Source organism: Paraglaciecola arctica (assembly GCF_018861065.1).
Classification (GTDB): domain Bacteria; phylum Pseudomonadota; class Gammaproteobacteria; order Enterobacterales; family Alteromonadaceae; genus Paraglaciecola; species Paraglaciecola arctica_B.
In genome coordinates this window covers 115344-173014 of sequence record NZ_JAHKQO010000016.1, presented here as the reverse complement: position 1 = coordinate 173014, position 57671 = coordinate 115344, and the positions used below count along the sequence as shown (strand labels likewise).

The window sequence follows — 57671 nt, the reverse complement described above, 5'->3', positions numbered from 1 at the left end:
CTGGCTCGTCAATATTATTCACCGCCGTTACATTTAAAAGAAATGCAATTTGATTTTGTTAAGACCGATTTACCTCTCAGTAAAAAGCTCTCAAATAATCATCTTAATCTTCCATGTGGGCAAAAAGTAGATGAAAAAGACATTGTTCAAATTTGCAACTTTTTGAAATTTATTAGCAGTAATTCCACTGAAATTTCAAATGAACTCACTAGAAATGGCGGTCTTTGATATGCGACTTCAAACTTTACAGGAAGAGATAACACAATTTTGTTGTCAAGACGCGGTACCTGTTGGTCAACTTTATTTTCCGTCTTGGGAGCGGTATGAACAAATGTTTAGCGGGATTTTCGAGCGAGAATACTACAACAACAATGGTCCACTCTTAACTGAATTTGAGTCAAGAATACAAAGCTTCCTTGGCGTTAAACACGCAATTTGTACCAGCAGTTGTACTATGGGGTTAATGATAGCGGCACAAGCTTTGGGGCTTAAAAAAAGAGTGATTGTTCCGGCACATACTTTTATTGCTACAGCGCTGTCGTTGCAATGGGCAGGGTTAGAGCCAGTATTTTGTGATGTAGACATCAGCAAACACCATGTAGACTTGGATAAGCTAGAAAGTCTAATTGATGATAGGGTCGAAGCCATATTGGCGGTTAATCTATGGGGAGGCGCTGCCGAAGTTGAGAAGCTTGAAGCCATTGCCGACAAATATGGTTTAAAACTTTATTTCGACTCTGCACAGGCTTTTGGCTGTAAAGTGGGAAATAAAGCAATTGGTAATTTTGGCCACCTAGAAGTGTTTTCATTTCACGCGACCAAAGTGCTTAGTACTGCAGAAGGCGGCTGTATTTGTACTAATGATGATGCTTTGGCTGCAAAAATCAGAGCCATTCGGCCAAGTTACGGTGAAACAAACTCACCAAATATTGTTAAAGTGGCTAACTCGAGAATGTCTGAAGCACAAGCCGCAATAGGACTCATGAGTCTGGATGACTTTGATAAAAATCAAGCGAACAACAAAAGACTGTATCTCCAATATAAAAACAGACTGGACAGATTGCCTGGTATTACTTTGCTCAAACCACAGCATGTCAGTTATTCTAATTATCAAAGCGTGGTTTGTGAAATAGATGAAGATATTTACGGATGCTCAAGAACTGTACTTATTGATGTATTAAAGAAAAATAATATTCTAGCCAGACGTTATTTTTATCCTGGCGTACATAAAAGTGAGGGATTTCTTAACGAAAACTTACAACTTAACAATACGGATTGGTTGAGTAATATATGTTTGCAACTTCCAATTGGGGCTAAAGTCGATTTTTCTATAGTCGAATATATCTGTAATATTATCGAATTTACCCATCTTAAACATGCAAAAGCATAAAGTTACTTTTAAGGAAATGATATGCGTTTAGGGATCATGCAGCCTTACTTTTTTCCTAATCTAGCTCACTTTGCGTTGATCGCATCTGTAGACCGATGGATTGTTTTTGATGTCACCCAATATACCCCTAAATCTTGGATGAATCGCAATCGTGTGCTACATCCTGTGACAGGATGGAATTATATATCTGTAGGGCTTAAGCGTTCTTCAACTTCGATAACCACTAAGCAAGCCGTCGTCGATAGTTTAAATAAAAGCCATCAGACAGTGCTCGGTAAATTGTCTCATTATCGCTCTACTGCCCCGTTTTACAAGGAAGTAATAGGACTAGTCAACGATACTTTTAACTCACTTATCAGTGACTCCTTAGTAGAGCTAAATGTATCGACGTTAAAGCACACATGTCAATATCTAGATATTTCCTTTGATTATGAAGTGTGTTCGCAGTTGAATCTAGAGTTTGACAACGTGCCTGACGCTGGACAATGGGCTCCGATAATTTGTCAAAAATTAGGTGCTAATGAATATCTCAACCCAATTGGTGGAGCCGAACTTTTTTCTTTGGATGATTTTACAAGTCGTGGAGTTGAACTTTATTTTGCTGAAGTTGTGCCCTTTACCTACAGTACTAAGCACTATGAATATCAGCAACACCTTTCAATTTTAGACGTGTTAATGTGGAATTCTCCACTAAAAATACGTAACGCTATCTGCACAAGCTGTAACTTAACAAAAGCGAGCGAATTGCACGCTAAAAATTGATTTATTGCTGATTTCGCTTGTAGTTAATAATGAAGCATGCTTAGAAAACAAACACTAATTTATCTTTGATTAAGTTTCATTGAAAAATTAGTGTTTGTTGTAAGACTAAACTTGGTATTTAGAAATGTGATCATTTATTGCTAGATCGAAGTGTTCATTAATAGAGTGCTTATAATTATCGCTATTATTAAATACTTTTTCGGATGAACATCTAACCGATATCAGATCATGCAATTCTCGCCTTTGTTCTGTGTTGTTTATTAACAACAAGGCTTTATCTACCAGTCCATCTACCGTATCGCTTCCTAGCTCTTTCACTAAATTCACTCGCTCCCAAACAATATTGTCTGTTCTGGTATATAACTGCTGATTACTTTTAAGAAATAACTTGGGTTTGTTAAGTATCATGGCATCAACATTACTATTTGCTCCACCAAAGGGCAGAGTTGGCAACAGAAAATGACAACTGCTGACCATTTTTAAATATTGTAGATAATCACTAAAACTAACGAGTTCGAAAGATTTGAGCATTTTAGACAATTGATTTTTTGTAGCAATGTAGGCAAGTTGTTTTTTACTGTGTCCAGAAAAAAATACAAAAGTTACATTTTTCGATGCTTTTCGTTCAATTTTTCGACAGACCTCTATCGTTAAATAAGTCACTTTAGTCATAACACCGTTAATGCCAATCCGAAAGTTTTCTTCTTCATTCAAGAATTGACTATGTTCGGCCAAAAACTCTGTAGTTAAATCAGGATGTCTAGTTGAAACTTGTGAATTTCTACTTGCTTGTTTTGTCATTATTACTTTTTCACTGAAAAATGGTTGAATATCTTCAGCTGTAAATGTATCGCCAGGAACTAGGCAATAGTCAATTTCGGGGCTAAAACTACTAGATGGATGCCCCCCCATCATCATCTGCAAAGGAGCAAGTCGCAATTGGCTCAAATATATCCCCCAAAACTTCATTCCTATCGAGGGATAAAAAATAATATCAGGTTTTTCAGAGATGACCAATTTTGCATTTCCATTGACATCAAAAACGTTTAACAATCCAACAACCTTACTAAAAATAGTTAGATCAGCTGTATCAATTTCATTATTATCAATGAAAGCGATCAAATCATACTTTTTTGCTAAGTTTCTTAATCTAACGTTAAAGCTACGATACATCGCATGGTTTAAAGAATAATGCTCCAGCATCACACAAACTTTAGGCTTTTCAGAAATTTGACGGTTTGATAAAATGGAAATATATTTTTTTACTTCATCATCCAACCACTGTTGCAGATTATGTCTAATCTGAGTTGTTAACCATTTTTTGAACTCATACTTATCGGGTGATGATGCATAACTACAATTGAAATAAGCGTAGTTAAGCTTACCTAGGTCAGTTATCACCGGCAAATTTAAAATGGGTAAGTCACTTGCTGATTCAAGTAAATAATTAAAACCTCGATCATTTTCTTGACTTAAAGCAGGAATAGACTGAGTCACCAACCCAATATAGGAGCTCATTGCAATCGCTGGATTTAGCTCGAAAAGCTTTTTCCAAGGTAGTTTATATTTACTACTAAGGGAAACTAACGCTAGCAAAATGGTAGTTTTTTTTTGGTTGAAATCTACTTGTAACTGTCCAAAACTATTGATCTGTACTAATTTTAGATGATCAATTATGGCATCAGTGTTCTTCCAAATGCTGGCGCTAAATAACCAATCAAGTACAAATTTATAAGATAGGAATGAATGAATAATCCCGTCACTTGGCTTATATCTAGGGTGACAAAAAAGTTCTGAAATAACAGTGGCGTACTCATTACAAATATTTTCAAGAGAGCTAGTCACTTGAGGTTGAGAGTTTTGAAAACTGTTATTTTGTGAGAGGAAATTTAATTCATTTTTATCATCTGCGTTAAACAAAACAAATTGGAGAATACCCTGCTCTGCTTCCCTAAATTTAAGGCTTTTAATATTCAAAGATATCTGAAATGGTGTCAAGGACATAGCTATTTACTTACTCAATTAAAGTTCAATGGTTCAATGGTTCAATGGTTCAATGGTTCAATGGTTCAATGGTTTTACAAGAAAGCTTTGCCTTCAAAGATGGTAGTAAAACACGACGTATTCAACGTTTGAAGTAAATTGCACAATTCATTGGCTTTGGCTTGTGACTCGAGACCACCTGCCTTCAATCTATAATAAATTTTCCCTCCTATTATCGCTTCTTCGTATAGTGGCGTGAGTTTGGCCAACACATTCGAATGTTTTTGCATTAAGCCTGTCCATGTTGTTTTTAGAGACTGCTTATCCGTTAGAGAACCAAGTTGTACCCCATACTTCTTGGACAAAGCCTCCACTTTTTTAACGGTATGAATTGGTTCCTGTATCGTATTGTCAATTGGTATAGCTGGCGAGGTAATGACGGTATTATTTGTCACTTCTTTCTGCTCGATGTTAACATCTACCTCCGACGCATCCTTGGTTTGACTATCTGAAGTTGTCACATTTTGTTGTTGCGTTATAGCATTCAATTGGACTATCAACTCCTTGAGCTCACTTTCAATTGCTACCAAACGCTTAATACTCGGCTTCATCTTTCGCCATTCTTCCAAATGAATGGTAATTTCATCAGAGTGACTTTGAGTAGCACTCTCAGAAGTCGCTAATGCTATGGATTGATTGACATTTTTATCACCTTCCACAAAATCCGGGGTTGAGCTACACGAGCTAAGTACAAAACTCATTGATAAGAAAACTAACTTTATGATGACATTTTTATGCATGTTATTTCTCATTTCTAATACTCTAACTTTACTGTTAATCAGCATTATCCCAAGTTTATTATTGGCTAACAAATTCATATTCTTCGACATTACACTGAATATCAGCTCCCGATATTTGTTTGCAAGCTTGGTAAGCTTCCGATTTATCTTTATAAAAAGCCAAGTTTAAGCTAAATCGGCCGGAACCTTCTCGCTCAACATAAAAGGCGGTTTGTTTTAACTTAGCTCGATAGCGACGTTGAATTAAGTGCCAATACACTTTAAGCATTGTAAGGCTGTCAAACGAGCCTGCTGACACAGCAAAACCTTCAGTAAAGTCAAGCTCAAGCAGAGTAAAATCACTTCCATTTATAACATCCCCTTGAACGGTTAGATTTACCGCTAAGTTTTCAATACTCTCTAGTTTATGCTGCTTCAAATAATCGTCAGCTACAGAAACAAAATACTGACCAGGCACTAAATCAACAAAAAGGTAGTAACCGTCATATTCAGATTGTGTTGTTTCTACGACATCTCCATTCTCATTTAGCAAATTAATTGCTACATAAGCCAAATTGTTTTCATTACCTCTAGTGTCAACAGAGTAAATAGTACCGTCAATCTCTCCTGAGGTAACCACTGGATAGTCTACGTTATCCAAAAAGCCTTTGCGTGGTGTAATAGAAACACCTTTGGTAGAAGGAATGAAAAATGGGTCACCTAATGTATCCCTGTCTAGGGTTATATCGGTCTTGACATTAGCTGGAAGGTTTTTAATTAATGCAATTCCATCATCACCTGAAAACGCTTGCCGTTGCGCCTGAATAGCTTTGGCTTTAGCTCCTTCAATAACATTTTCACCCTCATTAAAAATCCCATCATTATTTTCGTCTTCAAATACTCTTACTGACATTGCTCCAGAGTTGGCAAGAGACGTTGAGCTCATAAATGCCCTATTATTTTCTATATCGTAGCCAATACCAAAACGCAGAAACAAACCAACGGTCCATTCGTCTTCATCATCAAAGCTAAAATAACCATTCAAATTGAAATTTTCGTGTTGCCAACTCAAACCTAGATCTGCTCGATACTTATCAGACTCTGGAATATATATAAATTTAAAATCTGATTGCAACTTTTCAAACATTGTCCAGCTAAGCTCTGTTTTTACATTTTCAATTTTGTTTTCAGGGTGAATTGAATAACCTACCGAAAGTCTACTAAAAACCCTCCCCAACTGACGCTGAGTTTGCATATAACCATTTAAATATTCAGATGAATCCAACGCACTTTCATTTTTTTGCCAATCTAAAGTATGCTGGACTGAAAATCTGCCTGCACTCAAAGACAGATTGTTAGTAAAGCGAGTGTTTTTATCGTCATTAATACCACTTCTAAACAAGAGTTGATTGTCGTAGTTTAAGCGATATTTTTGCATTTGGAGAAACTGCCCGCCCATTCGAAACAGATGCTGGGTGTCTGTAACCTTTTGAGTGGAGGTATCTATTCCGCTAATTAAGAACTCTTGTGTTCTGAAACTATAAAATAGTGACTGTCTCATCCATTGTGTTCTTCCGGTTAAATAGCCTCTAAGTAAATTATCCTGATTAATGCTCATATCTGCATTGACCAGAACATTATTATATAAATTAACATCGGTCCCAATTGAATAGTTAAACTCATCCTCACCCGTGTCGCTAAATAATGATGATTGACCTAATGAAATAGTAAGCCAATCTGTAATGCCTTGACTAAATACGCCTGAAAAAAGAACCCCTTCATTATTTGAAGTAAGTTCATCATTAACCCCAAGTAATGACTTGCCTTGTTGAGTTACTGAAAAACCATAGTCCTGCTCTGATGTTTGCAAGGCATTTGAATCGATAAATACCTCACGGAATTCTCTTTCGACTTGCCCCTGTGGCCCATAAGAAATAATTTCGAAATTGTTATACCCAAACAATAAATCAATATCGTTGAACTCATAGCGCCCAGTTTGAACACTAGTCTGCTTATCAATGAGAATATTATTTTGATAAAGCTCCACGTCCCAACTTGGCTGAATATCGCCATTTATATTGATTTGTTGATTATCCTTAACCTCAGTTAAAGCCTTAGTAAATGAAACCCCTCGGTTAAGTCCGCTACTAAAATTTGAATCAATACTTATAGAGTTTATATCGCCAAATTGAATATTAGCAGCTGGTAAAAACCCAAATAGTCCAGATTTCAATTCTCTACTGAACTTCACTCTGGCATCACTTAGGCCTCCTTCCGAACGTCCCGCAACATAATATTGGGTATTCAAAAATGCTACGTCATGGCTTCCTAATGCCGAAAAATTGGTATAATTACTGTTATCATCTTTGCTAGCAGATTGCTGCATTTGCACATCTACTAGTGGTGAAGAGAACATTTGATAGGCATTTCTTTTCCAGGGAAGGGTCGATTTAGGTTTGTCTGTGGAATTTATGTTTTTACTTTCCCTAGCAAGGCGAGCCTGAATTGGCAAAGTTTGAGATGGCTTAAGAATGGCGCGTAGATCATTAAATTTATAACTTAAATTCAAACCAAACCACTTTGATAATAATCTCCCCTCAATATAGACATCATTATCTTCGATAAAAAAGTCTTCTTCTTCGACTATTTCAGACTTTCCGTTAACAGTAGCAGAGGGCGCAGAATCAGTATTAAAATAAAACTCAAAATAATTATTTTCTTGTATAAACCACCCGTCTAATTTTTTTTCTTCAATATCAATATTTATAGGAAAATCTAATATTACGAATATACTCTGTGCACTTATCTTGGCACCTTGTTCACTCTTATAGGCAAAAACATCTGCTAAATATAAATTATCAATATAAATTGAAAGCAGGAGCTCTTCCCCTTCAGGAATACCAACACCAATATCATCTAGATCCTGTTCAGGAGAGCGTATTTTATCAGATTGATTATCACTAAGAGTTATAGCCTGTGTGTAACCAACCTCTATCAAATTAGCAGAATCATTAAATTTATTTTCTTGTGAGGTTTCGATTGCCTGATACTTAGCCTGTATACGTTTTAAAATTGCAGTTAAAGCCAAGTTTTCGGCAGGAGTTTGAGGCGATGCTGATACTGTAAAAGCAATACTTGATAGTAAAAAAATGGTGGAACAGATTAGTAACATTCTGATTAACTGTTCCATATTACGACCTTATCAACAACAGGCATTCAAAAAAGTTAAAGTGAAAGCACTTTTTCAGCAAATATTTGGCCATTAAATTCTTGTCCACCTTCATAGGCAATTCTTAATGTTCCAGATGTTGGTGAAAAGGATTCTGGTTGCCAAGTCATAGTACGATTAATGGTCTCGAGTTCAGCATATAAATGTACGCCGTTCAGGGTAGCAACTTTAATTTCTTCTCCTCCATTGTTGGGTGTCCAATAAGCTTGAATTGCACCATAGGTGCTATGTAGACCAGTGCGTTTAAATGAAACAGCAATTTTATACTGTGTACTCTTTAACTTTTTAACTGTTAAAACCTCGGCGTTACTTATGACAACATCATGATCAAAGAATCCCTGTCGTAAAATAATTGGGATTGAATAGTTAAGCATGAGTTTTAAACGTATACCGGTTTGATTTTTTTCAGCTTGCTCATCCTCTGAAGGAAGAGCGGTAAACAATAAATGAGACCGATACTCTCCGTCAGCTAAATCTCGTGGACGACGCGCACCTATTTTTATAATTTGTCTCTCGTTTGGTCTTAACATTACCTGTCTAGGACTAAAGCGCAACATATCGCTTGCAACGGGAAAATCAGAACTTGTAGCCTCATCTAAATCCTCGTACCCGCCATCAGGCAGCGCTCTCTTTTGCTCCCAACCTAGTCGGTACGTTTTGATGGTATCACTGGTATTTAGTAATATAACCTGTGCTGAGCGCTGCCGATCATTAATAACGGCCCGAGTAGGGGAAATTAACATTTCAGCAGTTGCATGATTAGCTAGAAACATGCACTTGACTAAACATAAAGTTAAAATGACACCCAACACTTTATTTTTCATAATCTACTTCACTCACTTCTCTATTAATTATTTTTGCAATTAGGATAGGAAACCTTAATGTTCGTTCCCCCCCAAAAAAAGCATTTGAAATTAAAAAAGCAATTATCAGGCCAATCAATTTAAACACATAAAAAACAGACACTAACCTTACTCATGATTAGAGTTTTGAACGTAACCTAGCCTTATAAATATACCAAGTGTCAATTAGCTGACACGGCAAATTTCTTTAAATCTAGGCTAATTTAATGTTTCCAAGTTAGAAATTGATGGCTAACTCAAACGTTACAAAATAGGCAGTGTCATAATAGATTCCACTGGCATTGCCAGATGTTTGTATTGTTCCACCTATATATACGGTTGCAGTTCCATTAGCATCCGTTGTTACAGATGGTGCAGTATCAAGGGATATAAGGGTGAATTGCTCTGAGGGGGATGCGGAAGAGCTGGTTTCAGTGAGTAAAATGTTTGCAGACGTGAATAATTCTGTAAAAGGAGCGTAAGAACTAAGCAGATATTCACCACGGTGCCCAGGAACTAAAACGCGAATGTGATTAGTGAAGTTTATTTGGCTATTAGTATGGATCGTAATTTGGCTAGCAACATTATTTTTAAGAATGGCTAGAGTACCAAAGGAAAGTTCTTCTACTTCAGTCACTGCAGCAAAACTATTAGCATTGCATAAAAAAAACACAGACATTAAATAGAGGCGTGCGCTTCTAACTCGAGATATATTTTTGAACAATTGTGGGGTCCTGTGGTAGTTACAGGTACAACCAAAGCAAAAACCATACCCAAAAAAAATAAAAACAGCGATTAATGATACAAAAAAGCGGCTCAAATTGAACCGCTGTAAAAATTGTATAAAATTCCAATGATTAATAAGCAACTGTCATAGTGTAGGTGCCTGTGTAGGCTTGATCAACATAACCAGAGGTAAATGCAGCACCTTTGTCAGTAGTCAGAGTCGTACCAACATTTAACACTACGCCACCTAAATTATCAGTTTCCATCACGCCGGCAGTAGCTATTGTTGTACCATCATCAGCGCCACCTACAATTGTTCCTAACCAATCTGCCTGAGCAATTTGAAAAACTGCCGCTCCAGAAGGGACACCAGTAGTCGTTAACGTGAAGTCCGGCGGGAATGTTACGGTTAGGTCGGTAAATGGTGCTGCGGAATCAACGGTAAAAACTGCAGCCGTAGGAGTTGACAATGAGGTAATAGCTGAAGCTCCAACTTGCGCAGTTGTCACTCCCCCGTCTGGTGCTAAAACTAATGATGCGAAATTTGCTGCGTTTGAGGCATCACCGACAGCTCTGATGGTTCCAAAATCTAATGCTGTCGTCTCAGTTAAATTAAATGTATTTTGCACAGTTACAGTAACCGTACCTGGGGCTGTTGCTGCTAATGCTGCATTGCTGCTTACAAGTATGAAAGTAGCGCCTAATATTTTTGTGATTTTGTTTGGATTAAACATATAATCTCCAATAATTAAATTATAAAAGGTTTTAAAACAAATATTACGTAACACTAAATTCAGAGGCATTATAGCAACTCATATGTTTTGTGACGTATTCTCGGTTTCTCAATAACAATATCGACAATGTTAATGTAAACCTTAATTTTTACTTCTCAGTAACATGGCGTTAGATAAATAATGCCAACGTTTTCAAAGATTATTGTCATTACATTTAAAATCTTTGCCACTAACTGTATCGACCCTCACCTTGAAAAATTTAATCTAATTTTAGTAATTTCTTTAAATATCTTGAACATAGACACTTACGAGGCAAAAAAATCAGGTCTACTGGTACTATAAAGAGTTACTTCTGAACTTGCAAAGTGTACGCCATCCCCCACGTTGAAGGGATTTCCCTCGGTTACCTCAGTTGCTACAAGCAAACAATTCGACTCTATTCACTTTTTGCTTATAAAGTTTGTATTAACAGTCGTAAAATATCTAGGATTGGCAACTAATTGCCTACATACGGCATAATTTGTTTTCTTTGCGGCGAAATATAAAAGACTAATTTATTCAGTTATTTACAAAATAGGTGTCATAACGCCATCGTTTTATATGGCTTGATTTATGCTTTGAATTTGCGAGATAGAATGATTTTAAGCCAACTGTGGCACTCTCTTACATTATTAGAAGATAAATTATGTTTTTAAAAACAAAAATTGACCTGCACCGAGCATTATTGACCGCCATGAGCTGCAGTTGCCTGATAATAACCGGCTGTGGAATAAATGGCACTGAAACCCACCAGGCTCAGAAAGCTGGTATTAAAGTAAGCAATAATGAACGATTTGGAATAGTAGATATAAACGTTAATGATGAATTTGACACATTTCACACTCATAAGCGTATTAGTAACTACACCAGTAAACTAGCCCACGACTTACTTAAAAACCTCAGAGGCACAATGCTGGAGACTCCCATTGCTGTCACTTCATTTGTGAGTTTTGATACTGAGTCTCAAGACAACTCAAAACTGAGCGCATTAATAAGTGAAAATTTATTAGGGCAACTTCAAAGTCAGAATATACCTGTGGTTGACATTCACCTTATGGATGCTTTGTTATTAAACAAAGAAGGCAGTTTTGCATTTAATAGTGATATGGAAGGGTATTTTTATAGTGAATCGGTTAAGTACGTTCTTGCAGGTTATATGACTCAACATAAGCATGGTGTCGTTATCAACGCTCGAATAATGCAATTCGACAATAAACAAATCATGTCTTCTGCTTCAACTCTCATACCTTATTACGTTGCCGACTTATATAATTAAAGGTTATCCGACCTAAAAAAGTAAAGGTTGCAGCTACGCTCACAGATAATTTCAGCAATCTGTCTGACGATAATAAAGAAAATAGACCGGTTGGTTATGTAAAATAAAGTTTGTTAGCTTATATGCTTGTATCAACCGCTTACACCTAAGCCCAAATAAAGAATATTATTTCACTTTGCTTCCAAGATACTCAACGACTGCGCAAGATACTAGGTGACGCGCTCCGTCACAGATCCTTTTGGCTTGATTTACCGAAGTGAAGGGCCCTACTCTCAAACTTTGATAAGCAATATTCTGTTGAACGATTTCTGTCCGCAACGGTCTTTTGCCGCGAGTTAATTCTGTAGGCAGTTTCTTTTGAAGGTAAAGCCATCCTGGCAAAACAGATTTTTCATCACTAAATGCTGCTATATGTAAACCTATCTCAAATTTACAGTGACCAATCAAAGCGTTTGATTTTGAACGACAATTTGAAGGATTATCAGCAGCATAGTTTCTGGTGACAGAATTATTCTCTTCTGTTGTATTCTGAATTCGCTTGTTGTCGCTTTGAACATTACTTTTTATTGGTGTGGTTCCCAATGGATCTGTACCAAGTGTAGAATACCTTGCCAACTCAGCTACAATAATTTGCATATCTGATTCGAGCGCTAGTATTCTCTGAAGTTCAGGTTCTAATTCAGTATAGCGTTCGAGCTTTTGTTCCAATTCACTTTTCACCAAAACGTCTAATTCATTATCCACCATTGAACAACTAACTAATAGAGCACTGTTAATTAGAAGAAAAAACATGTTCGTTAAACTACCATTTATCATTGATACCAGAAACTTGTCATTGTTTTTCTGCATACTATTATTCCATAGGGTTTGTAGAGCATTCACATGCTCGATTATATTTTGGCATCCAAGACATAGTCACCTATTTCGGCCATCAGCTTATGTCTATTCCCATCTATTTGTTTCGCTGCAATTATTAGACCAATAGATTTTTGCAGTAACTAACCCCCCTTACTCAGATGAAACATCAAATGAAGGGCTATAAGCGGAAAAAAACTGCCAGCTTTTATCCACTGGCACAAAGAATCGCCGCACTTGGTTTAATGTCTGATGCGTTCACAAACTGCATTCATATTTAGTTTTATTATTTGACCAAAGGAAGTGAAAATCGTTATGGTTAACTGTGTTTTTCGAATCGGTAAAAGTAGTTGCTCAAACATTTATTAATTTTATGCTTTGTATTTGTGATACTTAGCTGCTCGTCAACCCCAAATAATTCACAAGTCACTCCACTAGAGGAAGCGAATACTCCTCTAATAACACTGTCCTATGTAAAAGCCTATTTAATGATTGGCAATATCACCAAGGCTGATGAAAGATTTCAATCGATTCAAACACCTGAATTAGTTCCAGGCGCAATGCTGGTCTTAGCGCAACTACGAGCCTTAAAAGGTGATAACTTAGGTGCACAGCAAGCATTTATGTTGGCTCTTGATAACCAACAATTCTCAGACCTGCCATTTTATCCTAAGTTACTGGATTATTTCTGTCACCAAAAGAAGTGGCAATTATTGGAAAGTTACGGTTCTGGCCTACTAAAGTCTTCGAACAACCTAAGCACAAAAAACACGCAACTGAGCATGATTGGGCAGTGCTTTTTCAGAGAACAAAAATGGGACAAGGCAAAATATTGGCTCAATCAACTTGATTTAATGCAAACAGTCGATCCAATTGATTTCCTCGCGTTAGCCCGACTAAGTATTGAAGATAAGCAATTTAATACGGCGAAACAATTCATTAACCGTTTTGAAGAAACTAAAACCAAAGTGGATGCTCCTGCATTGTGGACTACTTTAGAAGTTTACCAAGGGTTGCAAGAACTAAAACGCGCGGAACAAATTGGTCAAAGTTTAAGTGTTTTGTTTCCTGACAGCGACTACAGCAGAATTTATCGACAAATGCGCAGGCTAAAGGTCCAAATAGTAAACAATAATGAAAAAGCAGCTCCCACCATACAAACTGAACTTGAAACTGAGCACCTTATCCACATCATGAAAAAAGGTGAAACCTTATATCAATTATCTAAACTTTACGGCATTTCTATCCCTGAGCTACAGGCATGGAACCCCGACTTAGCGATCAACAATATATCGGTTGGCACTGAAATACGCATATCACACAGTCAATAAAGTGAAGTTTTAATATTTATGTCACACCGCTGTGAAAACGAAATTCTTTATCTGGGCTTCGAATAAGTGTGGCTTCTTTTTGCCCCAAAAATTGCACCCTGTCATCAATTGGCGCTTTTGATATCAACTTTGCTAAAGTTAAGTAATAATCCTGAAAATGCCTAGCTTCGCTGCGCAGCAACGACACATAGAAACTCTCTAGTTCACTCTATCTAGGTAGGGAGATATTTTCGCGAAACGCTCACAGGAGCGCGCTTCTATATATACGCCAAAAATTAAAGTGTCGCTGAGCTTAGCTGGCTCATGGGTGCGAACGTGTTTCACTAGGCCTCTGGCATAACGGGATGCTATAAGATTGTCGTAGGTCACTCCCCTACTCTGCATAATTTCCCACATCTGCTGAAAATGATGTAACTCTTCTTTTATCAACAACACCATTTTACTGATCAATTTCTTGGATAAATTCTCGTAATCACTAAAATCACCATCGCCTATTTTTCGATAAACAAAATCTTCATAGGGCTTTAGCCAGGCTAACAAAGCGTTTCCACTTTGCAGTTCTACTGCATACCAGCGCAACAGTAACATCGCGGTTTGTGCCGCTTTGAGTTCACTAAAGTAAACATTGAGCAAACAGAAATTAATTAATTTTTAAATTAAACATTAACCAAGGTTATGACTGTTTGATAATTAGCTTACGACCAATAGAGATTGCATTTAGCAACACAAAATGCCAACGAGATATGATAGAATCTAGAGCCACCGCCATACAATAATAATCGTACTCCTATTGTCTTACTCTGAATTATTAAAACCAATAAACTCGTTTTTGCAATGTGCAACGCCACAAGAATGGATAGAAGAAGCAATTAAACCAGAAAACTTTTCAATGCTACTTTTAGACCATTTAATATGTGAATTAAAAGCAGCTCAATCAGCTATGTTCTTGATCCGAAAATATGCCGTTGATAAAAGTGGTGGCAATGCTTTGCTAGACTGGTTACAACCATTTGAACAACTTATTTATAAAAGAGAAGGTAATTGGCGTGAATTAGCAGCAAAAAATAAGCTGACAAAATCTGTTATTCCAAAATCTGATTCTCCTTATGGACAAGACCTCATAGATAAAATGGTATTGTTAATCAAAGAAGAGCTGCATCACTTCTACCAAGTATTAGAAATGATGGATCATTATGGAGTTGAATATAAGAGTATTACTCCATCTCGTTACGCAAAAGGCATGCTAAAACACGTCAAAACACATGAGCCAGAAACCTTAGTAGATAAGCTAATATGTGGAGCTTATATTGAAGCACGCTCGTGTGAGCGCTTTGCTGAGCTTGCCCCCCATGTAGATAAACGATTAGGTGATTTTTATATATCTCTATTAAGATCTGAAGCTCGTCACTATCAGGATTATTTAGAACTTGCACAGTCGATAGCTCCAGCAAGTATCAAAGCTAAAGTAGAGCATTTTGGTAAGATTGAAGCTGATTTAATAACAAGCCCCGATGCTGATTTTAAATTCCATAGTGGAATGCCCAACCAAGCAAAATAAAGCCGGCTAGTGCCGACTCAAAATTATTTTAACACTTCTCTTAGCTCCGAGAGAAAAACTCTTTTAACTGAAAACCAAGTTTGGCATTAAATGGATAATCGCAATGCCATAATCAGTCATGTCGAAATAAATTACGTCTCTAACTTCCCTACACATTCGATACCCCGTCAAGCACATTTAAGTCCCTTACAACCCTTGGTTCCTCAACACTAAATAGCTCATTAAACTTATTTTCATAATTTCATTTGACGTTTCATACCGTTCGGTATATTATTCATTTAAATACCACTTGGTACAAATTAAAGCGAGAACTGAAAACCAATGAATCACTTTTTCAGGTAGAGCGTCTCGTTACTTTAAGTTTAATCCACAGAAAAACAGAGTTACGCCATGTTCAATAATTTACTTTCTAAAAATCTAGTCCCCATCATTAGTTTTACTTTAATGCTTTCAACAGTAGTTGTTGGTAGTGTTTGGTCTCCTAGTAGTGACGCTGCTTTGAACAAGCAAAATCGTCAATTCAGTACTAACAATAAAACCACCCAAGCCGTTGCGGTCGATGTACTTATTGGCTCAGATGATATTACTGGGATTCGGTTGGCCTATAGGCCTTATATTTACGAACTAAAAAATGTGCCGTACTTTGACAAGTTAGATATTTACTGGGAAACCAGCTTAAACTTTTGGGAGTATGGTGAACAAAATAGCCATGAAACAAATTTTGTGCTCGCGCTGTCTCCAGTGGTCAGTAAAACGTTCTATTACATTAAAGACAAGTACCCACTTAAATGGGAGTTTGGTATTGGTGTATCTTTGGTTAATGACACCAAGTTTGCAGGCAAAGATATCGGCTCACATTACCAATTTGAAGACCGATTAGGTTTAACTGTTGACTTAAACAACAAACAGACAGAATCGGTTTCGTTAAGGTATATGCACTACAGTAACGGCGGCTTGAACAGCAAAAACCCTGGGGTGGACTTTTTGAATATGTCTTACGCCTATAAGTTTTGATAGTGGGTGTAAAAACAAACACCCGACTAACGATATTTAGCGATCAAAAAAGGGGGATACTCAATCAAAGTATCCCCCTTTTTTGTCATTCTGAGCACCGAAAACACTATTTCTAATCAGCTCAACCCATGTCTCTTTATTAAATTACATTTAGCTTTCAACCACTTGGGACTAAAACTCATAGGCTTTAGACATAGATCACCTATATCTAAAGCATCATTCTACTGACCCTTTCCTGCCGGAAAGCTCGCCAACGCTAAATTGGCTACATCAATCAATTGTTCTTCAGTGGCGCCACTACTGGCCTGAATAGAAATACCTTGCATTACTGTGTTTAGGTATCGAGCCAAATTACAAGCATCCACACTTTCTGGCAAATCACCTTGTGCTTTAGCCAATTCAAATCGATCTTTAATTTGATCTTCACTTTGCTGTCGGTATTTAATTAATTCTTCTTTAACGCCGGCAGCAGCTTCACTGCAAGACAAAGCTCCTTGGATCATCACACAACCTTGAGGGTGAGAATTATCGGCCATGCTTTTAGCGGCTCCCATAAGCATGCTCTCTGCCACTTTATAGGCTGTTGGCTGCCCTAACGCAGGTTTAAAAAAACCGCAGGGGCGATTTTTATAAAATTCAATCGCCTTTAAAAACAACTGCTCTTTATTACCAAAAGCAGAATACATGCTAGGTTTATTGATACCCATTGCAGAGGTTAAATCAGACAAAGACGCGCCATCAAACCCTTTCTCCCAGAATACTTCCAATGCTTTTTCTAGTGCCACTTGCACATCAAAAGCTCTAGGCCTACCGATTGCGGTAGCACAATTTGCGGTACTCATTGAATAACTCCCAATTTAACTTTGTTCACATAATAAACGCCTAATTATCACATGTCCATAGCACATTACTTACTTGTCAGTACAAAAAAAGCAGTATCTTTTAAAGCGCCGATACTTCTGAGCACTGCGTTTTCGGCTACTATCTCGTGTCCCAAGCCTTAAACGATTTGACAACCTTACAACTCTCCATGCCCTACTTGAAAGCGGAAAATCACCATATAAATAAAACGCATGAGGTATATTTTATTTTTCATACCAAATGGTACACAACATTTGACTACACCACTGAAATCTATATTCTTACCAACCAGTACACAACTAATTTTAAAACACATTAAAAAATAGGTTAAGAGAACTCATGAGCACAAAACACACCATAAAGAATTGGATATTAGGCGGAATCGCAAGTGTTGTGTTGCTTGCTTGCGGCACCCAAGATAAGGCAACAAACCAAGCCCCTACCCCCTTAGCACCGCAAGTCAGTGTTGCTAAAGTGGTCAATGAACGAATCACAGAGTGGGACGAATTTGCCGGCCGTTTACAAGCGCCGCAAACGGTGACTTTGATGCCTCGTGTATCGGGCTATATAGAGGAGGTTTTGTTCGATGAAGGAGCAGTAGTCAGTAAAGGCGAAGTACTGTTTCAAATTGACCGTCGAGCATTTAAAGCCGAAGTTGAGCGTTTAAGAGCCGAACTACAAAGTGCGGATAGTGCGTTTGTACAAGCAAAAAACGACTTTAAACGAGCCAGTAAACTTAGCGAACAAAACGCAGTATCTGTTGAAACCCTAGATGGCCGCTTAGCTCGTAAACAACAAACCCAAGCAACGATTGCGTCTGTAAAAGCGGCGTTAGAGCAGGCAGAGTTGGATTTATCTTATACGCAAGTTACTGCGCCAATTTCAGGTCGAGTTTCCTATGCTCAAATAACTGAAGGAAACTTTGTTACTGCAGGGCAAAGCCAACTCACTACTTTAGTGTCTATGGATAAAATGTATGCCTATTTTGACGTTGACGAACAAACTTACCTTAAATATTCACAGTTAGCCGAGTCGGGAAAACGTTCGGATGCACGTGATGCATCTGACAATCCGGTGTATATGGCACTTGCCAATGACGCAAATTTTAGCCATGTAGGTAACATTGATTTTGTTGATAACGCTGTTAACCAGCAAACTGGCACTATTCGTATTCGCGCTAGTTTCCCGAATATTGACCATTCATTGCTGCCAGGCTTATTTGCTCGCGTTAAACTCACGGGTAGCCATTCTTATCAAGGTATTCTAATTGACGAAAAAGCCATTGGAACTGACCTAAACAGAAAGTTTGTGTTGGTTGTTAATCAAGATAATCAATTGGAATATCGTAAAGTTGTTTTAGGCGAAAAAGTAGAAAAGCTACGCATCATCACCGAAGGATTAAATCCCAATGATGTCATAGTGGTAAACGGACTGCAGCGTGTTCGCCCTAATATGCAAATTCAGCCTCAGATGGTCGATATGACTTCACAAGAGACATTAACTGCTTTGCGTCAGCAACAAAAGCTACTCGACCAAACCAGCAACGAATTGACAGCGAAAGCCGACAAAACCTTAGCTGGTCGCGGGTAAGGGGAAAGTAATGTTTTCGCAATTTTTTATTCGACGCCCGATATTTGCAGCTGTTATTTCCCTTATTTTTTTTATTGTCGGTGCCATATCAGTATGGCAACTGCCAATAACTGAATACCCAGAAGTGGTGCCGCCTACTGTTGTGGTTACCGCTAATTATCCTGGAGCCAACCCTAAAGTTATAGCCGAAACGGTTGCTTCGCCGCTAGAGCAAGAAATTAACGGTGTCGAAAACATGTTATACATGTCTTCTCAGGCCACTTCTGACGGGCGAATGACCTTAACCGTCACCTTCGCTATTGGCAGTGACGTGGACTTAGCCCAAACCCAAGTGCAAAGTCGAGTTGAACGTGCCAAACCGCGTTTGCCAGAAGAAGTTCAGCGCTTAGGCATCACCACCGAAAAGTCGTCACCTAGTTTAACCATGGTGGTGCATTTAACCTCGCCTGATAAACGTTACGATATGTTGTACTTGTCGAACTACGCGAGTTTGAACGTTAAAGACGAGTTAGCGCGCATTGAAGGAGTTGGCCAAGTTCGTGTATTTGGCGCCGGCGATTACAGTATGCGCGTTTGGCTCGATCCGAATAAAGTCGCGGCGCTTGGGTTGTCTCCAAACAATATCGTGACCGCCATTCGAGAACAAAATCAGCAAGCAGCAGCAGGCAGCTTGGGCGCGCAACCAAGTGGTAAAAGTGACTTTCAACTTCTAATCAACGTCAAAGGCCGTTTGTCAAACGTTTCAGAGTTCGAAGACATCATCATAAAAGTCGGAGAACAAGGTGAAATTAGCCGTTTGAAAGATGTGGCGCGGGTTGAATTAGGTGCATCTAGTTATGCATTGCGCTCAATGCTAGATAATCAAGAAGCCGCTGCGATCCCCGTGTTTCAAGCGTCAGGCTCTAATGCAATCCAAATTTCAAACGATGTGCGTAGCAAAATGGCAGAGTTGTCTCAAAGCTTTCCCGAAGGTTTAGAGTACAACATCGTATACGACCCGACTGTGTTTGTGCGTGGCTCTATACAAGCTGTAGTTAAAACGCTACTAGAAGCGGTATTACTGGTGGTGTTAGTGGTAGTGCTGTTTTTGCAAACATGGCGCGCCTCTATTATTCCATTAGTTGCGGTACCAGTATCTTTAGTGGGCACCTTTGCTTTTATGCACCTGTTAGGGTTTTCTTTGAACGCACTGTCGTTATTTGGACTCGTGCTGGCCATAGGTATAGTTGTCGATGATGCCATAGTGGTAGTAGAAAACGTTGAGCGAAATATCGACGAAGGTTTATCTCCAGTTGCGGCCACTGAAAAAGCCATGAAAGAAGTCACAGGTCCAATAGTGGCAACCACCTTGGTATTGGCGGCAGTGTTTATTCCAACCGCCTTTATGTCTGGATTAACAGGGCAATTTTATAAGCAGTTTGCTCTAACTATTACCATTTCAACCTTTATTTCGGCCATCAACTCTCTAACGTTGAGCCCTGCTCTATCGGCCTTGTTACTAAAAAGTCCGGATCAGAAAAAAGATTTACTGACTCGAGCCATGGATAAATCACTAGGTAGCTGGTTGTTTAATCCCTTTAATCGCTTCTTTGCACGTTTATCTGATGGCTACGGCTGGGTTGTTAAAAAAGTCCTGCGCTACGGCGTGTTGGTCGGGGTCATGTACATTGGTTTGCTCAGTATTACCGGACTACAGTTTGCCACTACGCCAACAGGTTACGTGCCAGGGCAAGATAAACAATATCTGATTGCTTTTGCGCAGCTACCCGATGCAGCTTCGCTTGAGCGCACTGAAGAAGTCATTAAAGAGATGTCACATATAGCCCTCGAGCATCCAGGTGTGGTGCATTCAGTTGGCTTTCCAGGTCTGAGCATAAACGGTTTAACCAATAGTACCAATAGTGGCATTGTATTTACGCCCTTAGATGAATTTGAAAACCGCACTGACGCCGCGTTATCGGCTAATGCTATAGCGGCAGCGCTGAATCAAAAATTTGCCGCTATCGAAGATGCCTACATTGCCATCTTCCCGCCTCCACCGGTACAAGGACTAGGCACTATTGGTGGCTTTAGATTACAAATTCAAGATAGAGCCAATTACGGCTACGATGAACTCTACAAAGTGACAATGCAAGTCATGCAAAAAGCTTGGGCTACGCCAGAGTTAGCCGGGGTATTCTCCAGTTACCAAATCAATGTACCGCAACTTGATCTGGACATTGATCGCACTAAAGCCAAGCAACAAGCGGTATCACTAGATGAGTTATTTACCACGCTACAAGGTTACATGGGTTCGGTTTACGCCAACGATTTCAATCAATTTGGGCGAACCTATCAAGTCAATGTGCAGGCTGATGAGAAGTTTAGACAAACTCCTGAGCAAATTGGCCAGCTTAAAGTACGCAATAACCAGGGTGATATGATACCAATTGGCTCCTTTATTAAGGTTACCGACACCGCAGGACCAGACCGTGTCATGCACTACAATGGCTTTACTACGGCCGAGATCAATGGTGGTGCGGCACCGGGATTCAGTTCTGGTGAAGCGCAAGCAGCAATCGAAAAAATCTTAGCTGAAACCTTACCCAATGGAATGAGTTATGAGTGGACAGAGCTGACCTACCAACAGATATTGGCTGGCAATGCCGGAATATATATCTTCCCTCTGATTATCTTATTGGTGTTTATGGTATTGGCTGCGCAATATGAGAGTTTAAGTTTACCTTTAGCTATCATTTTAATTATACCTATGACCTTATTGTCAGCGTTAAGCGGTGTATTGATTGCCGGAGGTGATAACAATATCTTTACGCAAATTGGTTTTATTGTTCTGGTGGGGCTGGCAACCAAAAACGCGATATTAATCGTAGAATTTGCCAAAGACCTTCAAGACCAAGGGCGCACCGCGTACCAAGCCATTCTCGAAGCTGGTCGCTTACGCTTACGCCCAATATTGATGACGTCTATTGCGTTCATCATGGGGGTAGTGCCTATGGTGTTTTCTAGTGGCGCAGGGGCAGAAATGCGTCAAGCAATGGGCGTCGCTGTATTTTCAGGCATGATTGGCGTCACGGTATTTGGGTTACTACTTACTCCGTTATTTTATTATGTACTCGCAAAACGAGGAGAGCACAAACCTCTTGACTCCCAATCACTAGCAACAACTAAGGAGGCGATTCATGGGTAAGCCATTAAAAACAGTTGCCATCTTGGGCATACTCTCGATTTTAAGTGCTTGTGCTGTAGGCCCTGATTATCAGGCGCCAAAGCAGGTCAAAAGCATTGACATTACCACGCCATACCAACAATCTGAAAAATTGACGACTTGGTGGCAAGCCTTTAACGATAAAGAGCTCAACCATTTAATTCAAGAAGCGTTAACTGAAAACCATACTTTGCTGCAAGCACAAGCCAATGTGCAGCGGGCTTATGCGATATTTCGTGATGCAGATAACGATTTTCTGCCTAAAGGAACACTAGACGCAGGTTACCAAACTACGAAAAACGCAACGGTTTTGAGTAGCGACAACAATACTATTACTCGCGGTTATACTACTGGTGCAAATCTAAATTGGGATGTGGATTTGTTTGGAAAGATTCGCAGAGCAGTAGAAGCAGCTTCAGCCGAAGCCGAGCAGGCCGACATTCTTTGGCACGACGCGCAACTACAAATTATTAGTCAGATAGCCACAAGTTATGGTGACTATAGAGGGGCGCAATTTCGTTTAAAGGTAGCACAAAAAAACCTCGCTAACCTGCAACAAACTCGCACAATCGTTAAAGTGCGGTTCGAGGCGGGTTTTGCTTCGGAGTTAGAAATGGCGCGAATCGACGCACAAGTATATGCAGTTGAGGCGACCGTTCCGCAATACGGCACATTACTCGCACGTGCTGATGCAACCTTGTCGGCTTTATTAGGCAAGAAGCCCGGCACATTGGCCTTAAACGATCTCAGCGCTTTGCCGCAACTTTCGCAACCCATCGCCTTAACCCAAGGCGAAAACTACCTGCAATATCGAGCCGATGTGGCTAGCTCTGAACGCGCCTTAGCTGCTACTACCGCAAGAATTGGCGTCGCAACGGCTGATTTATATCCCAATCTATCTGTCAGCGGATTTTTAGGATTTTTATCAGGGCCGGGGCTCAGCGTAAACGGCCAGAATGAAAGTTGGAATATCGCTCCAAGCTTAAGCTGGCAAGTAGCTGATTTAGGCTCAGTTAAAGCACGTATTCGCCAAGCAGAAGCGAGCTCGGTTATTGCCCTTGCGCAATTTGAGCAACAAGTGTTTGACGCTCTTGCTGATATGCAGTTTTCGTTACAAAGCTACAATTTTAGCCGTCGACAACAACTCAGTACCGAATATCAATGGCGAGCCAGTGAAAAAGCCATGACAATTGCAAAGCAGCGTTTTGAAGCCGGCAGTGGAGAGTTTTTGGATTTATTGGAAGCGCAACGTGATGTGTTAGAAGGTCGTAGTCAACTAGCCCTTCTTGAACAACAAAGCTTCAATCGATTAGTGGATATATACCGTGCATTTGGTGGCGGCATAAGCGTGATCTAATTTAGTCAATATCTACTTAATTAAATTAGACAATAGGTGCTGAAAACAATACGACTCGCCCAGAGAAATGAAAAGAAGCCGGTCATTAATGACCGGTTTAACGGCCGGCTCAGTGAATGAAGTACGGCGCTTAGTCATATGGCAAGACTCTTTAATCTCTGACTTAGACATCGCCATAATAATTGCTTTGGTGATAATACAGCCATCATTAAAAATAGTGAAAGGGTCAAGAGACAGACTCAAAACCTGCAGAAAACCTAAACCTTGTTGTCGTAGTTAGGATAGATTTAACACCAGTTAAGTCAGCCAACTGCGGGACAATATTACTAAAGGGCATGACATAAAAACCACAGTAATTGGTAAAGTTTACGGTTCTTAAACGTCTATTTGGTATTCACTAGCATTAATGATACGTCTTACATTTCAACTTTTTGATTAGGGTCGAGTTCAGAGATTAAATGCTCTAACTGCTCCCAATGGGTAATAGTATGCACATCATCATGATAACTGTGGTGAATCAAATGACTCGCGCCTGCATACCTAATGACTCGCATATTCGCAGCCTTTGCACCTTGAATCCCCGCTGGAGAATCTTCAATAACTAAACAATGTTCAGCTGCCACCCCCATCTTATTCGCCGCATGTAAAAATAAGTCTGGGGCAGGTTTACCATTTTTCACTTCAGATGCCGTAAATACTTTACCAGAAAAATACTCATTTAAAGCCGTGGTATGCAATGCATGACTTACCTTAGCAGGGCTACTACTGGTTGCCACGCAAGACTTCACATGCAATTTGTCTAGTAAGGAATCTAACTCAAGGGTAGGCTTTAATTCTGTTGTGAAGACATCTAACAATGCATCTCTGTAGGCCAAACGAAAATCTTCGGTCAGAACAATTGAAAAATCAGCTAAGACTTTTGCGGTAACATGCTCAAAGTTGTAACCCAAAAAATGCCTATGAAAATATTCATCAGAGACATTCGCACCTAACTCACTGAGCATTTTAAGCAAAGTTTGCTTACTTAAAATTTCGCTATCGACTAACACTCCATCACAATCAAATATGATTAATTCGATAGGATGACACTGTAAATAATTAGCCAAATTCATGGTAATAAACACCTTACTGTATTTGCTTGTAAGCGTTCGATTTTATAGTTAAGAGCACTAAAAATCAGAACAAATTAACAGCGACTTGCAGCGCACCGTGATTTAACGCAGGGTTCCACATAGCCGTTGCTGAAACAGGTAAACTATATCCAGCTACTTGAAGCTGCTTTTTATATGTAAAACCAAGATTGTTAATATTCGCATTATCAGAATAAAAGTTCTTTTCTTGTATTGGAGAAAAAGCGCCGCCAATAAATACATCAACCGTTTCACCGTCTTTACCTTTCCATACTGGTGCGCTGATTTCTATGTAGTTAGTGTAAGCCCGTTCCTTTTTACCTGAATCGGCATCCACAAAAGAATCAACGCCCTGCACAATAACCGAATAATATACCGAAATAGGCATCTCACCTTCAAAGGTATAACCAAGACCTACATCAATAAAGTTACCTGTTTTTAAAGGGTCTGAAGAATAATCGAATATGTCCACATCACTGTCAGGGATAGACGAATGGTTACCATGATTAACAATTTCAACAAACAACTGATCAGAAAACTGATGGGAAGCAAAATAGGTAAACTCTTTGAACTCACCATTAAAAGAGCCCCCACCCCATAAGCCAAAAGTGGTTTTATTGTCGGCTGTTTTATAAGTCAGTTCGCCTGACGTCATCACTCCGTCGGTGACAATAAATCCATGCCACAGGTGATTAGTTTTAAGGTCGAAACTTAAATCCCACCTCCCTGTATTTTCATTCGCAAAGCTTTGAGAGCTGAAACTAAATAAACAGTATATCGCTATTAAAAAAATTGCTTTCACGGAATTGGTTAACATTTTACTTTCTCCAAAAACAGTGACTTTAGTGAATGGTGATTGATTGGATTTAGCTATGTTCATCGTCAAATATCCAAAACAGATTACGACCAAACAACACGCTTGAGCAAATGCCCATTAGGTGAGCATTTTCCACAACACCGATATTCAGGTCAATGACTTTATTTACAAAAATTTAATAAAATCCTCGATCACTTTTAATAACTTAATATATTCAATAAGTTACAAGTAACTAGATTTTTTTAAATAGCAATTTAGCTTGGTATCTCTGGTATTGGTTAAAACCAGTACATTTAGCCTTGTTACCATTTTGTTTAATTTTTGTATAAAAAAGACGCAGCAAAATGTTGACATACCAACAAACAACTGAGAATATGCCCGAAACTTGAGCATAAGCTCAAACGGGTCAACGATTATTGTAATACCAAGTTGCAAACAAAAAGGCATCCTAATGGATAATAGATCAACAACTGAGTTAAAACGTTTAGAAGACGCCGCTCGCGCAGCATGGCTATATTATGTAGCCAAAAATACTCAAGATGAAATCGCCCAAAAGTTAGAAGTCTCTCGCCAATCCGCACAACGATTAGTTGCCCTTGCTGTAACTGAAGGATTGATAAAAGTGCGTTTGGACCATCCGATTGCACAATGTATGGAGTTAGCGCAGCAGTTAAAAGACAAATTTGCTTTACTGGATTGCGAAATAGTTCCTAGCGATCCAGCCACTCCTGACGCAAATCACGGTTTAGCGCAATGCAGTGCCGCAATTCTAGAGCGTTACTTAAAATCAGAAACGCCAAAAACATTGGCCTTTGGTACAGGCAGAGCGCTAAAAGCTTGTATTGATGAGCTTCCTTCAATGCAATGCCAACAACACAAAATTGTATCACTTGTAGGAAATATGATGGCAGACGGCTCGGCCTCAGCGTTTGATATTGTGGTGACTATGGCAAATCGTATCAATGCTAAACATTTCCCAATGCCCCTTCCCGTCATTGCATCTAGCATTTCTGAAAAAAACACCCTGCAAAACCTGCAACCTGTTAAAAGTATCTTTAGCTTAATTGAACAAGCCGATGCGACTTTTGTGGGCATAGGTCAAATTACCGATAACTCTCCTTTGTTATTAGACGGTTTCATTAATGATTCTGAATTAAGTCATTTGAAAAATGATGGTGCTTACGGAGAAATTGTGAGCTGGCTCTATGACCAAAATGGTCAGCTACTTGATAATGCAACCAATGATCGCGTAGTCAGTGCGCCGTTAATCATTAACGCGTCTAAACCTGTTTATGGCATTGCCGCTGGTTCAGACAAAATACCAGCAATTTATGCTGCCCTGAAAGGCAAACTAATTAATTCGCTAATTACAAACGAGTATACCGCCAAGGCCGTACTCGCTTTGTCTTCAAAGTAAACATTCTTAATTCTAGTTTAAAAATATTATCGCTTATCTGCTTGTTTACGCAGCGATAGTGATAATGAGGAAAATAAAAATGGCTGATACTCAAAGAGATAACGCTTTTCATGAAATAAATGAAGAACAAATGCCAGTCGCAAAGAATAAATTGCATGGCTGGAAACATTTTGCTGGCTTATATGCAGGTGAACATGTTGCCGCCACAGAATTTGTTATCGGTGCCACCTTTGTCGCGTTAGGTGCATCGACCAGAGATATTTTGTTAGGTTTGTTAATTGGTAATCTATTAGCCATGTGTTCATGGTGGTTATTAACCGCCCCCATAGCGGTTGAAACTCGTTTAAGTTTATATAATTACCTGAATAAAATTGCCGGTAATTCGATGACCAAACTCTATAACTGGGCGAATGTGGTGATATTTTCGGTGATCTCCGCAGCCATGATTACGGTGTCTTCCACCGCAGTCAGGTTTGTATTTGATATTCCTGCACAACTGAATTGGTACCCTAATAGTTTTTGGTTTGTTGCCATTGTTTTAGCCGTAGGGTCGATAGTGGTATTGGTTGCTATGTACGGTTTTTCCACCGTAGCTGATTTTTCTAAAATTTGTGCACCTTGGCTGTTTGTTATCTTTATTGCTGGCTCATTTACTTTATTTCCCGCCCTATCGAATCACGTATTAGGTACCACTACGCTTAGTGGATGGGGTGACTTTATCACAATTGGAGACCACTCCATTTGGACCGGTTTTACCGGTAGTGGTGAAAAAGGCATTGGTTTGTTAGAAGTCATAGGATTTGCATGGGCAGCTAACTCTATCACTCACTTTGGCTTAATTGACATGGCTATATTTCGTTTCGCTAAAAAGAAAAGTTATGGCTTGTTCTCTGGTGTCGGCATGTTCTTTGGACATTATATCGCCTGGATTTCAGCCGGTATTATGGGGGCTGGTGCCGCGGTTTTACTTAAAACCACTATTACGTCACTCGATCCAGGTGACGTAGCTTATCATGCATTAGGTTTAACAGGTTTTGTGATTATTATTATTGCTGGTTGGACAACCGCAAATGCAAACTTATATCGCGCAGGCTTAGCGGCTCAGTCTATTTTTGTTAATCATTCACGTGAAAGAACAACAGCTGTAGTTGGTGTTGTTACTGTGATCATTGCGTGTTTTCCTTTCGTGTTTTCGCAAATGTTACCCCTACTCACTTATGCGGGCTTACTCGTTGTGCCAGTTGGCGGCATTGTATTTGCTGAACATACGTTATTTCCAAAACTTGGCTTAACCCGATATTGGGCGAAGTATCAAAAACTCTCTCGCAGTGTTCCTGCCATAGCTACCTGGGCGTTAGCCTTAACATTTGGTTTTGGATTAAATGCGTTAGATGTGATGTCATTTTATTACTTATTTATCCCTACTTGGATTTTCAGCATCATTGTTTATACCTTGCTAGCCAAAAAATATGGTGCCGATAAGGATTACACTAAAGAAGTCGCAGCTGAAGTACTCGAACAACAACAAATTGTTGCTTTTCAAACCGACCAAGCTATTGATGATAAACCTTTTATTCATGATAAAAGCGGCATAAGCAAACTACTCAATGCAGTATCGGTTATTTCACTATTGATCATTACTGGGTTTGCTTGTCAGGTTATGTTTTTTAGCGAAAGTATGCATATTTATGATGTTAATAAGGCGCAGTTCGAACTGTACTGCTTCATCTTTACTATCACCTACTTTGGCAGTGCCTATATGTCTCTTAGACGTCAAAAATCACTTAATAACTAGTTATCTACTGATAACTTAAGGTGCCACTTACGTTGTTGCTTTGAATTAAAGCAACAACGGTTTTGGCAAAAACATTGGTACAACTGATTAGCCTGCAGCATCGCTTATCAGCATATTTTGTGGGAAGAATCCTACATAGAAAGGTAAAACGAATGACTAACAATCAATTAAATCAGTCTAATTTGGCTAATTTACCCAGCCATATTGATATTCCCAATTATGATCGCAATAAACTTACAGCAGGCATAGTACATATTGGTGTAGGTGGTTTTCATCGCGCACACCAAGCAATGTACATTAATGAACTACTAAAAACCCCAGGCTCAGAACAGTGGGCAATTTGTGGTATTGGTTTACTAGAGAACAACCGTAGCTTACGAGACATTTTAGTCAAACAAGACTACCTGTATTCATTAGTGGTTCGCCATCCCAATGGTCAAATTGAGAACAAAGTCATAGGTTCAATGATCGATTTTATGTTTGCCCCTGACAACAAACAAAACGTGATTGATAAATTAGCTAATAGCGAAACCAAAATTGTATCCTTAACCATTACCGAAGGAGGTTACAATATAGATCCTATGACGGGCGATCTAGATTTAAATCACCCAGATATTGCCCATGACATTACCCATCCAAATGATCCTATAACGGCATTTGGTTACATTGCCGCAGCATTAAGAATTCGCAAAGCAAATAATATCCAAGCGTTTACCGTACAGTCTTGTGACAATATTCAGCATAACGGCGCAGTCACTCGCAAAATGTTACTCTCGTTCACTGAACAACAAGATCTTATGCTAAGCCATTGGATTGCACAGCACGTTGAATTTCCAAATGCCATGGTTGACCGCATCACCCCTGTCACAACAAAAGCCGATATTGACTATGTGGCACAAACTTTTGGTCTAAAAGATGAATGGCCCATTACTTGTGAATCTTTTGCACAGTGGGTCATTGAAGATAACTTTAGTGACGGACGGCCTAACTGGGATTTAGTGGGTGCGCAATTTGTCACTGATGTTACGCCTTTTGAGAAAATGAAAATTCGGCTATTAAACGCCGGCCATTCGGTTTTGGGGTTATTGGGTGCGATTCACGGTTACGGGACTATTGATGAAACTGTATCTGATCCAGTTTTTGCTAAATTCTTGCGGGCTTTTATGGATCTAGAAGTGACGCCATTATTAGATGAATTACCCGGTATTGATTTAGAACAATATAAAAACACCCTAATTGAGCGTTTTTCTAACCCTAATATAAAAGACAGTTTGGTACGTATTTGTTCTGAAAGCTCAGCTAAATTACCTAAATTTTTAATCGCTACTATTCACGAAAACTTAGAAGCGGGGCGCGACTGCTCACTTGCAGCTCTAGTAATTGCTACTTGGTGTTTATACAGTGACAAACAAACAAATGCACAACAAGAGCCGATAGAAATTCAAGACGTAATGAAAGACGAACTTGCTAGCTACGCTCACAAAACAACTATCGACAAACTGGCTTTCTTAAAACTAAACAGTGTATTTGGTGATTTAAATACACACCCAGTATTTATCCAAACATACCGCGACGCTATTGACGCGATCTATTCGGCAACAAGTAATATTAAAGACATCATGAAAAATACTCTAGAAAGCAAACAGTTTGGCATTTCCCAAGGAGTGCTTAAATGAGCGGCCTATTGATTAAACATAAAGCGGGTAACGATATCTCTATCAATTGTTTTGGTGAGGTTTTATGGGATTGTTTTGATACTGGAAAACGCATAGGTGGCGCTCCGTTAAATGTATGTTTACGATTAAATGGGCTTGGGATACAAGCCAATATAATAAGCGCTGTTGGAGACGATAAATTGGGTAAGGAGCTTCTGCAGCAAATAGAAGTTCGTAATACCAATACCGATTTTATCGCTGTTAATGCCAATAAAAAAACCAGCACAGTTGAAGTTAAATTAGACCAAAGTGGTTCGGCATCTTACGAAATTTTGGCCGATACAGCCTGGGACAATATTCCACTTACTGTTGCTTTGTTAGAACAAGTAAGCTCGTCGGACATTTTTGTTTTTGGCAGTTTAGTAGGTCGCCAACAAGTATCATTGGACACTTTAAGAAAACTATTAAAGGTAGCCAACTATAAAATATTTGATGTGAATTTGCGCAAACCTCACTACAACCTGAAGACGCTAGTGGAAATGATGAACAAAGCAGATTTCATTAAACTTAACGATGATGAGTTATATGAAATAGCCCAAGGGATGGGATCTGAATATAACTCCCTAGAGCAAAATCTAGAGTTTGTAGCCAATCAAACCAATACCCAAAAAATTTGTGTCACTAAAGGCTCACATGGTGCTTTGCTGAGATTCGATGATGTGAATTATTATAATTCTGGCTACTTGGTAAAAGTAGTAGACACTGTTGGTGCAGGAGACTCATTTTTAGCGTCATTAATTTATCAACTATGCCACACCAACAATCCTCAATACGCCATCGATTTTGCGTGTGCCGTGGGCGCAATGGTGGCACAACACAAAGGTGCAACACCTGAAATAAGCATTTTGGAAATTCAACAGTTCATGGATCCAGTGAAAACAACCTAAAAAAGTGTTGTAGGAGCGCGCAATCACCGCGCGCCATTTATGGAATTGAATGACCTATTGATGCCTATCATTCTTTGTTTCGTGAGATTCTTATTTCTAGGAATTAGACACATAAAACAACCCAAAGATTGACAAGCTTTAAACCATAAACTAACGTCATAAAACTTGGATAAATAATTGTTTTTTCTTAATTTTATTATTTTATTGCTGTTGTTTGTGACTAGCTTCTAATTTGGATGGTATTGCTACATGAACCGATTGTTTAGGTCGTTGAGGACCAAGTTATCTGTACTTATTATATTAGTCGCACTTCCAGGGCTCTTAGCAATAGTTTACTTCTCTCTATTAGCACGGGAGTACGCCTTAAATTCTGCGCTAGAAGAGGCGACAAAAACAGTCGAAATAACGACTACCTTTCAGACTCTTTTAATCAATAGAACAAAAAACTTTTTAGAAAATTTGTCAAGTTTTCCGAAGGTGATGTCGCCTGACTCTCCGGAATGTAGTGCTTATCTAGCGGATGTCATCAAATTAAAAGATATTTACGTCGATATCGCAGTGGCACAAACAGATGGAAAACTAACGTGCAGTGCTAATCCAATAGGTCTATCACCGAATATTGCTGAGCGCTCATATTTTCAAAAAGCATTGAATAATAAAAATTTTGCGGTTGGAGGATATCATCTTGATAGCACAACTGGCATCGCGACTATCAATTTTGCCTATCCTGTCATACCTCCTCAAAGTGATACTGTTGTAGGGGTGGCAGTTGCCGCTATATCTTTGAACTGGTGGAGTAAGCAACTTTCTGAATCACATTTACGCAACTACTCTGTAGCCTATATTACCGATCAACAACAAAACGTCATTGCGAGTTATCCGGTAAGGAACGAGCTGCTCGGCACTCCTATTGCTGAAGTACAGCCACCTTTGGAGGCATACAAATTCGAGTCTGATCCTGACGTCAAAGCCTACCTGAGTACCGAGCAACATTTAAAAGTGTTTGTAAAGAAACCAATTTTCACAGGTGATGGGCAAATTACGCTAAGTGTAGGGATCCCATTCGAGACTAAACTTTCAGATATTAACGAAACGCTATTATCAACAAGCATGATTCTAGTGTTATTTGTGGTTTTGATGTTTTTAGTGGCTACATGGGGAGTAAACAAGAGTTTACTGACCCCCTTGAATACTCTCTTACGATCCACCAAAAAACTTGAAGCAGGAGAAGACATAGGTCGTCTATCGCCCAACGGAGCATCAGAACTCTATAATTTACAAAAACATTTTATTTCAATGGCTAAAACCCGTTTGGACGCGGAGAATCGCCTTAAACATAGTCAGCAAGCTCTACAAAAAAGTGAAAAAATCCACTTAAATCATATACAAAATACACCTTTGGGTTGTATTTCATGGGACAAAAATTTTATTTGTACAAACTGGAATAAATCAGCTGAAAATATTTTCGGATATCAATCCCATGAAGCGATTGGTCAACATGCGCTTAAACTTATTGTTGAACCACAAATACGCAGTGAAATCGATAAGCTTTATAATTTAATACTCACTCAAAAAGATGGAACCTTTGTAAGTAACGAAAACGTAACCAAGTCTGGAGAAGCAATAGTATGTGAATGGCACAATACTATTATTTACTCTGAAAATGGCACTGTGCTGGGTGTCACTTCCTTAATTCAGGATATTACCAAAAACAAAAAAGCAGAAGCCCAACTCACTCTCGCTGCTAGTGTTTTTTCCCAAGCAAATGAAGGGATTATCATTACGGATACTAAAGGCAAGATCATTGAAGTTAACAATAGTTTTATTGAAATTACCGGATACACCCGAGAAGAAGTCATTGGTAAAAATCCAAACATTCTAAAATCTAACCAACAATCTCAAGAGTTTTATCGGCTACTCTGGAAGTCAATAAATGAGGAAGGAAAATGGTCTGGAGAAGTATGGAATAAGCGAAAAAACAACGAAATTTACCCACAATTATTAACGATCAGTGCAGTGTATGATGACGATAGAAAATTGAAAAACTACGTTGCCATATTCACGGATATTTCTGAAATCAAAGAAAAGCAACATCAACTCGAGCATATGGCGCATTTTGATGTACTAACCAACCTACCGAATCGCTCTCTTTTGGCAGACCGGCTTAACCAATCGTTACTCTTTAGTAAACGTAACAACACCTTAGTAGCCATAGTATTTCTAGACTTGGACGGGTTCAAAGAAATCAATGATAAACATGGACATAGCGTAGGTGACGAACTCTTAGTCGTATTTGCGGATCGACTGAAAGACATCTTACGCGAACAAGATACGTTATCACGCTATGGAGGTGACGAATTTGTGATAGTTCTCAGCGATTTGGAAAGCACTGAAGACTTCCCCCCTATAGTCGAACGTATTTTAAAGGCCGCCTCTAGTCCATTTACGTTAGGAGGTAATGTATTAAAAGTGTCCGCTAGTATTGGTGTCACAGTCTTTCCTCTCGATCAAACTGATGCAGAACAACTTATCCGACATGCAGATCAATCCATGTACATCGCTAAGCAAAAAGGGAAAAATTGCTTCCACCTGTTTGATATTGAATCTGAAGATGCGATTACCAACCATCACGTCATTCTACAAAATATTTCTACAGCCTTATCAAACCGTGAATTCGTATTGTTTTACCAACCTAAAGTAAACATGAGAAGTGGAGAAATTGTTGGTTTAGAAGCCTTAATACGCTGGCAACATCCAACTAGAGGTTTGTTGTCCCCCTATGAATTTTTACCCTTCATTGAAAACCACCAACTTGGTATAGAAATTGGTGAGTGGGTAATACAAGAAGCCCTAAATCAAATGGAAACATGGAATAAGACTTCTATGCAATTGCCTATTAGCGTCAATATTAGCGCCTTACAAATTCAACAAGACAACTTTACGGAACGTCTAGAGACGTTATTGTCAGCCTCACCCAATGTAGCGCCAGCTAATTTACAAATCGAGATTCTAGAGACCAGCGAAATTGGGGACTTGGATCGGGTTTCTGAAAAAATGAACAACTGCTTAAAATTTGGGGTGAACTTTGCCATCGATGACTTTGGAACCGGTTATTCTTCACTTACTTATTTAAGACGCTTGCCAGTAGACATTGTAAAAATTGATCAGACCTTTATTCGAGATATGTTAGTGGATCCTGAAGACAGAGCGATCGTTGAGGGAATTATCGCTTTAGCAAAATCCTTTAACCGCAAAGTCATAGCAGAAGGAGTAGAAACCGTTTCTCATGGTTCAGTATTACTAGAAATGGGATGCGAATTAGCCCAAGGATACGGTATCGCTAGACCAATGCCAGCAAGCCATGTCTATGAATGGACAAAAACTTGGACTCCGGATATCGAGTGGCAGAGTTATTGATAACAAATGAATCAGTAGTACATTTATACCCATTCACGAATCAATCTTTTTTACGTTATCCATATAATTACCAACAGTTAGATGTGACTCACATCATTTCAGAAGGAGTCACAATAACTGGCTCTTAATATGCTCCCGCAGCATAGGTTAATTCATAGCTGTGGCTGTATATCTCAAGAATATTACCAAAAGGGTCTTCCATGTAAATCATGCGATAAGGCTTTTCGCCGGGGTAATAATAACGAGGTGCCTGCATACGCTTTTTGCCGCCAGCCGCTACAATTTTATCGGCCAATCCCTCTACATCAGGGTCTTGAACACAAAAATGAAACACCCCAGTTTTCCAATATTCAAAATTATTTTCAGGGTTTTCCTGCCCTTTAAATTCAAAAAGCTCCACACCTATTCTGTCGCCAGTAGATAGATGTGCAATACGAAAATGTTCCCAGCCGGCGCCAAAAACATCGGTACACATTTCTCCTATTGCAGAGTCATCTTCGGTAATCTCCGTTGGTTTCATAATCAGATACCACCCCAATACTTCGGTATAAAACTTCACGGCTGCTTCTAAATCAGGTACAGAAATACCAATGTGTGAAAAAGTGCGTGGGTAGGTTTTGCTCATATTGTTTACTCCGTTTAATTGATAATAAAAATATACACCCACCAATAAATTACGTAAAATTATCATTAATAATAGACATAAGTACATTTTGTAATGATAAATCACAGTTGGCTAAAAACATTTTGCACCTTAGTAGAAGTGGGACATTTCACTCACACAGCAGAAAAGTTGTATATGACCCAATCTGGTGTGAGCCAACATGTCAAAAAACTAGAAATGCAGCTAGAGAAACAACTACTGATAAGGGAAGGTAAAAGCTTTTCTTTAACAGCAGCAGGGCAACAACTGTATCAAAAAGGTATTCAGTTACTGCGTTCGAGTGACGATTTAGAAACCTTAGTTAGACAAGATGATGAAAAGGTTGGCTTAGTCAAAATTGCCTCTCCAGGCAGTGTGGGTCTAAAGCTCTACCCACACTTACTGGATATTCAGCAAGCTCACCCTAAATTGGCCATCGACTATAGCTTCGCACCCAATAAAAATATTGAACTAGAATTATCTAAAGGAAATATTGATTTGGGATTAATGACCCAATTGAGCCAAGCTAGTACACTCACCAGTCTTAAAATTGGCGATGAACCTTTAGTATTAGTCACCCCTTGCGATGTAAAATCAATTCAATGGCAAAGGTTAATTGAACTTGGTTTTATCTCTCATCCTGATGCAGCCCATCATGGGCAATTGTTATTAAGCGAAAACTTCCCGGACTTTGAACATATCGAACAAATACCCCACAAGGGGTTTTCTAATCAAATTAGTTTGATCCTCACTCCTGTTAGCAAAGGCTTAGGATTTACCGTTTTACCGTTATACGCCGCGAGGGCGTTTGCGTCTCAGCACCTCATACACATACATAACTTAAAAAAATCCGTGTGTGAGGCACTGTATTTATGCGTCAATCGCCGCTCACCGTTAACCAATAGAAGTAAGTTTATCAAGTCTGAACTGCTTAACTTTCTTTCTTAGTATTGCGCTTAAGTTATGTGACGAAACACCAACTCGACGCAGCATAAATCTAAAATATGCAATCGCACAATAAGAACTGCTTCAACACAAACACAATCCTAACGCTATATTGTTATAAACGAGACTCAGCGTTCAAATTAAAAGCGTCAATATTAGGTGGGCAACATGGCACTGAGCATAGCTTGGCGCAAAGTACCTCGGATAGGTGTGGGTTTATGTGAGTCCCTGTCTACAAAAACGTGAGTTAAACGTCCTATTGCAGAGGCGTTTTTTTCCTCTTCTTTAAAAATAGCGACAACATAATCGACTGAACTATTGCCAATTTTGTCTACACGCAACCCACCGACTAGCTTTTGCGGATACGAAACTGGACTAATATAACTGCAGCTAGATTGCACTATAAATCCAATTTGCTGACTTTTTTGCGGAATAAAATCACCTTGTTCAATCAAAAACTGATTAATAACCGTGTCGAAAAATGAGTAATAATTAACATTATTCACATGACCAAACATATCATTATCCATCCACCTAGTGGTTATCGAAAAATGAAACATAAAACTACTCTTTGACTGCCCTTCCATTACTTACCACACTGAATTTTCGACTATTACATTGATAATTAATATTTAACCATAAATTTCCCAACACAGGTGAGTATTAGTAGTGCTTAAAAAGTCGACGAATTTCATAAAAAAGGTTGACGCTTGGTGTTTACTCACACACAATAATTGTTAACAGCATGTTTATTTTTAATTAACAAAACGTATTTCCAACCATAAAAGAGACCGAATTGTATGATTTTAAATCACCTATGGGGTTTATATACACACCCAAAAGAAGAATGGCAGGTAATTGACGAGCGACATGAGAGTTATTTTTATAGTTTAAGCCATATCGCTATCATTTCTTTAATTCCCGTTTTGATGAGTTATTATTCAGCCGCTCACCTGGGCTGGAGTATTGGTGTGGGCGATATAATTAAATTGACTAAAAACAGTGCCATGCTCATGAGTATTGGTATGTATTTTGGTTTAATGACGGGTGTGGTTGCATTAGCAGTATTAATTCATGAGTTAGCTAAAGCATTTGATTCATCCCCTACTTATACTCAATCACTCGAACTTGCGGCTTACACTGCTACCCCGTTATTTATGGTTGGTTTTGCGGCTTTTTATCCGGTGTTATGGTTTGTTATGTTTGTTGGACTGATTGGTCTAACTTATTCGGTTTATTTGCTCTACGCTGGTACTCCAATTTTGATGCATATTCCTGAAGGTAAAGGCTTTATTTATGCAAGTACAGTAGTAACATGTGGGTTGGTCTTGCTGGCTATTCTAATGGCCGCGTCAGTAATATTGTGGAGTATGGGGATGGGCCCAGTTTACGTGGGTTAATGTCTCTAGCTCGCATAAAATGACATAAAAAAACACGGTTGATCCAACCGTGTTTTTTTATGTTTGTCACTTAGCAAAGCTTATTTAGCGACTAGTAATAAGCCTTAAACTAAACCAGTTTAATCTTGAGTCATATTGTGCATTTCTAAGTTGTTCAATTCAACTTGCACACCCTCGTTTTTTGCCCCTTCATTACGCATGTTATCAATACGCTGCAAATAGGCATTATCAATATCGGCAGTAATATAGTTTCCATCAAACACTGAGGTTTCAAAACGTTTGATATCAGGGTTCAACTCACGCACTGCGTCGATCAAATCCGTAATATCTTGAAAAATCAAACCGTCTGCACGGATCAAATCACTGATTTGTTCAATCTCTCGGCCGTATGCAATCAGTTCGTTAGCCGACGGCATATCTATCCCATAGACATTGGGAAAACGAATTTCAGGAGCAGCAGATGCAAAGTAGACTTTTTTCGCACCCGACTCACGGGCCATTTCAATAATTTGCTCTGACGTGGTTCCACGTACAATGGAATCATCAACTAAAAGCACACTTTTATCTTTAAACTCCGACGGAATCGCATTGAGTTTACGACGCACTGACTTACGACGCATCGTTTGCCCAGGCATGATAAAGGTACGACCAATATAGCGATTCTTAACAAATCCTTGGCGATACGGTCTATCTAACTCCAAAGCAATTTGCAGGGCAACATCACTAGAGGTTTCTGGAATTGGAATAACTACGTCGATATCAATATCAGCCCACTCTTTGGCTATTTTTTGTCCCAGTTTACGTCCCATATTCACTCTTGAGGCATACACTGAAATTCCATCGATAAATGAATCGGGTCTAGCAAAATAGACAAATTCAAATATGCATGGAGCGTTAATAGGTTGATGAGCACATTGTTGAGTATGCAATTCCCCAGACTCAGTGACATAAATAGCTTCACCAGGCGCCACATCTCGAATAAAGGTAAAACCTACCGCATCAAGCGCCACACTTTCAGAAGCCACCATATATTCGTTTCCGAACTCAGTTTTACGCTTACCTAAAGCCAAAGGTCGAATACCAAAAGGGTCACGAAATGCCAGCATGCCATTACCAATAATCGCAGCAACCACTGCATAGGCACCGCGGATTTTTGCATGAACTTTGGAAACAGCTTTGAATACTTCAACAGGCGTTAAATGCAATCCCTCAGCATTTTGTAGTTCATGAGCAATAATGTTTAACAACAACTCTGAATCAGATGTAGTGTTAATGTGTCTTCTTGCGACTTTCGCGACTTCATCTTGCAACTCATGGGCATTCGTTAAGTTACCGTTATGAGCAAATGCAATACCATAGGGTGAGTTTACGTAAAATGGCTGCGCTTCTGCCGAGCTAGAGCTACCGGCAGTTGGGTAACGCACGTGTCCTATACCAAATTGCCCGGTTAGTCTTTTCATATGACGAGTATGAAATACATCTCTCACCAGGCCATTATCTTTGCGTAGGTGAATAACATCATTATCTACAGTTACAATTCCAGCAGCGTCTTGACCTCTATGCTGGAGCACAGTCAGGGCATCATATAAAGCTTGATTGACTGGGCTTTTACCCACTATTCCGACAATACCACACATGCGATTTACCTTTTTAAACGGGTTTTATAAAACTTGAGTTACTCTGCAAGTATTCAAAAAACCACTCAATGATTAAACTAAATTCTGGAATTAGTACTGACGTCCCCCACAAGGTAGACGACGAAAATGGAGTAAATGTATCTAAGAAAAATAACAATGCACTGACAACTAAGATGCCTCGCAAGGCACCAAATACCAACCCTAAGGCTCTATCTGTGCCGCTCAGTCCAGTAAATTGGACCAATTGGGAAATAAGATAATTGACTAAACCACCGATAATCAAGGTCGACACGAACAGTATTGCGATGGCAACACCATTACGAATCATCAAATCGTCAAGTTTAGTGAGATAAACGGCTAGGTCTTTATAAAACTGGCTTGCAATAAAAAACGCAGTAAACCAAATAGCCAATGAGATTGCTTCTTTTACAAAGCCTCTAATTAAGCTAATAACGGCGGAAAACAAAATAACAGCCAATATGGCGTAGTCAATCCAATTCATAAGACTCGTTTTTTACCGTTTAAATGTCGAGATGTAAGGACCATCACTGCCCTTTTCACACCACGGAATTAAAATCGCGCGCATTCTATCAAAATGGCTGACGAAGATCCTATAATTTTTCACAGCATTAATAACAATTCAACATTCAATTGGCTGTAAAAGAGTTCACCTTATTGAACAGTAAATGGGGTCACCCGACCCTGTAATTGGGTTAACTCTTTTAGGTGCGACAGCGCATTATCTAAGTTGCTTTTTTGCAAATCAGGGCCAACAAAGACTTTTGTCAAGGTTCCAGAGTTGGTTTTTACGGGCCGGCTAAAGGCTCGATAGCCCGCTTTTTCTAGGCGACTCAACAGCTCTTTTACATTTTTCTGATGGCGAAAGCTACCCAATTGTACCACCCAACCCGCACTCGCTAATAAGCTATCAACATCTTGCTCTACCACTGTTTGCTGCTGCAAACTGCTCACCTGTGGAGTTGTTTTATTTATCTCATCTTTAATAATATCACTAGGCGTTTCTTCTTCGTAGACATCAGCCACTTGAACATCTTCGGTTCGACTTTCGAGTTGTGTCTCAGGCGCTGAGTTTGAGTCAAGATTTTCATCTACAGCCTGTTCAGAAATCACTTCAACTTTTCGGGTTGCCGCTTCTTTAACTTTCTCAGTGTCGAATGGGCTCGGAGATTTCACCGTTTTCATTGGTGGTTTTTGAGGTAACTCAACAAATAGATTACGTTTTGATTCTTGTTTCCCATCTAATAAATCGGGCAAAAAAATCACAACTATCGCAACAACTATGGCGGTTCCTACCAAACGGTTTTGTAATGCGGATGACACTCTACTACACCTTTTCGTTAGGGGGTAACAACCCCATTTTTAATACATTTGTAACAGTAAAAAAAGAACCAAATACGATGACAAAGTCCTCTTCATTAGCCGCGTCTAAAGCACATTGATAGGCCAATTCAACTGATTCATAGTCTAACACTTTTTGTTCACTGGGTAATACAGCAGAAACCAAGGTACTTGCTTTTGCACCTCTAGGCACATCTAAACTCGCACAGTACCAATCCGAAACTATGGGTAACATAGGAGCAAGCGTTGCCTCTATGTCTTTATCAGCTAACATCGCAACAACAGCTATTACCCGTTTATGGCGCATATTTGTAATGTCACTGGCTAACAAACGAGTCGCCTGAGGATTATGCGCGACATCCAACATCACTAAAGGATTATTTTGGACGACTTGCCTTCTACCGGGCAAACAGGTTTGCGCAAAAACTTGTGCCATTGATTTAGTGTCTAACTTTATACCCAAGGTTTCCAACACTTGTAAGGCGGTCGACGCATTTTGGGCAGGAATGTTAGGCACAGGTAGATTGTCATAGCGTGTATTAGCCCCTTGCCAATGAAATCCCTGTGAATCCATTTGGAAGTCAAAGTTTTTGCTTTGCCATAAAGCCGCAACTTGATATTCAAATGCGGCCTCAACCAATGTAGAAGGGGGATTCTGCTCACCGATAATAGCAGGGATATTCGCTCTGAAAATTCCTGCTTTTTCAATCGCGATTAGCTCCCTAGTATTACCCAACCAATCCTGATGATCTAAATCGATACTAGTAATTACCGCAATATCTGGGTCAACAATGTTGATTGCGTCCAATCGCCCACCCAAACCTACTTCCAGCAATAAATATTTAGCGTCCGATTCGTACATTAGCTGCAGTGCCGCTAATGTTCCAAACTCGAAATAAGTAAGGGGGATATCACCTCGCGCCTGCTCCACCTTCAAAAACGCCTCACAATGAGCCTTTTCAGGTAGCATATCTCCAGCGACTCTTACGCGTTCACGGTAATCTAAAAGATGCGGAGAACTAAATACAGCGACAGATTTTTTAGAGGCCAAAATAGCGTGTTCAATCAAAGCACAAGTAGTGCCTTTACCGTTGGTACCAGCAACGGTAACAAGCACTCGCTCACCGAAATCGAGTTGCAAACTTTTAAGAACCTTAGCTACACGCTCTAGGCCTAATTCAATATTACTTGGATGTATCTGTTCAAGATAAGTTAACCAATGGTCAAGAGACCAAGCCTCTTTCTCAAAGGCTTGGTGATTTGATAGTTTAGACATGATCTAATGATGTTGGTGATGTAATTTTGACAATATACTAAATAATTTATCACGCATTTCACGGCGATCCACTATGATGTCAATAGCACCTTTTTCTAATAAAAATTCGCTACGTTGAAATCCTTCAGGTAGGGTTTCGCGAACAGTCTGTTCAATCACTCGTGGTCCAGCGAAACCGATCAAGGCTTTAGGCTCAGCCACATTCACGTCACCCAACATTGCCAAACTCGCTGAGACTCCCCCCATAGTCGGATCCGTTAGTACAGAAATATACGGCAGGCCTTTTTCACTCATTTTTGCCAATGCGGCACTGGTTTTAGCCATTTGCATAAGTGACAGTAGGGCTTCTTGCATACGTGCCCCACCACTGGTAGAGAAACACACCAGTGGCATATTCAGCTCCAAACAGGCATTCACCGCTTTTACAAATCTAGCACCTACTACTGAAGCCATTGAACCGCCCATAAAAGCAAACTCAAAAGCTGCAACGACTACAGGCATACCATTCAATTTGCCTTGCATGACGACTAACGCGTCTTTTTCGTTAGTCGCTTTTTGCGCACTGGCTAATCTATCTTTATATTTTTTCGAATCTTTAAATTTGAGTAAGTCTTGAGGTTCAAGATCTGTACCCAACTCTACCCTTTCACCTTTGTCTAAAAAGTGATTGATACGAGCGCGCGCTCCAATTCGCATGTGATGACCACATTTAGGGCACACACCTAATTGTTTTTCTAATTCTGTTTTATACAGCACGGCGTCACATTCACCGCATTTAGTCCAAATTCCCTCGGGCACGTTACTTTTAGTCGAAGACTTAGTGCGCGGTAGTATTTTTTCAATCCAACTCATATAAAATCCTGTTATGCAATTTGCATTAACGCTACAAATTGACAATATTCAACGGTTTATTAATACCCGTTTTAAGCCCTATAGGCCAAAAGAAACGCTATTAAATCACAACATCTTTACATCACGAAATCAAAACTGGTCTTAGAAGTATCAATCAGGTAAAAATAATGGCCCTAATGGCGTTTTAGGTAGATCAAATTCTTCAGGGTAAGTAACATGCACCAAATATAGACCATTGGGTTTGGCTGTCGCTGCAGCCTTAGTTCGATCTTTGTCTTGTAACAACGTCTGTATCCACGTTATGGGTTTTTCTTTACTACCCACTTTCAACAGGGAACCTGTGATATTACGCACCATATGATGTAAAAAAGCATTGGCAGTGACATCAATCATAATGTAATCCCCAAATCGAGTCACACTAATACTCGTCATATTTCGCACGGGAGTATTCGCCTGACAATTTACCGCTCTAAATGCGCTAAAGTCATGTCGTCCAACCAAATATTGCGCAGCATCATGCATCAATTCGTGGTCAAGATCACCACTATGAATATGGGTCACACCTTTTGGAAGAATGCCATTGCGTAAACGATGATTATAAATAATGTAGCGGTATCGCCTTGCTGTAGCAGAAAAACGAGCATGAAACTCATCACTGATATTTTTTACCCATTTAATAGCAATGGATTTAGGTAAAAACCGATTCAAACCTATGGTCCAGGCTCGGTCGGGTCGCTGACTTAGGGTATCAAAATGCACAACTTGGCAAGTCGCATGAACTCCAGCATCGGTACGTCCAGCACAAGTCACATTGACAGGTTCGTTCGCAATTTTAGCTAACGCCTCTTCAACGTGCTGCTGCACACTTGCTACAGTTTGTTGGCGCTGCCAACCGTGATAAAGCGCGCCGTTATATTCAATGCCCAGAGCTAATCGCATTTGTGTACTATTGCCATTCAAAAAATTCGCGGTATTGTAAGGAACTTCAATGTAAATAACAGTGGTTTTTAGTAATTCCTAGGTAATGTTTACATTTAAGTTCGCCACATACCTTTAGTCAGGCTTAAAATCAGCCGAATGCAGGTTATGCTTTTTCATAAGCTTATGCATATCAGTACGGTTTCGACCTGCCAATTCAGCTGCTCTTGTCACATTTCCATCTGTCATTTTAAGCAATTTCAATAAGTACTTTTGCTCAAATGCATCTCTTGCTTCAGTTAAGGTTGGCCATTTTTGTTCGGAAGCCGACAACGCCTGTTCAACTAGATGAGAAGCAATCACTGGTGTTTGCGTTAAGGCAACGCATTGTTCTACAACATTAACAAGTTGTCGCACATTGCCCGGCCACAAACAGGTTGTTAACAATTGCATTGCATCATCAGAAAATCGACTGACCTTAACTTGGTGGCGCTCTGCGCTGCTTTTTAATAAGTGCCGAGCTAATAACGGAATATCTTCAGAGCGTTCTCTTAACGTCGGTAGAGTAATATTCACAACATTCAGTCGATAATATAAATCCTCTCTAAAGTTTCCTTCTTGCATTTCCTTGCTTAGGTTTTTATGGGTGGCAGAAATAATCCTCACATCAATCGGGATTTGTTTACTGCTGCCCACGGGACGAATCGTTTGCTCTTGAAGCGCTCTTAATAATTTAACTTGAAGTGATACTGGCATATCGCCAATTTCGTCCAAAAACAGAGTGCCACCATCCGCTTCTCTAAACAAACCCTGATGTTCGTTGACCGCTCCAGTAAACGATCCCCTAGCGTGCCCAAAAAGTTCAGACTCAAGCAGGTTCTCTGGTAACGCACCGCAATTAATTGCCACAAAAGCTTTGTCAGCTCTTTTGCTGGCTTTGTGAATCGCACTGGCTAATAGTTCTTTACCGGTTCCGCTGGCTCCACTTATTAGTACGCTGACATCACGCTTGGCTACACGGAAAGCTTGATCAAGCAATTGCTCCATTTGCATCGAACGAGTAATGATTTTCTCGCACCATTGCCCTCTTTGCGCCCCTTGACTTTGACTCACCGCTTTTTCCATCAAGCTGCGTAATTCTTCATGATCTATAGGCTTAGTCAAAAACCCAAACACACCTCTTTGGGTTGCCTCTACGGCGTCTTGAATAGTTCCATGTGCTGTCATCAATATCACAGGAACATCTTTTCTGAGGGCCATTATTTCTTCAAAAAGACTTAACCCGTCGAGCCCTGGCATGCGTAAATCACTCAAAACCACATCAAAATTTTGACTATTGATGAGTTTTAATGCCTCTTTACCACCACCTGCACTTTGCACATTGTAGCCTTCCCCTCTAAGCCTAATAGCCATTAAGCGTAATAAACTCTCGTCATCATCAACCAACAACACATTGGGATCTGATACATTCGACTGACTCATTCTTTATCCTCTTCAATACTTTCCATAATCGATGCTTCAATATTAAGCAACTGGTCAATTTGATTTTGTTGTTTGTCTAACAGTATTTGCTGCTCTTCAATGTTGAAGGATTGATGAGTATTAATTTTACTCAATGTTACCAACGCAGATTCCATCTCCAACAACCCTTGACTAGGGTAATAAAGCGCTATCATGATAAAGCGCTGCATAGGCTGAGTTAGCTTAGGTAGGATTGACTCCACCCAACCCTGTGCGCGCAATCTATCTTGATATGGGGTGCTTTTTCCTTGGCTTAGAAATACCTTTTTTAGAACATCAGTATCTTGATCAGATAACTCTTCTATTTGTTTTTTACGTTCTGGCCACGAAACCTCTTCGATCTGATACCAATATTGCAACCAATATTCGATGTAGCAGTTATTCTCATCGAATGAGCTCTCCCATACACACATAGGTGGGCTCTCTGGAGCATCAACTATTACAGTGGGAGTTACCGAAGGAGGCCGAGAAGATGACAACAATTCGCAACCACAAAACAAAGTTGTGACACCTAGCAGGACTATTAATTTCAATCTCATATATTCGCCTCTTTACTTGGGATATAGACACGAACACACACGTCAGCATAATCCACCTCTACAAATTCAGCCTTTCCAAACATCATTCTGGCGCAATCAGCCACTATGGATAATCCAAGCCCTGAACCTGTCACTCTATCATTTCGCGTACCTTCTCCTCGACTAAAAGGTTGAAATAATATGTTTCGTTGCTCATCTAAGATCTTCTGACCGCGATTTGCAAAATCTAAGACTTGCATATCACCCTGTTGATAGAGTCTTATGCTAATAGGTCTGCCTCTACTGCCATGGGCAAGGGCATTTGACACCAAATTATCCAAGATTCTTCTAAACAATTTTTTGTCAGCGAAAATACTAGGTAAATCTAGTTGCATATCAATCTGGTTGTCATGTTGTTTAATCGCTAGACTATTTTCTGTCACAAAGTCTTCAAAGAAACTTTTAGTTTTAAAATTCGAAAATACGGGTTTAGCCTGTTGTAATAACAAATTGTAATCAAGCAACTGCACTATTAGTAAGTTTAATCTATCTGTACTGCTGTTTAATAGAGACAACACTTCCTCTTGCTCTGCGTTCAATGGGCCTACGACTTGCTCTGTTAGCAATGAACACCCTTCTTTGATGCTAGCTAAAGGCGTTTTTAGCTCGTGAGACGCATGCCGCAATAACGCATGGCGAAGGTTTTCCAATTGAATTAATCGGCCAGCCAAGCGGTGCAACTTCTGTTCTAATACAATCAACTCCTTTGGTCCAGAGGTAGAAATAGGGGGTAAGGTATTCTCTTGTCGTGAGATCGCAGTAATGACTCGCTCAAGTCTTGTAACAGGTTTTAATATTGCCTTAGATCCAAGAGCAATTAATAAAAAAGAGGCCCCTAATAACCAAGCCGTTAACCAGAATTGTGTTTGTTGCACAGAGCCAACATAGATTTGTTGATCTTGTATTCTTTTGTCAAGACTACTGTCTATCTGTGTAGCTAAGTCATTTAGATTTTGTTTGAATTCAGCTAGTTGTGCGTCTAATAGCAACTGATCTTCGGTACCAGAATATTGTTTAATCCAGACAACTCGCTCAGTTAAACTATGACAATTCTGTTTCTCAGAAAGTTGCTCACACACTGGAATTTGGTATTCTGAAAATCGCTGGGTCGACTTTTCAATCAAAGGTTTTAGGGCGTCCTTCTTAACTATATGATATTGACGCACAAGCCGCTCAATATCTACCGACAACCCTTCCATCTTACTCACTTGCCTGACGGTATTAACAGAGTATTGGGCTTCGTTTGTGGCAATTTGCGCAATTTCACTTAACTTAATTTGGCTGTAGCCAACCAATAGCGCCAAGGGCACAAGAACAACGACAAAACTAACCAACGTTAGTTGTCGTAATGAGCCTAGTTGCATGGCAACTCCCATTAATTTTTTCATTTTATCGAGTTGTCAGCATAATAAAAAAAGACCGAACAAGTCGATCTTTTCTCACTATATTTTCTATATCCGTTCTTCAGGTTTATCGGTATTTTTGTCTTTTACCAAGTTAACTTTGGTATTCGCCAACTCGAGGGAACTAATTTTTCCATCGCCATCCGTATCAATTTTTCCAAACGAGGCGAGTACTGCGGGGTTCGCTACCGCTTCTTTAATTGTAATTTGCCCATCCTTATCCAAATCCAGCTTTTTTATTAATTCACCGTCAGCCACTGCTGAAACCGTAATAAACATTTGTACCGTCGTAAATAGAACCACGAAAGAAATGAAATAATTGCCTTTTCTCATGTCATTACCATCCTCTGCTAATGTAAAACGAGATTCGATATATCTACAAACCGCTACCAAATCCAATTAAAACAAGGCATCCATGCCAAAAAAATAACGCGAAAGAATGTCCGCATTAAGGATAAAAGTACTGTTAGCTGCAAACGCCATTACAACCAACCAATAGCATGCACTTCCATCCTTCACCACATTCAATGTCCGTAAATTACACTCGAGGAACCAGTCAAGTGGAACGTGATTACTAAAGGAAGCATTACATTGTTCGTGCCACAAATTATTTTCATATATTTATCATGTAGTTACATCGATTATAGAGAATCACAAATACAATAAGTATCTAAAACCAAACTTAATCGTACCTTTTTTGCGACACTGATAATACCAAGACTATTTATGTATGTTAAATCATACAGTTAACATGTCTATTATTTGAAACACCACTCAAAGAATAGACAGATAGTGACTATAACAATAGCCAAAAGTTAGGGTTTGATTGACAACTTACTTTGAATATATTGGCTATGAGGAATGTACAATAAATCAGCTATCTTTCTGATTGTGTATTCTTCATCTGGACTGAGTTCATGGTCAGCGTAGGCAATAGACCATAATGAATCAAGTACCGCCCTTTTTTCTTCGAGTCCATATAGATCATTGATAACACTAGTAAACTGCTGAAAATCAGTTGATTCATCTGCCTGTGATTGACTCATTTGGCACAGTGTTTCCAGTTCGTCTGCGGTCAAAGAAAATAGATTATTAAGCTGGGTACGATAATTATCCTGTTCCAACTGATCAAGGTCATTATCTGCCCGCATCACTTCATATAGCAATACCGCCGTGGCCAATTCAATTGTGTGTTGGCTGTTACTTTGACCTGCGTTTATATGACTCTTAAACCATTCTTGAATATTGGAAATCATTATATATTACACTCCCGTTTTAATTAATTGCACGAGTGCCCTTGCCCCTTCATAGGCTGACTCTATGGAAGAACCAAAACTCCAGTCACCACCAAGATATATTCCATTTTCATGGTTGGACAAAATGCCTAAAGGTTTTTGCCCGGCACTGGGTCTGGCATATCGCCAATAGTGCGCGTAGGTATCTGTCACTGACTGATTAGATAATCCAAACAACTCACAAAGCTCCTTGGTTGCAATAGAAATCGCCTCATTCATACATTGAGAACCTAAGTCATCTGACAATTCGTTAGCGAGTTGGGCTACCCATATTTCGTTTTGTTGTGTGGTGGTAACTTCAGGTCGTTGTGGTTTACTAGAATCTCGCACTAAAGTCTGAATAGAGTGGCCTTTTAGATAGACTAAATCAACTGCTGAGGTAACTACTCGGTCTAGCTTTACTGCAATCGACCAACAACTTGACCAAGTTTGTGAAAAGGTTGGTAGCGCCAATGAGACTTCAGATTGCTCAATTATTGTTTGGCTTTGTGGCCATGGTGCGGTTATTACTAATTTATCAAATCGCTCAGCCTGCCATACACCGTTTATTTTTAATTGCCATCCTTTGTCCTGATGATATCGCACTTGGTCAATTAAACTGTTTGTGTGCAATTGTGCCTTTTTAGCCCAGTGGCGACATGCAGCATTCATTTTTTGATTAAAAACGTAATACTCTCTATCACTTTCAAATATTTCTAGTGGAGTCTTAACACCATTATTTTGATGGGTAATAGCTATAGTTTGTGGCCATTGGCTCACAATATTCTGATGACAAAGTTGTCGCATAAATTGTGCAAATTCGACGGTTTTTACAGGCACAACAGTGGCACCAATATCACACTGACCAAAATCGGTTTGTTTGGTACTGGCTCGGCCTCCACAGCCACGAGACTTTTCGAAAATACTGACTTCAAAGTTATCAGTATCAAGAAAATCAGCCAATAAACACCCCGTTATTCCCGCTCCTACAATAGCAATTTTCATATACTGTCATCGTTATCTGCGAACACAATCATATGTTCTAGGTCTAAGCGAATGCCTATCAATTCATTCAACTGATGATCATGATGACTCGGTGCCAAGCACAGTACCTTGGCATGTCCAACCTGCTGTAATTCCAATTGATACAAGATGTGTGAACCTTGGAACGACCTATCGATTACTTTTGCTAAAGTCTCACTTTTATCGTCATGGATGATATCGTCTGGGCGTATCAAAAATACAACTTTATCACCTTGTATAAAACCGCTATCTGGCTCAAGAGTAAAAACCCCTAAACCACTGTTTAACTTAATGTTGTTATCTACAGTTGCAGGCAAAAACACACCATCTCCAACAAAGGAGGCCACAAAGCGACTCTTTGGTCGATGATAGAGTACGTAAGCATCAGACCACTGTAGTAAGCGGCCTTTGTTCATGACACCGATCACGTCAGCCATCGCAAAGGCTTCATGTTGATCGTGGGTTACCATCACAGCGGTGGTTTTTTCGTGTTTCAAAATAGTCCGTAATTGTTTCGCTAGCTCATCTCTTAATTCCGCGTCCAAACTAGAAAAAGGCTCGTCCAACAACAATAAATCAGGTTTGGCGGCCATTGCCCGAGCCAGAGCAACGCGCTGTTGTTGACCACCTGACAACGCGTGAGGATATCGACTGCCATAGCCTGACAACCCGATTAACTCCAACAATTCTGTGACTCGCTGGTGTTTTTGTGCACTATTTTGCTGGTGTAAACCAAAAGCGATATTTTGCGCAACACTTAGATGAGGGAACAAAGCATAGTCTTGAAACACAACTGAAACGTGGCGTTTTTCAGGTTCTATGTGATTGTTTTTATCGGAAACTAACTGTTCACGTAACCTTATTGTTCCGTCTGTTAACCTTTCGAAACCTGCTATCGCTCGTAAAACGGAAGTTTTACCACAACCAGATGGGCCTAATAAACACCCTATTTGCCCGCTTGATAATTCAAAAGTCACATCATGTGCAGCTTTCACATTTTGGTAACTAACAGTTACATTTTTGAGACTTAACATGGTTACCTTATTTGATTTGGGTGGTAATTTGGGTAGGCTTATCGATTAATAGAGTCAGCAAAATAACCGGCAAGATACCCACGCAAACAATGGCCAAAGCGGGCAAGGCTGCGTCCATTAATCTTTCATCTGAAGCTAATTCAAATGTTTTAACCGCTAGAGTGTTAAAATTAAACGGCCTTAAGATCAAGGTGGCTGGTAGTTCTTTCAATACATCGACAAAAACTAATAGCAGCGCACTTAACACACTGGTTTTCATCAGAGGCAGATGAATTTTTCTAAGAATTTGAAGCGGCTGATATCCTAACGATCGCGCAGCGTCATCCATACTGGGTTTCACTCGCGCCAACCCAGTGTCAACGTTATGCATAGCTACAGCTAAAAATCGACTACTATAAACCAAAATCAACGCAAACAATGAACCTGAAAACACTAAGCCTACGCTTAAGTCAAACCAACTTTCAGTCAATCCATTAAGTTTTATGTCGAGCCAACTTAGCGAAATCATCGCCCCTATGGCGAGAACGGTACCTGGAATCGCATAACCAAGATTAACCACACCTACCAACGTTCGAATCGACTTGATTGGATTGAGACGTTTTCCGTATGCAAAAAATAAGGCTAAAGCTACCGCTGTAAAAGCAGCAATGGCGGCCAAGTAAAAACTATTCCACAACAATAAGCCAAAATCACTACTTAACTGTTGTGAGTAGGTTTTTGAAGCCCAGATAAACAACTGTAAAACTGGACATATGAATCCCAAGAATACCGGTAACATACAAATAAACGGCACCCAGAAAGCTTTACTACCTGTTAACCTTATTCTTTTTGCTTGTTGTGTTTTTTGGCCTTGAAAATAATAACGAATTTTACGCCTTGATAGAAATTCCAAAATCAATAACAGCACCACAAAGCTGGTTAATAGTGCGGCCAGTTGCGCAGCCGCAAGACCATTTCCTAAACCAAACCAAGTTCTAAAAATACCGGTAGTAAAAGTGCTTAAGCCAAAATATTGCACTGTGCCGTAGTCAGCAAAGGCTTCCATCATGGCTAACGCAGCTCCCATCAAAATAGCAGGGCGAGCCAAAGGTAGCACAACCTTAAACAGATATTTTCTCGAGGAGACACCTAAACTTCTCGACACATCTTCGAGGCTGGCAGGTTGTTCGCTAAATGCCGTTCTAGCTAACATATAAACATAGGGATACAAAACCAAAGACAACATAACGATCGCCCCTGACAACGAACGAATATCTGGAAAATAGTAATCTCCATATCGCCAGTCAAATGTTTCTCTTAACAACGTTTGTATTGGGCCTGCAAAGTCCAACAAACCTGTATAGGTATAGGCGATAATGTAGGCTGGCATCGCCATTGGTAAAAGAACCAACCATTGCAATTGTTTGCGTCCGGTAAACTCGTACCTCGCGATACACCATGCTAAAACAGTCCCTATCACTATGACTATTAATCCAACACCAAAAGCCAAAATAAGAGAATTGACAATATAGTCTGCTAACACAGTTGAATAGAGATGCTGCCAGATTTCAGTTTGAGGAAAAAACACGCTAACAAACACAAGGCCTGTAGGGGCGGCAAGAATAAAGCAGCCTAGTGTTATACCGATTAACCAAACATTGAACCGGCCAAATGGCCAGTTAATTTGTTTCATACACAATCTTAATTTAGTTTAACTAGGGAATACCCCGTCGAATTTACTTCCACCCAGCGCGATCCATCATCTGAACCGCGGCTGAATTTAATTCTCCGAGTTTACCCAAGGGTACCTGTTCTGTTTCAAATGCACCAAAGGATTGCAGGATATCACTGTAAGGAATACCGGCTAAAACAGGATATTCATGGTTAGTTTTTGCATACCACAATTGCGATTCGTTACTGAGTAAAAAATCAATTAACTTAAGTGCGGCGGCTTTGTTAGGAGCATTTTTTGCCAGTGCAACACCAGATATATTGATATGTGCACCTCTGCCCTCTTGATTTGGCCAAACGACTTTAACTTTTTGGGCTTGTTGTTTTGTTGTTTCATCTTCAGAACTCAACATTCCCGCAAGATAATACGTATTAGCAATAGCCACATCACATAAGCCAGAGGCAACACCTTTAATTTGATCTCTGTCTCCACCTTGAGGAGGGCGCGCAAAGTTCTTAACAAGACCATTCACCCATTCCTCAGTGGCAGATTCACCTAGCTGCGCAATTAATGAAGCCACCATAGATTGATTGTAAATATTGTTAGAGCTGCGAATACATATACGCCCTTTCCATTCAGGCTTGGTTAAATCTTCGATTGTTGCAATGGATTGCGCCGCAACTCTGTCGACCGAAACCATTAAAGGTCGAGCGCGTAATGACAACCCCAACCAATGTCCCTGCTCATCACGATAGTTATTGGGTAATTTAGAAATGACCTCAGTTTCTGAGATTTCTTGAGTCAAACCTTGCTGTTTAGCGCGATACAACCGGCCGACATCTGTAGTTAACAATAGATCCGCGGGACTATATTTACCTTCGCTCTTTAAACGCGTAATCAAATTATCTGCTTTACCCGTCACTAAATTGACTGAGATACCGGTTTGCTTAGTAAAAGTATCCAATAAGGGTTTGATCAAGGCTTCTTTACGAGCTGAATACAAATTAACCTGCTCAGCCATTACCACTGGAGACAGCAAAGACACAATAACACACATACTAGAGATGATTTTTTTCAAGAGGTATTCCTACTTTCAAAAGACATAAACAATGATAGAAACCGGATGTTAATCTAATTGAGAACTATTCTCAATATCAATTTATTCCTCATACATTAAATAATGGCTTGCTTGCATACCTAAAGATTCATAGGTTTTCTGGGCAATAATATTTTCTTTTTCAACATATAACCTAAAACCGCACACGTCTTTTTGTTGTTCAGCCAACACTTTGACCTGAGAATACAATTGAGCATAAATCCCCTTACGGCGATAATCTGGAGCAATATATACACTTTGAATCCACCAGAATACCGCATTTCGCCAATCGCTCCACTCTGTAGTGACCATTAAACTACCCACTACTTGTTCATTTTTTTCTGCAACTAAGTAAAACCCTTTGGTTTCGTCAGAAATTAATGCTGAGACTCCTTTAGACAAAATGTCCAGATCCAATTCTTTTTGCTCTGTTTCCCATGCCATTAATTGATTAAACTTCACCAAGGAAACCACATCAGTGTGCTTAGCAACGCGTACTTTGATTGTTTCTAACATTTTTCTCACACCCTAGTTATATCTTGAACACCACATCGACAGTGTTGCCTTTATTCGTATACTCAACTGACTCGCACAACTCTTTGACTAACGAAATTCCGCGACCGTAACTTTTTTCTAGATTTTCCAGTTCTGACATGTGTTGCTGTTTAAACCCTTTTCCAGAATCTTTAATTTGGATTGCCAAGGCATTTTCATCTGGTAAATATTCAGCGCTAATAACGATGCTAGCAGCCTCAAGTGATGAAAGTTTTTCTTCACGTAATTTGAAGTACGCAAAAAAACCTGAGTCTGATTGTTTTAACTCTGAATCAAGTTCTAATACGCCGTGCTCGAGAGCGTTATTGTATAGCTCGCTCAATACTGTAAACAATTCAGAATGCACACCATATAAACTCAATTGGTTAGTGATAACACTCACCAGATCCACCACAGGATCGCTAGATTTGATATGTTTCGCATCCAATTCTAAAACCATTTTAAGTGGTATTTTAGACGCGACACCTTTGTTAGTAACCTGCTCTAATGGCTGGCTAGTGAATATAATGACGGTAACATCGTCTTTACGCTGCCTTGAACCCAAATATTCCTTAGCCTTGTCGATGATACCTTCAACATTCATGTTAGGTTGAGCCAATAACCAGGTTTCAATACCCTCATTGCCTAACATTTGGCCTTCATCATTTTCAAGTTCAACTATGCCGTCACTAAATGCCACCAACCTGTCGCCAAATTGCATTTCATAACGTTCTACGTCAGCTTCAAATTCATGACTTTCCAATATTCCCAGTGCCATATGACGTGAATCAAAACGCTTTACTATTTTTCCATTTTGGTCCTGTAAAAGCAGGCTTGGCATGCCACCATTCCAAATATCCACTTGCTTTCCGGTATGACTAATTTCAACTAGTGCTGCGGCAAAAAACATATCATCTGGAAGCAACATTAAGAGAGTCTGGTTGATGGTTTCAGCCATTTCCATTAACGAGAGACCTTTTCTAGACATAGCTTGAAATGCTTGTGAAACCGGTAATGCGCCAATGGCCGACGCTAAACCATGACCAGTAAAGTCACCAATCAAAAAGTACATTCCCCCGGTCGGACTTGCACTAGCGATAAACAAGTCACCATTGAAATCGCTAGCTGGATTAAGGCAATAATCTAAATAACGAGTAAATGATTTATTAACGGATAACGCGTTAGCAAAGATATGTTCAACAATCTTATGCTCACGTTCAATTGCGTTTCGATAAAAAGTCAGCTGTTTGTTTTGTTCGAAGGTCTTTTTACTGAGTAATCGGGTCCGCACATGAGCGCGGATTTTTGCAGCCAATATAACCTTATCAAAAGGTTTTGCTACAAAATCATCGCCACCCACCTCTAAACATCTGGCAAGAGATTTTTCATCATCTAATGCAGTAATAAAAATAATAGGTAGGTAGATATCGCCAGCCAGTTTCTTTAGTTGTGTAGCAACTTCAAATCCATCCATTTCTGGCATGACAATATCCAATAAAACTAAATCTGGCTTGATACGCTTTGCCAATTCAATGGCAACCATTCCATCTTCAGCCTCAAAGGTGTCTAAATACCCTTGTTGCTCCAGCATGTGTACCAATAAAAATCGGCTAAGCGTGTCGTCGTCTACAACCAGAATACGCATGAATATTTATGAAACGTTATACAATTAGGAATTTTTTATCGAAACGAGCAATTTGCAGAATTTTTAAAACTTGGGGGCGGCAATGGGTAATTTTAAAAGACTTCACTGTATCACTTAAACTTTTTTGCATATTCAACAACATACCCAAAGCAGAGCTATCCATATATTCAGTTTTTTGCAAATTGATGACTATACTGGTGACTGTCTCGTTGCCCTCAGAATAGGCTAAACGAAAATCCTGAACTTTACCAAAATCGAATTTTTCTTCGAGGAAGATGGTTAATTCACTTCCGTCTTCAGAAAATTCTCTATCTAAACTCATTAACTTCCCCTTGCAAAAAGAAACGTATTATTACATTCCACTCTATACTGCGGTTATTAAATAATAGTTTTACAGCTTTGCCTACAAAGAATCACTTTTTTTTATTAGAATGGGCGCCCTCCCCGCTCAGTAGCAATAGGGTTCAAATTAAGTATGAGTGAAAATAGACTAGTATACAGCACACAAACTGGCCGCATTGAAAACAAAGAAAATAATAAACCTCAAATAAAAACTGATGGCATCGTACGTATACGCCGTGAAACCAAAGGCCGAAAGGGTAAAGGAATGACAACAGTGACGGGTTTAGAGCTACCCGAAAAAGCACTCAAAGACTTATGCAGTCAATTGAAGAAAATGTGCGGAACCGGTGGCGCAATAAAAAATGGAGTGATTGAGATTCAAGGTGACAACCGCGATAAAATAAAGGCAACACTGGAACAACTAGGCCATAATGTGAAATTAGCGGGTGGTTAATAGTCCGTAGAAATACAAATTAGGAGTAGCAATGCATCATCTCTCGTTGTCAGAAGTCAGTATTATCTTAGTAGAGCCTTCAGACACTCAAAGAAAAATTATTTTAAAGCAATTAGCTGCCGCGGATATTAATCACGTTGAAGCGGTCGGTAGTGTCAAACAAGCACTTGCAACTATTACTAAGCAAGGTGCGGACTTAGTTGTCAGTGCTATGTATTTTGAAGATGGAACCGGTCTAGATATCATTAAACAATTGAAAAACAGCGATTCCCATGCAGCTACCCCTTTTATGTTGATTTCTAGCGAAAACCGAGTAGAAAAACTAGAAGAGTTTAAGCAGTCTGGAGTAGCTGCAATTTTACCTAAACCTTTTACCCCAGAAAACTTATCTAAAGCTTTGAAAGCATCATTAGATTTAATCAACTCAGATGAATTGGATTTAGAGTTATTTGATGTACATGACGTCAGAGTATTGCTAGTCGATGATAGCAAACTCGCACGAAACCACATTCGAAGAGTATTAAGTGGCTTAGGTCTAAAACAGATTTTAGAAGCCGAGAATGGGGCTGAAGCTCTGACTTTATTGAAAGACCAAACATTTGATTTAGTCGTTACCGATTACAATATGCCTGAAATGGATGGCAGAGAGCTTTCAGAATTTATTCGATTTAATCCTGAAACTTCACACATACCTATAATTATGGTGACCAGTGAGTCAAGCTCGAGTTTACATATGGCAAATATCCATCAAACAGGTGTTAATGCTCTTTGCGACAAACCATTTGAGGTAAACGAAGTACGCAAAATGTTAGTCTCGTTACTAGGTCAATAACGATAACAATAAAGTGTTATTCAATATTCTTAATAAACGAAAAAATTGTGCTTAAGCAATCGTTGACTTATAGGTAGCGGCTTTATAAATTCAATGACACAGCAACATATTTTTAAACCTACCATTATCCTAGGTTTTTGTTATCTATACTGAAACCTCCCAATTTGGGCGTTATTTTTTGAAATTATAAGTGAAGACCATGTCATCAACAGAATTAGAAGAACTTAGAGTAAAAATCACTGACCTTGACACCCAGCTACTGACCTTTTTAGCTCAAAGACAGCAATATACTAATCAAGTAGCTGAAACCAAGATAAAAAATCATATCCCAGTGCGTGATCAAAAACGTGAAGAACAATTGTTAATTAGGTTGATAAAAGAAGGCAGTAAACACGGTTTAGACGCCCATTACGTCACACAATTATTTCATGTCATTATTGAAGATTCAGTATTAAATCAACAAGCATTGTTAGCGGCGAGAGCAAACCCCGGTAGTAATTTGCCACTCAATCGTGTGGCGTTTTTAGGCGACAAAGGTTCTTACA

Annotated in this window: 50 protein-coding genes and 1 pseudogene (2 of these 51 cut by a window edge); 20 read left to right on the top strand and 31 right to left on the bottom strand. The window is 39.4% G+C overall.

What is annotated here, in order from left to right; genetic code table 11:
- The 3 genes in view from KO534_RS06775 to KO534_RS06765 are tightly spaced (at most 21 nt apart) and all read left to right on the top strand, a layout consistent with a single transcriptional unit that may run on beyond the window.
- Positions 1–228: the 3' end of an aminotransferase class I/II-fold pyridoxal phosphate-dependent enzyme gene (locus KO534_RS06775; RefSeq protein ID WP_215928729.1), read on the top strand. 981 nt of this gene lie to the left of the window's left edge; the window shows 228 of its 1209 coding nt (coding positions 982–1209); its start codon lies beyond the left edge, outside the window; it ends in the stop codon at positions 226–228.
- 1 nt (position 229) lies between these two features.
- Positions 230–1390 carry a DegT/DnrJ/EryC1/StrS family aminotransferase gene (locus KO534_RS06770; protein ID WP_215928728.1) on the top strand — a complete coding sequence of 387 codons (1161 nt, stop codon included), beginning with the start codon at positions 230–232 and terminating at the stop codon, positions 1388–1390.
- Between the two features lie 21 nt (positions 1391–1411).
- A complete protein-coding gene (locus tag KO534_RS06765) occupies positions 1412–2152 on the top strand; it encodes a WbqC family protein (RefSeq protein ID WP_215928727.1) in 741 nt (246 codons plus the stop codon).
- 105 nt (positions 2153–2257) lie between these two features.
- Here the strand turns inward: KO534_RS06765 and KO534_RS06760 are convergent, their stop codons facing one another.
- The 6 genes from KO534_RS06760 to KO534_RS06735 all read right to left on the bottom strand — a co-directional run bounded on the left by KO534_RS06760 (position 2258) and on the right by KO534_RS06735 (position 10445).
- Positions 2258–4156 carry a hypothetical protein gene (locus tag KO534_RS06760; protein WP_215928726.1) on the bottom strand — a complete coding sequence of 633 codons (1899 nt, stop codon included), beginning with the start codon at positions 4154–4156 and terminating at the stop codon, positions 2258–2260.
- A 74-nt stretch (positions 4157–4230) separates the two neighbouring features.
- Positions 4231–5007, bottom strand: a complete 777-nt coding sequence (locus tag KO534_RS06755) for an SPOR domain-containing protein (protein ID WP_215928725.1) — start codon at positions 5005–5007, stop codon at positions 4231–4233.
- Positions 4994–8104 (bottom strand): MSCRAMM family protein, encoded by a 3111-nt coding sequence (locus KO534_RS06750; protein WP_215928724.1) that lies wholly within the window; start codon positions 8102–8104, stop codon positions 4994–4996. Before KO534_RS06750 ends, KO534_RS06755 begins: the two co-directional genes overlap by 14 nt.
- Positions 8105–8139: 35 nt before the next feature.
- A complete protein-coding gene (locus KO534_RS06745; protein ID WP_215928721.1) occupies positions 8140–8967 on the bottom strand; it encodes a fimbrial biogenesis chaperone in 828 nt (275 codons plus the stop codon).
- A gap of 256 nt (positions 8968–9223) precedes the next feature.
- The gene (locus KO534_RS06740; protein WP_215928719.1) at positions 9224–9664 is read right to left on the bottom strand and encodes a DUF4402 domain-containing protein; all 441 of its coding nucleotides are present in this window, start codon (positions 9662–9664) and stop codon (positions 9224–9226) included.
- Between the two features lie 178 nt (positions 9665–9842).
- Positions 9843–10445 carry a hypothetical protein gene (locus KO534_RS06735; RefSeq protein ID WP_215928717.1) on the bottom strand — a complete coding sequence of 201 codons (603 nt, stop codon included), beginning with the start codon at positions 10443–10445 and terminating at the stop codon, positions 9843–9845.
- A 685-nt stretch (positions 10446–11130) separates the two neighbouring features.
- Here KO534_RS06735 and KO534_RS06730 point away from each other — a divergent pair.
- Positions 11131–11760 carry a FlgO family outer membrane protein gene (locus KO534_RS06730; protein WP_215928715.1) on the top strand — a complete coding sequence of 210 codons (630 nt, stop codon included), beginning with the start codon at positions 11131–11133 and terminating at the stop codon, positions 11758–11760.
- Positions 11761–11925: 165 nt separating this feature from the next.
- Here KO534_RS06730 and KO534_RS06725 read toward each other — a convergent pair whose 3' ends face one another.
- Complete coding sequence (locus KO534_RS06725) at positions 11926–12609, bottom strand: hypothetical protein (protein ID WP_215928713.1); 684 nt, start codon at positions 12607–12609, stop codon at positions 11926–11928.
- A gap of 494 nt (positions 12610–13103) precedes the next feature.
- On the opposite strand from KO534_RS06725, the gene KO534_RS23385 reads away from it, so the two are divergent.
- Positions 13104–13946 carry a LysM peptidoglycan-binding domain-containing protein gene (locus KO534_RS23385; RefSeq protein WP_252731991.1) on the top strand — a complete coding sequence of 281 codons (843 nt, stop codon included), beginning with the start codon at positions 13104–13106 and terminating at the stop codon, positions 13944–13946.
- Positions 13947–13962: 16 nt separating this feature from the next.
- On the opposite strand, the pseudogene KO534_RS06715 reads toward KO534_RS23385, so the two are convergent.
- A pseudogene (locus KO534_RS06715) lies at positions 13963–14558 on the bottom strand (tRNA-(ms[2]io[6]A)-hydroxylase); the annotation flags it as partial.
- A 178-nt stretch (positions 14559–14736) separates the two neighbouring features.
- On the opposite strand from KO534_RS06715, the gene miaE reads away from it, so the two are divergent.
- Both miaE and KO534_RS06705 read left to right on the top strand, forming a co-directional pair.
- Entirely contained in the window at positions 14737–15504 is a 768-nt protein-coding gene (gene miaE / locus KO534_RS06710) for a tRNA isopentenyl-2-thiomethyl-A-37 hydroxylase MiaE (protein ID WP_215928711.1), read from the top strand.
- A gap of 390 nt (positions 15505–15894) precedes the next feature.
- On the top strand, positions 15895–16518 hold the full coding sequence (locus tag KO534_RS06705; RefSeq protein WP_436836576.1) for an acyloxyacyl hydrolase: 624 nt from the start codon (positions 15895–15897) through the stop codon (positions 16516–16518).
- Positions 16519–16739: 221 nt separating this feature from the next.
- Here the strand turns inward: KO534_RS06705 and KO534_RS06700 are convergent, their stop codons facing one another.
- The gene (locus KO534_RS06700) at positions 16740–17360 is read right to left on the bottom strand and encodes a TetR/AcrR family transcriptional regulator (RefSeq protein ID WP_215928709.1); all 621 of its coding nucleotides are present in this window, start codon (positions 17358–17360) and stop codon (positions 16740–16742) included.
- Positions 17361–17718: 358 nt separating this feature from the next.
- On the opposite strand from KO534_RS06700, the gene KO534_RS06695 reads away from it, so the two are divergent.
- The 3 genes from KO534_RS06695 to KO534_RS06685 are packed head-to-tail and all read left to right on the top strand — an operon-like array spanning position 17719 to position 23531.
- Entirely contained in the window at positions 17719–18969 is a 1251-nt protein-coding gene (locus KO534_RS06695; RefSeq protein WP_215928707.1) for an efflux RND transporter periplasmic adaptor subunit, read from the top strand.
- 10 nt (positions 18970–18979) lie between these two features.
- Positions 18980–22156, top strand: a complete 3177-nt coding sequence (locus KO534_RS06690) for an efflux RND transporter permease subunit (RefSeq protein ID WP_215928705.1) — start codon at positions 18980–18982, stop codon at positions 22154–22156.
- Positions 22149–23531 carry an efflux transporter outer membrane subunit gene (locus tag KO534_RS06685; protein ID WP_215928703.1) on the top strand — a complete coding sequence of 461 codons (1383 nt, stop codon included), beginning with the start codon at positions 22149–22151 and terminating at the stop codon, positions 23529–23531. Before KO534_RS06690 ends, KO534_RS06685 begins: the two co-directional genes overlap by 8 nt.
- Positions 23532–23947: 416 nt before the next feature.
- On the opposite strand, the gene KO534_RS06680 is transcribed toward KO534_RS06685, so the two are convergent.
- Entirely contained in the window at positions 23948–24643 is a 696-nt protein-coding gene (locus KO534_RS06680; protein ID WP_215928701.1) for an HAD family hydrolase, read from the bottom strand.
- Positions 24644–24707: 64 nt separating this feature from the next.
- The gene (locus tag KO534_RS06675) at positions 24708–25541 is read right to left on the bottom strand and encodes a hypothetical protein (RefSeq protein ID WP_215928699.1); all 834 of its coding nucleotides are present in this window, start codon (positions 25539–25541) and stop codon (positions 24708–24710) included.
- 388 nt (positions 25542–25929) lie between these two features.
- On the opposite strand from KO534_RS06675, the gene KO534_RS06670 reads away from it, so the two are divergent.
- The 5 genes from KO534_RS06670 (at position 25930) to KO534_RS06650 (ending at position 34709) form a co-directional block, all read left to right on the top strand.
- Complete coding sequence (locus tag KO534_RS06670) at positions 25930–26895, top strand: sugar-binding transcriptional regulator (RefSeq protein WP_215928697.1); 966 nt, start codon at positions 25930–25932, stop codon at positions 26893–26895.
- Positions 26896–26974: 79 nt separating this feature from the next.
- Positions 26975–28690 (top strand): purine-cytosine permease family protein, encoded by a 1716-nt coding sequence (locus KO534_RS06665; RefSeq protein ID WP_215928695.1) that lies wholly within the window; start codon positions 26975–26977, stop codon positions 28688–28690.
- Positions 28691–28842: 152 nt separating this feature from the next.
- Entirely contained in the window at positions 28843–30366 is a 1524-nt protein-coding gene (locus KO534_RS06660) for a mannitol dehydrogenase family protein (protein WP_215928693.1), read from the top strand.
- Positions 30363–31292, top strand: coding sequence for a carbohydrate kinase family protein (locus KO534_RS06655; RefSeq protein ID WP_215928684.1), 930 nt, complete (start codon positions 30363–30365; stop codon positions 31290–31292). The genes KO534_RS06660 and KO534_RS06655 overlap by 4 nt, the downstream gene beginning before the upstream one ends.
- Before the next feature lie 480 nt (positions 31293–31772).
- Positions 31773–34709: an EAL domain-containing protein gene (locus tag KO534_RS06650; protein ID WP_252731990.1), complete on the top strand. Its 2937-nt coding sequence runs from the start codon at positions 31773–31775 to the stop codon at positions 34707–34709.
- A gap of 124 nt (positions 34710–34833) precedes the next feature.
- Here the strand turns inward: KO534_RS06650 and KO534_RS06645 are convergent, their stop codons facing one another.
- Positions 34834–35334: a lactoylglutathione lyase family protein gene (locus tag KO534_RS06645; RefSeq protein ID WP_215928680.1), complete on the bottom strand. Its 501-nt coding sequence runs from the start codon at positions 35332–35334 to the stop codon at positions 34834–34836.
- Positions 35335–35427: 93 nt separating this feature from the next.
- Here KO534_RS06645 and KO534_RS06640 point away from each other — a divergent pair, with 93 nt between their 5' ends.
- Positions 35428–36300, top strand: a complete 873-nt coding sequence (locus KO534_RS06640; RefSeq protein ID WP_215928678.1) for a LysR family transcriptional regulator — start codon at positions 35428–35430, stop codon at positions 36298–36300.
- 152 nt (positions 36301–36452) lie between these two features.
- Here KO534_RS06640 and KO534_RS06635 read toward each other — a convergent pair whose 3' ends face one another.
- Positions 36453–36857 (bottom strand): acyl-CoA thioesterase, encoded by a 405-nt coding sequence (locus KO534_RS06635; protein WP_252731989.1) that lies wholly within the window; start codon positions 36855–36857, stop codon positions 36453–36455.
- Between the two features lie 240 nt (positions 36858–37097).
- Here KO534_RS06635 and KO534_RS06630 point away from each other — a divergent pair, with 240 nt between their 5' ends.
- The gene (locus tag KO534_RS06630; RefSeq protein WP_215928672.1) at positions 37098–37697 is read left to right on the top strand and encodes a Yip1 family protein; all 600 of its coding nucleotides are present in this window, start codon (positions 37098–37100) and stop codon (positions 37695–37697) included.
- A gap of 119 nt (positions 37698–37816) precedes the next feature.
- Here the strand turns inward: KO534_RS06630 and purF are convergent, their stop codons facing one another.
- The 18 genes from purF to KO534_RS06540 all read right to left on the bottom strand — a co-directional run bounded on the left by purF (position 37817) and on the right by KO534_RS06540 (position 55820).
- A complete protein-coding gene (gene purF / locus KO534_RS06625) occupies positions 37817–39334 on the bottom strand; it encodes an amidophosphoribosyltransferase (RefSeq protein WP_215928670.1) in 1518 nt (505 codons plus the stop codon).
- A gap of 13 nt (positions 39335–39347) precedes the next feature.
- Positions 39348–39836 (bottom strand): CvpA family protein, encoded by a 489-nt coding sequence (locus tag KO534_RS06620; RefSeq protein WP_215928668.1) that lies wholly within the window; start codon positions 39834–39836, stop codon positions 39348–39350.
- Between the two features lie 170 nt (positions 39837–40006).
- Positions 40007–40675, bottom strand: coding sequence for an SPOR domain-containing protein (locus KO534_RS06615; protein ID WP_215928667.1), 669 nt, complete (start codon positions 40673–40675; stop codon positions 40007–40009).
- Positions 40676–40679: 4 nt separating this feature from the next.
- Positions 40680–41969, bottom strand: a complete 1290-nt coding sequence (gene folC / locus KO534_RS06610) for a bifunctional tetrahydrofolate synthase/dihydrofolate synthase (RefSeq protein WP_215928666.1) — start codon at positions 41967–41969, stop codon at positions 40680–40682.
- A 3-nt stretch (positions 41970–41972) separates the two neighbouring features.
- Positions 41973–42821, bottom strand: a complete 849-nt coding sequence (gene accD / locus KO534_RS06605; protein WP_215928665.1) for an acetyl-CoA carboxylase, carboxyltransferase subunit beta — start codon at positions 42819–42821, stop codon at positions 41973–41975.
- A 150-nt stretch (positions 42822–42971) separates the two neighbouring features.
- Positions 42972–43760 carry a tRNA pseudouridine(38-40) synthase TruA gene (gene truA / locus KO534_RS06600; protein WP_215928664.1) on the bottom strand — a complete coding sequence of 263 codons (789 nt, stop codon included), beginning with the start codon at positions 43758–43760 and terminating at the stop codon, positions 42972–42974.
- A 114-nt stretch (positions 43761–43874) separates the two neighbouring features.
- Positions 43875–45221 carry a sigma 54-interacting transcriptional regulator gene (locus KO534_RS06595; RefSeq protein ID WP_215928663.1) on the bottom strand — a complete coding sequence of 449 codons (1347 nt, stop codon included), beginning with the start codon at positions 45219–45221 and terminating at the stop codon, positions 43875–43877.
- Positions 45218–45799: a hypothetical protein gene (locus KO534_RS06590; protein ID WP_215928662.1), complete on the bottom strand. Its 582-nt coding sequence runs from the start codon at positions 45797–45799 to the stop codon at positions 45218–45220. The genes KO534_RS06595 and KO534_RS06590 overlap by 4 nt, the downstream gene beginning before the upstream one ends.
- Positions 45796–47202, bottom strand: a complete 1407-nt coding sequence (locus KO534_RS06585; protein WP_215928661.1) for a sensor histidine kinase — start codon at positions 47200–47202, stop codon at positions 45796–45798. Before KO534_RS06585 ends, KO534_RS06590 begins: the two co-directional genes overlap by 4 nt.
- Positions 47203–47289: 87 nt before the next feature.
- Positions 47290–47574 (bottom strand): hypothetical protein, encoded by a 285-nt coding sequence (locus KO534_RS06580; protein WP_215928660.1) that lies wholly within the window; start codon positions 47572–47574, stop codon positions 47290–47292.
- 482 nt (positions 47575–48056) lie between these two features.
- The gene (locus KO534_RS06575; RefSeq protein ID WP_215928659.1) at positions 48057–48497 is read right to left on the bottom strand and encodes a TerB family tellurite resistance protein; all 441 of its coding nucleotides are present in this window, start codon (positions 48495–48497) and stop codon (positions 48057–48059) included.
- A 6-nt stretch (positions 48498–48503) separates the two neighbouring features.
- Complete coding sequence (locus KO534_RS06570) at positions 48504–49520, bottom strand: NAD(P)/FAD-dependent oxidoreductase (protein ID WP_215928657.1); 1017 nt, start codon at positions 49518–49520, stop codon at positions 48504–48506.
- Complete coding sequence (locus KO534_RS06565) at positions 49517–50572, bottom strand: ABC transporter ATP-binding protein (protein WP_215928655.1); 1056 nt, start codon at positions 50570–50572, stop codon at positions 49517–49519. Before KO534_RS06565 ends, KO534_RS06570 begins: the two co-directional genes overlap by 4 nt.
- 7 nt (positions 50573–50579) lie before the next feature.
- The gene (locus tag KO534_RS06560) at positions 50580–52244 is read right to left on the bottom strand and encodes an ABC transporter permease (RefSeq protein ID WP_215928653.1); all 1665 of its coding nucleotides are present in this window, start codon (positions 52242–52244) and stop codon (positions 50580–50582) included.
- Between the two features lie 43 nt (positions 52245–52287).
- Positions 52288–53280 (bottom strand): extracellular solute-binding protein, encoded by a 993-nt coding sequence (locus KO534_RS06555; protein WP_215928780.1) that lies wholly within the window; start codon positions 53278–53280, stop codon positions 52288–52290.
- A 102-nt stretch (positions 53281–53382) separates the two neighbouring features.
- Positions 53383–53835, bottom strand: a complete 453-nt coding sequence (locus tag KO534_RS06550) for a GNAT family N-acetyltransferase (RefSeq protein WP_215928651.1) — start codon at positions 53833–53835, stop codon at positions 53383–53385.
- 16 nt (positions 53836–53851) lie between these two features.
- A complete protein-coding gene (locus KO534_RS06545) occupies positions 53852–55498 on the bottom strand; it encodes an ATP-binding SpoIIE family protein phosphatase (RefSeq protein WP_215928649.1) in 1647 nt (548 codons plus the stop codon).
- A gap of 16 nt (positions 55499–55514) precedes the next feature.
- On the bottom strand, positions 55515–55820 hold the full coding sequence (locus tag KO534_RS06540) for an STAS domain-containing protein (RefSeq protein WP_215928647.1): 306 nt from the start codon (positions 55818–55820) through the stop codon (positions 55515–55517).
- Between the two features lie 153 nt (positions 55821–55973).
- Here KO534_RS06540 and yciH point away from each other — a divergent pair, with 153 nt between their 5' ends.
- The 3 genes from yciH to pheA form a co-directional block, all read left to right on the top strand.
- Positions 55974–56294, top strand: a complete 321-nt coding sequence (yciH, locus tag KO534_RS06535) for a stress response translation initiation inhibitor YciH (protein ID WP_215928644.1) — start codon at positions 55974–55976, stop codon at positions 56292–56294.
- Between the two features lie 31 nt (positions 56295–56325).
- Entirely contained in the window at positions 56326–57126 is an 801-nt protein-coding gene (locus KO534_RS06530; protein WP_215928642.1) for a response regulator, read from the top strand.
- Positions 57127–57325: 199 nt separating this feature from the next.
- Positions 57326–57671: the start of a prephenate dehydratase gene (gene pheA, locus KO534_RS06525; RefSeq protein ID WP_215928640.1), read on the top strand. The gene runs 836 nt beyond the window's last position; only the first 346 of its 1182 coding nucleotides appear in the window; its start codon is at positions 57326–57328; the stop codon falls past the right edge of the window.

What these genes read in the sequence shown, in the direction of transcription:
- KO534_RS06770 (WP_215928728.1), top strand. Translation starts at nt 230, where the DNA reads ATGCGACTTCAAACTTTACAGGAAGAGATAACACAATTTTGTTGTCAA.
- KO534_RS06765 (WP_215928727.1), top strand. Translation starts at nt 1,412, where the DNA reads ATGCGTTTAGGGATCATGCAGCCTTACTTTTTTCCTAATCTAGCTCAC.
- KO534_RS06760 (WP_215928726.1), bottom strand. Translation starts at nt 4,156, where the DNA reads ATGTCCTTGACACCATTTCAGATATCTTTGAATATTAAAAGCCTTAAA.
- KO534_RS06750 (WP_215928724.1), bottom strand. Translation starts at nt 8,104, where the DNA reads ATGGAACAGTTAATCAGAATGTTACTAATCTGTTCCACCATTTTTTTA.
- KO534_RS06745 (WP_215928721.1), bottom strand. Translation starts at nt 8,967, where the DNA reads ATGAAAAATAAAGTGTTGGGTGTCATTTTAACTTTATGTTTAGTCAAG.
- KO534_RS06740 (WP_215928719.1), bottom strand. Translation starts at nt 9,664, where the DNA reads ATGTCTGTGTTTTTTTTATGCAATGCTAATAGTTTTGCTGCAGTGACT.
- KO534_RS06735 (WP_215928717.1), bottom strand. Translation starts at nt 10,445, where the DNA reads ATGTTTAATCCAAACAAAATCACAAAAATATTAGGCGCTACTTTCATA.
- KO534_RS06730 (WP_215928715.1), top strand. Translation starts at nt 11,131, where the DNA reads ATGTTTTTAAAAACAAAAATTGACCTGCACCGAGCATTATTGACCGCC.
- KO534_RS06725 (WP_215928713.1), bottom strand. Translation starts at nt 12,609, where the DNA reads ATGCAGAAAAACAATGACAAGTTTCTGGTATCAATGATAAATGGTAGT.
- KO534_RS23385 (WP_252731991.1), top strand. Translation starts at nt 13,104, where the DNA reads ATGATTGGCAATATCACCAAGGCTGATGAAAGATTTCAATCGATTCAA.
- KO534_RS06705 (WP_436836576.1), top strand. Translation starts at nt 15,895, where the DNA reads ATGTTCAATAATTTACTTTCTAAAAATCTAGTCCCCATCATTAGTTTT.
- KO534_RS06700 (WP_215928709.1), bottom strand. Translation starts at nt 17,360, where the DNA reads ATGAGTACCGCAAATTGTGCTACCGCAATCGGTAGGCCTAGAGCTTTT.
- KO534_RS06695 (WP_215928707.1), top strand. Translation starts at nt 17,719, where the DNA reads ATGAGCACAAAACACACCATAAAGAATTGGATATTAGGCGGAATCGCA.
- KO534_RS06690 (WP_215928705.1), top strand. Translation starts at nt 18,980, where the DNA reads ATGTTTTCGCAATTTTTTATTCGACGCCCGATATTTGCAGCTGTTATT.
- KO534_RS06685 (WP_215928703.1), top strand. Translation starts at nt 22,149, where the DNA reads ATGGGTAAGCCATTAAAAACAGTTGCCATCTTGGGCATACTCTCGATT.
- KO534_RS06680 (WP_215928701.1), bottom strand. Translation starts at nt 24,643, where the DNA reads ATGAATTTGGCTAATTATTTACAGTGTCATCCTATCGAATTAATCATA.
- KO534_RS06675 (WP_215928699.1), bottom strand. Translation starts at nt 25,541, where the DNA reads ATGAACATAGCTAAATCCAATCAATCACCATTCACTAAAGTCACTGTT.
- KO534_RS06670 (WP_215928697.1), top strand. Translation starts at nt 25,930, where the DNA reads ATGGATAATAGATCAACAACTGAGTTAAAACGTTTAGAAGACGCCGCT.
- KO534_RS06665 (WP_215928695.1), top strand. Translation starts at nt 26,975, where the DNA reads ATGGCTGATACTCAAAGAGATAACGCTTTTCATGAAATAAATGAAGAA.
- KO534_RS06660 (WP_215928693.1), top strand. Translation starts at nt 28,843, where the DNA reads ATGACTAACAATCAATTAAATCAGTCTAATTTGGCTAATTTACCCAGC.
- KO534_RS06655 (WP_215928684.1), top strand. Translation starts at nt 30,363, where the DNA reads ATGAGCGGCCTATTGATTAAACATAAAGCGGGTAACGATATCTCTATC.
- KO534_RS06650 (WP_252731990.1), top strand. Translation starts at nt 31,773, where the DNA reads ATGTCGCCTGACTCTCCGGAATGTAGTGCTTATCTAGCGGATGTCATC.
- KO534_RS06645 (WP_215928680.1), bottom strand. Translation starts at nt 35,334, where the DNA reads ATGAGCAAAACCTACCCACGCACTTTTTCACACATTGGTATTTCTGTA.
- KO534_RS06640 (WP_215928678.1), top strand. Translation starts at nt 35,428, where the DNA reads ATGATAAATCACAGTTGGCTAAAAACATTTTGCACCTTAGTAGAAGTG.
- KO534_RS06635 (WP_252731989.1), bottom strand. Translation starts at nt 36,857, where the DNA reads ATGTTTCATTTTTCGATAACCACTAGGTGGATGGATAATGATATGTTT.
- KO534_RS06630 (WP_215928672.1), top strand. Translation starts at nt 37,098, where the DNA reads ATGATTTTAAATCACCTATGGGGTTTATATACACACCCAAAAGAAGAA.
- purF (WP_215928670.1), bottom strand. Translation starts at nt 39,334, where the DNA reads ATGTGTGGTATTGTCGGAATAGTGGGTAAAAGCCCAGTCAATCAAGCT.
- KO534_RS06620 (WP_215928668.1), bottom strand. Translation starts at nt 39,836, where the DNA reads ATGAATTGGATTGACTACGCCATATTGGCTGTTATTTTGTTTTCCGCC.
- folC (WP_215928666.1), bottom strand. Translation starts at nt 41,969, where the DNA reads ATGTCTAAACTATCAAATCACCAAGCCTTTGAGAAAGAGGCTTGGTCT.
- accD (WP_215928665.1), bottom strand. Translation starts at nt 42,821, where the DNA reads ATGAGTTGGATTGAAAAAATACTACCGCGCACTAAGTCTTCGACTAAA.
- truA (WP_215928664.1), bottom strand. Translation starts at nt 43,760, where the DNA reads ATGCGATTAGCTCTGGGCATTGAATATAACGGCGCGCTTTATCACGGT.
- KO534_RS06595 (WP_215928663.1), bottom strand. Translation starts at nt 45,221, where the DNA reads ATGAGTCAGTCGAATGTATCAGATCCCAATGTGTTGTTGGTTGATGAT.
- KO534_RS06590 (WP_215928662.1), bottom strand. Translation starts at nt 45,799, where the DNA reads ATGAGATTGAAATTAATAGTCCTGCTAGGTGTCACAACTTTGTTTTGT.
- KO534_RS06585 (WP_215928661.1), bottom strand. Translation starts at nt 47,202, where the DNA reads ATGCAACTAGGCTCATTACGACAACTAACGTTGGTTAGTTTTGTCGTT.
- KO534_RS06580 (WP_215928660.1), bottom strand. Translation starts at nt 47,574, where the DNA reads ATGAGAAAAGGCAATTATTTCATTTCTTTCGTGGTTCTATTTACGACG.
- KO534_RS06575 (WP_215928659.1), bottom strand. Translation starts at nt 48,497, where the DNA reads ATGATTTCCAATATTCAAGAATGGTTTAAGAGTCATATAAACGCAGGT.
- KO534_RS06570 (WP_215928657.1), bottom strand. Translation starts at nt 49,520, where the DNA reads ATGAAAATTGCTATTGTAGGAGCGGGAATAACGGGGTGTTTATTGGCT.
- KO534_RS06565 (WP_215928655.1), bottom strand. Translation starts at nt 50,572, where the DNA reads ATGTTAAGTCTCAAAAATGTAACTGTTAGTTACCAAAATGTGAAAGCT.
- KO534_RS06560 (WP_215928653.1), bottom strand. Translation starts at nt 52,244, where the DNA reads ATGAAACAAATTAACTGGCCATTTGGCCGGTTCAATGTTTGGTTAATC.
- KO534_RS06555 (WP_215928780.1), bottom strand. Translation starts at nt 53,280, where the DNA reads ATGTGTGTTATTGTGTCTTTGCTGTCTCCAGTGGTAATGGCTGAGCAG.
- KO534_RS06550 (WP_215928651.1), bottom strand. Translation starts at nt 53,835, where the DNA reads ATGTTAGAAACAATCAAAGTACGCGTTGCTAAGCACACTGATGTGGTT.
- KO534_RS06545 (WP_215928649.1), bottom strand. Translation starts at nt 55,498, where the DNA reads ATGCGTATTCTGGTTGTAGACGACGACACGCTTAGCCGATTTTTATTG.
- KO534_RS06540 (WP_215928647.1), bottom strand. Translation starts at nt 55,820, where the DNA reads ATGAGTTTAGATAGAGAATTTTCTGAAGACGGAAGTGAATTAACCATC.
- yciH (WP_215928644.1), top strand. Translation starts at nt 55,974, where the DNA reads ATGAGTGAAAATAGACTAGTATACAGCACACAAACTGGCCGCATTGAA.
- KO534_RS06530 (WP_215928642.1), top strand. Translation starts at nt 56,326, where the DNA reads ATGCATCATCTCTCGTTGTCAGAAGTCAGTATTATCTTAGTAGAGCCT.